This is a genomic window from Xylanivirga thermophila, assembly GCF_004138105.1.
In the GTDB taxonomy this organism is placed as follows: domain Bacteria; phylum Bacillota; class Clostridia; order Caldicoprobacterales; family Xylanivirgaceae; genus Xylanivirga; species Xylanivirga thermophila.
In genome coordinates this window covers 1-57,671 of the sequence record NZ_RXHQ01000012.1, presented here as the reverse complement: position 1 = coordinate 57,671, position 57,671 = coordinate 1, and the positions used below count along the sequence as shown (strand labels likewise).

Annotated in this window: 53 protein-coding genes, 1 tRNA gene and 1 pseudogene (1 of these 55 running past the window's edge); 49 read left to right on the top strand and 6 right to left on the bottom strand. The window is 37.4% G+C overall.

Going from position 1 to position 57,671, the window contains the following annotated elements; all coding sequences use genetic code 11:
- The 6 genes from EJN67_RS07325 to EJN67_RS07300 form a co-directional block, all read left to right on the top strand.
- A protein-coding gene (locus tag EJN67_RS07325) for a prepilin peptidase (protein WP_129723694.1) crosses the window boundary here: on the top strand, positions 1–478 show its 3' portion. It extends 281 nt beyond the left edge of the window; 478 of the gene's 759 nt are visible here — the last part of the coding sequence; its start codon lies beyond the left edge, outside the window; the stop codon is at positions 476–478.
- Positions 479–547: 69 nt separating this feature from the next.
- Positions 548–1,267 carry an N-acetylmuramoyl-L-alanine amidase CwlD gene (cwlD, locus tag EJN67_RS07320; protein ID WP_129723693.1) on the top strand — a complete coding sequence of 240 codons (720 nt, stop codon included), beginning with the start codon at positions 548–550 and terminating at the stop codon, positions 1,265–1,267.
- 132 nt (positions 1,268–1,399) lie between these two features.
- On the top strand, positions 1,400–2,731 hold the full coding sequence (amrA, locus tag EJN67_RS07315; protein WP_129723692.1) for an AmmeMemoRadiSam system protein A: 1,332 nt from the start codon (positions 1,400–1,402) through the stop codon (positions 2,729–2,731).
- Between the two features lie 10 nt (positions 2,732–2,741).
- The gene (gene amrS / locus EJN67_RS07310; protein WP_129723691.1) at positions 2,742–3,719 is read left to right on the top strand and encodes an AmmeMemoRadiSam system radical SAM enzyme; all 978 of its coding nucleotides are present in this window, start codon (positions 2,742–2,744) and stop codon (positions 3,717–3,719) included.
- An 85-nt stretch (positions 3,720–3,804) separates the two neighbouring features.
- Complete coding sequence (cdaA, locus tag EJN67_RS07305; RefSeq protein WP_129723690.1) at positions 3,805–4,677, top strand: diadenylate cyclase CdaA; 873 nt, start codon at positions 3,805–3,807, stop codon at positions 4,675–4,677.
- Positions 4,655–5,866 carry a CdaR family protein gene (locus tag EJN67_RS07300; protein ID WP_165000792.1) on the top strand — a complete coding sequence of 404 codons (1,212 nt, stop codon included), beginning with the start codon at positions 4,655–4,657 and terminating at the stop codon, positions 5,864–5,866. The genes cdaA and EJN67_RS07300 overlap by 23 nt, the downstream gene beginning before the upstream one ends.
- Before the next feature lie 32 nt (positions 5,867–5,898).
- Here the strand turns inward: EJN67_RS07300 and EJN67_RS07295 are convergent, their stop codons facing one another.
- The 5 genes from EJN67_RS07295 to EJN67_RS07275 all read right to left on the bottom strand — a co-directional run bounded on the left by EJN67_RS07295 (position 5,899) and on the right by EJN67_RS07275 (position 9,346).
- On the bottom strand, positions 5,899–6,297 hold the full coding sequence (locus EJN67_RS07295; protein ID WP_165000791.1) for a response regulator: 399 nt from the start codon (positions 6,295–6,297) through the stop codon (positions 5,899–5,901).
- A 222-nt stretch (positions 6,298–6,519) separates the two neighbouring features.
- Entirely contained in the window at positions 6,520–8,034 is a 1,515-nt protein-coding gene (locus EJN67_RS07290; RefSeq protein ID WP_129723687.1) for a hypothetical protein, read from the bottom strand.
- On the bottom strand, positions 8,031–8,591 hold the full coding sequence (locus tag EJN67_RS07285; RefSeq protein WP_129723686.1) for an RNA polymerase sigma factor: 561 nt from the start codon (positions 8,589–8,591) through the stop codon (positions 8,031–8,033). Before EJN67_RS07285 ends, EJN67_RS07290 begins: the two co-directional genes overlap by 4 nt.
- A 288-nt stretch (positions 8,592–8,879) precedes the next feature.
- Positions 8,880–9,164, bottom strand: coding sequence for a hypothetical protein (locus EJN67_RS07280; protein WP_129723685.1), 285 nt, complete (start codon positions 9,162–9,164; stop codon positions 8,880–8,882).
- Between the two features lie 105 nt (positions 9,165–9,269).
- A tRNA-Arg gene (locus EJN67_RS07275) sits at positions 9,270–9,346 on the bottom strand.
- A 191-nt stretch (positions 9,347–9,537) separates the two neighbouring features.
- Here EJN67_RS07275 and EJN67_RS07270 point away from each other — a divergent pair.
- The 43 genes and pseudogenes from EJN67_RS07270 (at position 9,538) to EJN67_RS07060 (ending at position 56,837) form a co-directional block, all read left to right on the top strand.
- Complete coding sequence (locus tag EJN67_RS07270; protein WP_129723714.1) at positions 9,538–11,220, top strand: formate--tetrahydrofolate ligase; 1,683 nt, start codon at positions 9,538–9,540, stop codon at positions 11,218–11,220.
- Between the two features lie 27 nt (positions 11,221–11,247).
- The gene (locus EJN67_RS07265) at positions 11,248–12,669 is read left to right on the top strand and encodes an FtsW/RodA/SpoVE family cell cycle protein (RefSeq protein WP_129723684.1); all 1,422 of its coding nucleotides are present in this window, start codon (positions 11,248–11,250) and stop codon (positions 12,667–12,669) included.
- Entirely contained in the window at positions 12,605–14,125 is a 1,521-nt protein-coding gene (locus EJN67_RS07260) for a peptidoglycan D,D-transpeptidase FtsI family protein (RefSeq protein WP_165000790.1), read from the top strand. The genes EJN67_RS07265 and EJN67_RS07260 overlap by 65 nt, the downstream gene beginning before the upstream one ends.
- 91 nt (positions 14,126–14,216) lie before the next feature.
- Positions 14,217–14,723 carry an ECF transporter S component gene (locus tag EJN67_RS07255; RefSeq protein ID WP_129723682.1) on the top strand — a complete coding sequence of 169 codons (507 nt, stop codon included), beginning with the start codon at positions 14,217–14,219 and terminating at the stop codon, positions 14,721–14,723.
- A gap of 114 nt (positions 14,724–14,837) precedes the next feature.
- Complete coding sequence (gene glgB / locus EJN67_RS07250) at positions 14,838–16,817, top strand: 1,4-alpha-glucan branching protein GlgB (RefSeq protein ID WP_243641252.1); 1,980 nt, start codon at positions 14,838–14,840, stop codon at positions 16,815–16,817.
- Between the two features lie 23 nt (positions 16,818–16,840).
- A complete protein-coding gene (glgA, locus tag EJN67_RS07245; RefSeq protein WP_129723680.1) occupies positions 16,841–18,271 on the top strand; it encodes a glycogen synthase GlgA in 1,431 nt (476 codons plus the stop codon).
- A gap of 21 nt (positions 18,272–18,292) precedes the next feature.
- Complete coding sequence (locus EJN67_RS07240; RefSeq protein ID WP_129723679.1) at positions 18,293–20,728, top strand: glycogen/starch/alpha-glucan phosphorylase; 2,436 nt, start codon at positions 18,293–18,295, stop codon at positions 20,726–20,728.
- A 39-nt stretch (positions 20,729–20,767) separates the two neighbouring features.
- Positions 20,768–22,561: an alpha-amylase family glycosyl hydrolase gene (locus tag EJN67_RS07235; RefSeq protein ID WP_129723678.1), complete on the top strand. Its 1,794-nt coding sequence runs from the start codon at positions 20,768–20,770 to the stop codon at positions 22,559–22,561.
- A gap of 88 nt (positions 22,562–22,649) precedes the next feature.
- Entirely contained in the window at positions 22,650–23,795 is a 1,146-nt protein-coding gene (locus tag EJN67_RS07230; RefSeq protein WP_129723677.1) for a glucose-1-phosphate adenylyltransferase, read from the top strand.
- Positions 23,796–23,837: 42 nt separating this feature from the next.
- Entirely contained in the window at positions 23,838–24,947 is a 1,110-nt protein-coding gene (gene glgD / locus EJN67_RS07225) for a glucose-1-phosphate adenylyltransferase subunit GlgD (RefSeq protein ID WP_129723676.1), read from the top strand.
- Positions 24,948–25,083: 136 nt separating this feature from the next.
- A complete protein-coding gene (gene uvrC / locus EJN67_RS07220; RefSeq protein ID WP_129723675.1) occupies positions 25,084–26,949 on the top strand; it encodes an excinuclease ABC subunit UvrC in 1,866 nt (621 codons plus the stop codon).
- Between the two features lie 36 nt (positions 26,950–26,985).
- Positions 26,986–27,801, top strand: coding sequence for a Cof-type HAD-IIB family hydrolase (locus EJN67_RS07215; RefSeq protein WP_129723674.1), 816 nt, complete (start codon positions 26,986–26,988; stop codon positions 27,799–27,801).
- Positions 27,794–28,735, top strand: coding sequence for an HPr(Ser) kinase/phosphatase (gene hprK / locus EJN67_RS07210; RefSeq protein WP_129723673.1), 942 nt, complete (start codon positions 27,794–27,796; stop codon positions 28,733–28,735). The genes EJN67_RS07215 and hprK overlap by 8 nt, the downstream gene beginning before the upstream one ends.
- A 90-nt stretch (positions 28,736–28,825) precedes the next feature.
- On the top strand, positions 28,826–29,779 hold the full coding sequence (locus EJN67_RS07205; RefSeq protein WP_129723672.1) for an ROK family protein: 954 nt from the start codon (positions 28,826–28,828) through the stop codon (positions 29,777–29,779).
- A gap of 61 nt (positions 29,780–29,840) precedes the next feature.
- Entirely contained in the window at positions 29,841–30,980 is a 1,140-nt protein-coding gene (locus tag EJN67_RS07200; RefSeq protein ID WP_165000789.1) for a type 2 periplasmic-binding domain-containing protein, read from the top strand.
- A gap of 37 nt (positions 30,981–31,017) precedes the next feature.
- On the top strand, positions 31,018–31,932 hold the full coding sequence (murB, locus tag EJN67_RS07195; RefSeq protein ID WP_129723670.1) for a UDP-N-acetylmuramate dehydrogenase: 915 nt from the start codon (positions 31,018–31,020) through the stop codon (positions 31,930–31,932).
- Positions 31,933–31,942: 10 nt separating this feature from the next.
- Positions 31,943–32,683 (top strand): PHP domain-containing protein, encoded by a 741-nt coding sequence (locus EJN67_RS07190; RefSeq protein ID WP_243641251.1) that lies wholly within the window; start codon positions 31,943–31,945, stop codon positions 32,681–32,683.
- Between the two features lie 18 nt (positions 32,684–32,701).
- On the top strand, positions 32,702–33,553 hold the full coding sequence (gene rapZ, locus EJN67_RS07185) for an RNase adapter RapZ (RefSeq protein ID WP_129723669.1): 852 nt from the start codon (positions 32,702–32,704) through the stop codon (positions 33,551–33,553).
- Positions 33,554–33,576: 23 nt separating this feature from the next.
- The gene (locus EJN67_RS07180; RefSeq protein ID WP_129723668.1) at positions 33,577–34,590 is read left to right on the top strand and encodes a gluconeogenesis factor YvcK family protein; all 1,014 of its coding nucleotides are present in this window, start codon (positions 33,577–33,579) and stop codon (positions 34,588–34,590) included.
- A gap of 30 nt (positions 34,591–34,620) precedes the next feature.
- Positions 34,621–35,583, top strand: a complete 963-nt coding sequence (whiA, locus tag EJN67_RS07175) for a DNA-binding protein WhiA (protein WP_129723667.1) — start codon at positions 34,621–34,623, stop codon at positions 35,581–35,583.
- Positions 35,584–35,877: an HPr family phosphocarrier protein gene (locus tag EJN67_RS07170; RefSeq protein WP_129723666.1), complete on the top strand. Its 294-nt coding sequence runs from the start codon at positions 35,584–35,586 to the stop codon at positions 35,875–35,877.
- Between the two features lie 94 nt (positions 35,878–35,971).
- Positions 35,972–39,451, top strand: a complete 3,480-nt coding sequence (locus EJN67_RS07165; protein ID WP_129723665.1) for a DNA polymerase III subunit alpha — start codon at positions 35,972–35,974, stop codon at positions 39,449–39,451.
- Between the two features lie 82 nt (positions 39,452–39,533).
- Entirely contained in the window at positions 39,534–39,770 is a 237-nt protein-coding gene (gene mtrB, locus EJN67_RS07160; protein WP_129723664.1) for a trp RNA-binding attenuation protein MtrB, read from the top strand.
- Positions 39,771–39,792: 22 nt separating this feature from the next.
- Positions 39,793–39,990, top strand: a complete 198-nt coding sequence (locus EJN67_RS07155; RefSeq protein ID WP_129723663.1) for a hypothetical protein — start codon at positions 39,793–39,795, stop codon at positions 39,988–39,990.
- A gap of 111 nt (positions 39,991–40,101) precedes the next feature.
- Entirely contained in the window at positions 40,102–41,061 is a 960-nt protein-coding gene (gene pfkA, locus EJN67_RS07150) for a 6-phosphofructokinase (RefSeq protein WP_129723662.1), read from the top strand.
- Between the two features lie 11 nt (positions 41,062–41,072).
- Positions 41,073–42,497 (top strand): annotated as a pseudogene (pyk, locus tag EJN67_RS07145) (pyruvate kinase); the annotation flags it as partial.
- A 32-nt stretch (positions 42,498–42,529) separates the two neighbouring features.
- Positions 42,530–42,961: an acyl-CoA thioesterase gene (locus EJN67_RS07140; RefSeq protein WP_129723660.1), complete on the top strand. Its 432-nt coding sequence runs from the start codon at positions 42,530–42,532 to the stop codon at positions 42,959–42,961.
- Between the two features lie 66 nt (positions 42,962–43,027).
- Positions 43,028–44,398, top strand: coding sequence for a 23S rRNA (uracil(1939)-C(5))-methyltransferase RlmD (rlmD, locus tag EJN67_RS07135; protein ID WP_129723659.1), 1,371 nt, complete (start codon positions 43,028–43,030; stop codon positions 44,396–44,398).
- A 320-nt stretch (positions 44,399–44,718) separates the two neighbouring features.
- The gene (locus EJN67_RS07130) at positions 44,719–44,979 is read left to right on the top strand and encodes a hypothetical protein (RefSeq protein ID WP_014451314.1); all 261 of its coding nucleotides are present in this window, start codon (positions 44,719–44,721) and stop codon (positions 44,977–44,979) included.
- Between the two features lie 24 nt (positions 44,980–45,003).
- Positions 45,004–45,930, top strand: a complete 927-nt coding sequence (locus tag EJN67_RS07125) for a recombinase family protein (RefSeq protein WP_014451313.1) — start codon at positions 45,004–45,006, stop codon at positions 45,928–45,930.
- Positions 45,931–45,968: 38 nt separating this feature from the next.
- A complete protein-coding gene (locus EJN67_RS07120; protein WP_064012482.1) occupies positions 45,969–46,826 on the top strand; it encodes a metallophosphoesterase in 858 nt (285 codons plus the stop codon).
- A gap of 602 nt (positions 46,827–47,428) precedes the next feature.
- Complete coding sequence (locus EJN67_RS07115) at positions 47,429–47,953, top strand: WapI family immunity protein (RefSeq protein ID WP_129723658.1); 525 nt, start codon at positions 47,429–47,431, stop codon at positions 47,951–47,953.
- Between the two features lie 21 nt (positions 47,954–47,974).
- On the top strand, positions 47,975–48,898 hold the full coding sequence (locus EJN67_RS07110; RefSeq protein ID WP_129723657.1) for a recombinase family protein: 924 nt from the start codon (positions 47,975–47,977) through the stop codon (positions 48,896–48,898).
- A 41-nt stretch (positions 48,899–48,939) separates the two neighbouring features.
- On the top strand, positions 48,940–49,272 hold the full coding sequence (locus tag EJN67_RS07105) for a hypothetical protein (RefSeq protein WP_058258312.1): 333 nt from the start codon (positions 48,940–48,942) through the stop codon (positions 49,270–49,272).
- A gap of 631 nt (positions 49,273–49,903) precedes the next feature.
- Positions 49,904–50,089, top strand: a complete 186-nt coding sequence (locus EJN67_RS07100) for a hypothetical protein (protein WP_129723656.1) — start codon at positions 49,904–49,906, stop codon at positions 50,087–50,089.
- A 22-nt stretch (positions 50,090–50,111) separates the two neighbouring features.
- Entirely contained in the window at positions 50,112–50,357 is a 246-nt protein-coding gene (locus EJN67_RS07095; protein WP_129723655.1) for a hypothetical protein, read from the top strand.
- A gap of 24 nt (positions 50,358–50,381) precedes the next feature.
- Complete coding sequence (locus EJN67_RS07090) at positions 50,382–50,576, top strand: Sec23/Sec24 zinc finger-containing protein (protein ID WP_129723654.1); 195 nt, start codon at positions 50,382–50,384, stop codon at positions 50,574–50,576.
- Positions 50,577–50,852: 276 nt separating this feature from the next.
- On the top strand, positions 50,853–51,614 hold the full coding sequence (locus tag EJN67_RS07085) for a hypothetical protein (protein WP_129723653.1): 762 nt from the start codon (positions 50,853–50,855) through the stop codon (positions 51,612–51,614).
- On the top strand, positions 51,611–52,030 hold the full coding sequence (locus EJN67_RS07080) for a (deoxy)nucleoside triphosphate pyrophosphohydrolase (protein WP_165000788.1): 420 nt from the start codon (positions 51,611–51,613) through the stop codon (positions 52,028–52,030). The genes EJN67_RS07085 and EJN67_RS07080 overlap by 4 nt, the downstream gene beginning before the upstream one ends.
- Positions 52,031–52,043: 13 nt before the next feature.
- Positions 52,044–52,970: a recombinase family protein gene (locus EJN67_RS07075; RefSeq protein WP_129723651.1), complete on the top strand. Its 927-nt coding sequence runs from the start codon at positions 52,044–52,046 to the stop codon at positions 52,968–52,970.
- Positions 52,971–53,457: 487 nt separating this feature from the next.
- Entirely contained in the window at positions 53,458–53,667 is a 210-nt protein-coding gene (locus tag EJN67_RS07070; protein WP_058259153.1) for a helix-turn-helix domain-containing protein, read from the top strand.
- A 42-nt stretch (positions 53,668–53,709) separates the two neighbouring features.
- Entirely contained in the window at positions 53,710–55,668 is a 1,959-nt protein-coding gene (locus EJN67_RS07065; protein WP_129723650.1) for an N-6 DNA methylase, read from the top strand.
- A complete protein-coding gene (locus tag EJN67_RS07060) occupies positions 55,665–56,837 on the top strand; it encodes a restriction endonuclease subunit S (protein WP_129723649.1) in 1,173 nt (390 codons plus the stop codon). The genes EJN67_RS07065 and EJN67_RS07060 overlap by 4 nt, the downstream gene beginning before the upstream one ends.
- 179 nt (positions 56,838–57,016) lie before the next feature.
- Here the strand turns inward: EJN67_RS07060 and EJN67_RS07055 are convergent.
- On the bottom strand, positions 57,017–57,671 hold a 655-nt coding region (locus tag EJN67_RS07055), incomplete at its 5' end, for a transposase (protein ID WP_165000787.1).

Below are 57,671 nucleotides of genomic sequence, written 5' to 3'. Positions count from 1 at the left end.
AGAGCTTTTATTCTATGGTATACTCATATCTATCCTTATAATAATTTCAGTTATAGACATACATCATGCCATAATTCCCCCATCCCTTATCATAATTGGCATGGTATCTGCCGTGATATTTAATCTCATAGGATGGGGCAGGCCTTTTTTAGACAGCATATATGGATGTTTGGCGGGAGCAGGAGTGATACTTTTAATGGATATTCTATCCCTTTTATTGTTTAAAAAGCAGGGGATGGGGGGCGGAGATGTAAAGCTTATGGGTATGGTAGGTCTTTTTATGGGGCTTAGGTATGTGCTTTTATCTATTTTATTTTCAATATACATAGGTGGTATTACATTTCTCATACTTATAATCGCCGGGAAGATAAAAAAAGGATCATATATACCATTTGGCCCATTTTTATCACTGGGTACTTTGGTAAGCCTCTTTTTAGGGGCTCAGATAATAATGTGGTATACATCAAAGTTTTTTTAACAGCTAATCATAGGTCAAGCATCTAATGTAATATGCATAGTATAGCATAGTTTGTTTGGGGGTTTTTTTATGAAGGTGTTTTTTATAAAGAGGCGGTGGCTTTTTCTTTTCTGGATGCTTCTAGGTGTCCTGCTTATAGGTATGTACATATTAAAAATCATAGATGACCAATCAATTGCTACATTTGCATCCCCCATAAGGGGTAGGATAATAGTAATAGACCCTGGACATGGTGGTATAGATCCTGGAGCAGTAAGTAAAAACGGTACAAAGGAGGATTCCATAAATCTCTCTATATCTAACAAGCTTAAAGCATATTTTGAAAAAGAAAATGCAAAGGTGATAATGACTCGCACAGATGAGGATGGGGTATATGATTCATTGGGTAATTTAATAAGGAAAAAAGGGCAGGATATGCAGCGGCGCATTGATATCATATCTAATAGCAATGCTGATGCAGTTATAAGCATACATCTAAATTATTTTTCACAGTCACAGTACTATGGGGGTCAAACCTTTTATATGAAGGGGAGCGCTGAAGGGGAAAAACTTGCAATGTGTATACAGTCAAAGCTTATAGAGGTACTGGGCAGGGGTAATAAAAGGGAGGCAAAACCTGTGGATAATCTGCGCATACTAAAGGCGGGAGCCGCTCCTAGCGTCTTAGTAGAATGTGGATTTTTATCCAATCCGGAAGAGGAACAGTTGCTGAAAGACCCTAAATATCAGGAACAGGTAGCCTGGGCTATATACAGTGGTATTGTGGATTATTTTGCCCAGTCGAGATAAATATAGTGATCATATAGGAGGTAGATAATCATCTACCTCCTATATGATCACTATATTGGTAACTTTATTATGTAAAATATGTGTATGTTTTTTACAATATATGATACACTTAAGATACGAGGAGGGATATATATGGGTAGAATTTTAGGTGCTTATATGATGCCTCACCCGCCCATTATAATACCTGAGATAGGCAGAGGAGAAGAGAAAAAGGTAGAGCATACCATAGAGACCCTTGATATGTGTGCAGTTGAGATAGGTGAAATGAAGCCTGACACAATAATACTCATTACGCCTCACGGTCCAGCATTTCAGGATGTTATAACCATATTAGGAGAACATACACTATCGGGAGATTTTTCACGATTTGGGCTTCCAACACTATCGATGCAGTTTCAAAATGACGATAATCTTATAGAGGGTATAATGGATTATAGTAAAATAAAGGACATCGATTGTGTGGTATTGAATCGGAAAATGGCAGATGCATATGGTATGTCTATTGAATTGGAATGGGGAGCAATGGTGCCACTTTATTTTATAACCCGGCATTATAAGGATTTCAGATTGCTCCATATCACTACACCACTTGTTTCCTATGAAGATATGTATAGATTTGGAGCGGCAATACAATCTTCAGTAGAAAAAGGAGATAGTGACGTAGTAATTATATCGAGTGGTGATCTATCCCATAGATTAAAGGTAGATGGACCATATGGATTTCATCCCATGGGTCCGAAGCTGGACAATGAAATAGTAAAACTTGTGGGCAAAGGTGATGGAGAGGGCCTTCTAAATATGGACAAGCATATGATTGAGGAAGGAGGCGAATGTGGGCTAAGGGCTATATTAACCGTTTTTGGAGCATTAAAGAATTATTGCATATCCCCTACAGTATTATCCTATCAGGACGACTTTGGTGTAGGATATATGGTAGCTAGGATAGGGATGGAAGATACATATGTAAATCTAGCCAAAAATGCGGTAGAGGCATATGTGCTTGAGGATAGGGTCATAAAACCTGATAAAAAGCTTCCAGAAGATATGCTATATAAACGGGCTGCCGTATTTGTATCTATAAAGAAAGACGGTGCACTTCGGGGATGTATAGGGACGATAGCTCCTGTAAGAGACAATATAGCCGAGGAGATTATATGTAATGCCATAAGTGCTGCTACCAGCGATCCACGATTTTTTCCCGTAGAAAAATCAGAACTTTCCCATTTGTCATATTCAGTAGATGTATTGAGCCAGCCGGAAGAAGTTGAATCGATAGAATCGCTAAACGCAGAGGAGTATGGCGTTATAGTAAAAAAAGGGCATAGAAGGGGAGTATTGCTGCCCAATCTTGAAGGTGTTGATACGCCGGAGGAGCAGATAAGCATTGCATTGAGCAAGGGAGGCATACCTCCGGAAGAATCATATGCCGTAGAAAGGTTTAGGGTAATAAGGCATGGGAGATAGGGGGATATACATGAGGGAAGCTTTGTTTTATAAACGGGTAGGGGATGGGGTAGAGTGTCTTCTTTGTCCCCATAGGTGTATTATTCCTTCAGGACATACGGGGATTTGCAATGAGAGATTGAATACAATGGGCAGGTTGGAGCCTGTAGGTTATGGGAAGGTATCTGCCATAGCAATGGATCCAATGGAGAAAAAACCATTGTATCATTTTTATCCAGGTAATAACATATTATCGGTAGGAGGAGTAAATTGCAATCTGGATTGTCAGTTTTGCCAAAACTGGGAGATTGCCCATGATACTCCGGAGACAGTAGAATTATGGCCAGATGAGCTAGTGGATATGGCGTTAAGGGAGGATGCAATAGGCATAGCATTTACGTATAACGAACCGGTTATATGGTATGAATATGTGCTTGATACCATGCAATTGTCGCAAGAACAGGGTCTAAAGAATGTGCTTGTTACCAATGGCTTTATAAATAAGGAGCCCCTTGAGATGATGTTGCCATATATAGATGCCATGAATATAGATGTGAAAGGATATACTGAGGAATTTTACAGGAAGGTATGTAATGGCAGCCTTAGATATGTAAAGAATACGGTAGCACTGGCCAGTGAAGGATGTCATGTAGAGGTTACGAATCTTGTAATACCAGGATTAAACGATAGTATTGAGCAAATGATGGAACTAGCCAAATGGTTGGCGGATATAAATAAAAATATTCCTCTGCACATAACAAGATATTTTCCGAATTATAAGATGAATATGGAGCCTACACCCTTAGATAGCATACAAAAACTATACGATACAGCAAAAAAATATCTAAATTATGTATATATGGGAAATATACAAGGCAGGGATAGAAATACCTATTGCCCTGAGTGTAATAATTTACTCGTGGATAGAAGATATGATACCATTATACTAAATTTAGAAGACGAAAGGTGTAAAAAATGTGGCAGAAAAGTCGATATTGTTTTAAAATAGAGACAAAGAGGTAAACATATTTCATAAATGTACAAAAGTGTTATATAATAGATACGTATTTAACAAGGGCGAGGTGTTTTGGCCTATGTGGCATTGGATTTCTAATATTATATATTTATTGGAGCCTTATTTTCGTTTTCCCGATGTTATACGTCATACCATAGATATATTACTTGTTGCATATATACTGTATAGAGCAATACTGCTTATCAAGGAAACACGGGCAGAGCAGGTACTTAAGGGACTCGCGGTTTTGCTTATTGTTACGTGGCTTAGTCATGTTTTGAGATTGACAACTTTGTATTGGATTTTAAAAAACACTGCCACTGTAGGTGTAATTGCATTGCTCATAGTATTTCAACCTGAGCTTAGACGGGCACTAGAGCAGATAGGCCGGGGGAAAATCTTTGAAAAGGGTGTTTTCACTCAAAATGACAGTAGGGATGTATCGGTGGTTATAGGGGAAATTACTAGGGCTGTACAAAACTTGGCTAAAAATAAGATAGGTGCTCTTATTGTAATAGAGCGTAAGACAGGTGTAAATGATGTTATCGAAACCGGAGTAAGGATAGGTGGAGAGGTTAGTCAGCCTCTTTTGGAGAATATATTTGTGCCAAATACTCCACTACATGATGGTGCAGTGATAATAAGAGATGATCGCATTGCAGCTGCGGGATGTTTTCTTCCCCTTACCGAAAATCCTAATCTGAGTAAGCAGTTAGGTACGAGGCATAGGGCAGCGCTGGGTATTTCTGAAAATTCCGATGCCTTAGCTATAATAGTATCTGAGGAAACAGGTATAATTTCGGTAGCTAGCGATGGTAAATTGACCCGTTATCTAGACCCCAAAACATTAAAGGAGATACTGGGTAAGGCTTATGGGCTCCAAAGGGAGCAAAGCAGGACATTTAGTCTTAAAAAGTGGAGGGCAAGACATGAAAAGCAGCAGATTAAGTAATAATTTACCATTAAAAATAATATCACTTATATTTGCAATAATATTATGGTTCATCGCAATAGGAGAGGAAAATCCCGAGATATCGAGAAACTATGTAGATATACCGGTAAAAACAAAGAGTGAAACGGATCTTAGGGCAAAAGGGCTTACATTGGTTTATGATGCGGAAGAGCCGGTTAGTGCTAGGCTTCGTGGACGGGCTAGGGATTTGAACAAGGTGGATGAAGAAAATCTTGAAGGGTATATAGATCTGTCAGATATCGATAGACCTGGAGAATATAAATTGCCGGTGGAAATAGGGGGGGTACCATCTGGGATAAGGGTTGAAAAGCAGCCTGTGAGAGAAATTCTCATAAACAGGCTAGTAACAAAAGAACTGCCCATTGAAGTAAAAATAGATGGGGAGGAGGCTTCAGGTTATCAAGTACAGCCATATACAATCAAGCCCGATAGCATACGGATTCAGGGTCCGCAATTATTGATAGACAAAATTGTGCAGGCAAGGTTGATAATGGAACTTAAAGGTAACAAGGAACCTGTAGAGGTATCATTGCCTATAAAGATTCTTGACAAGGATGATAAGGAAATTAGTTCAAGATATATAAAGACATCCCAGGATTATGCCATAGTAAACATACCTATATATCCAAAGAAAACTGTTCCAATAGAAGCTAATATAACAGGGACACCTGCTACCGGTTATGAGGTGGCGGGAGTGGAAGTTAGGCCAAAGGATATAGTGATAAGTGGAGAAAAGGCATTGTTAGATGGGATAAAATCCATATCTACTGATATAGTGGATGTTGAAGGAGCCTATAGCGATATACAAAAGACTGTAAAATTGCAGGTTAATAACAAACTATATGTAGAACCAACTCAGCCTTTACAGGTAGATGTTTTGGTGCGTATAAAGGAAGCAGAGGTGCAAAAACAGGTATCTATAAACAAGATAGATGTTGTAAATATAGGAGAAGGTAAGGTAGTACAGCTAGATACAAGTGCTGCCAATATTACAGTTGCAGGGGTAAAATCTACGGTAGATAGTCTTGAAAATCAACTAATACGTTTATATGTAGATGCGGGAGGAGTATCTAGGGGTAAAAAGAAACTGCCCGTTAAGGCTGAATTGCCATCGGGAGTTAGAATGGTATCCATGGAACCTCAAGAGGTAACCGTAACAGTAAAATAACAAGCGCTGAATATATCTTTCAGCGCTTGTTGTCAAAAAAATCTCCTTACGCCTGTTTCAATTTCGAGTTTTGCCCGTAAAAGTACTTGGTTTATCTCTTCTGGCTTTGCTGGTTTCAGGATATAGTCATATGCCCCTACTTTCATGGCTTGCCTTAGATAATCAAAATTGTCATAATTGCTTACTATAACATATTTAATATTTGGCCAGCGCTTTTTTGCTGTTTCAATGAAGGTAATGCCGTCCATTTTAGGCATACGTATCTCTGTAAATACAACGTGGGGGGATACATACGGAAGAAGGGATAGGGCCTCTTCACCATTATTAGCCTCTCCAACTAGTTGAAAATCATTTTCCACCCATTTTATCTTTGAATCTATGTCTCTTCTAGCATTATAGCTATTATCTACTATAACCACTCTTAAATTCACTCTGTCTTCATTCCTTTCAGCAAAAAAATTGTCAAGTTGATTATAACACCTTATACATGACTTGAAAACACATTTCACAGTTTTTTAACAAATAGTGCGAAAATCTCCAATATCATTCTTAAAATTAAATAAAAAGTGTCTGATAGTAAAATTACTAAGATCATCGAAAAAGAATATAAGAGTGGGATTGATATTTTGGTATTGCTATAAAGATGTAACCGATCAATCTGTCGGTGTTTTTTTTCTGATTTCAATATAATAACGTTCATGCGTTGTATCAAGATCTACCTCGTTGATGTTGTTTGGTATATCAAAACCGAAATTTTGACGAATGATCTCATAGCATTCTGGCAATTGGATTTTAGCTGTCTGTCCTATAAATTCTAAATGACTACCAAGTGTTGTCATCATATCGTAGCCATTAACTCCTCGATTTTCTTTTCGACCTGTACAGCAAAAATCATAGTTTGCGCCCTTTATAAAATGGCCTTCAAGTTCTACACATTGTCCTGCTGGTATTGTAATTTGTGCAGACAGATACATTACCCTATCTGTGGAAAAACTCTCACCAATTATATCATCGAGTCTGTTCAATTCATAGCGATCTTTTGGTTCATCACCCAAACTGGTGTATTTAAGCATGGAGATAACCGCACGGTAGGAAATGTCATTTGTGACAAGGGGAGATATGCCATCTTGTCTTATATATTCATTTAAGAATTCCGCCATGCATTCCTTGATAACTTCGGATAAAAGCATGGTTTCTTTTTTTACTGTTGCTGAGAAGCCAGTAATTTTCTTCTTGCAGGCTCCGTTCTCATAACCATCAATGGTATATTTAGCAGGGGGCTCACCTAGAACAATTACCCGTTCTCCTTGTGAATGGGCAATAAAATAGTCATAGTGATGAAGCCGTGTTTGTGTATTAATACTTGCACCATTCATTCCATAGGTAAGAACTTTAGATTCCTTTGGCAAGACAAATTTCATAGCAAGCGTTGCGGCATCATATTTTTCTGGATATTCTACATTTTCAAAGGTGTAAACTGTCACGGTTTGGTCTGTAAACATCTTTTTACCCTGTGCTGCTTCAAAATATTTACCATCTGAAAGAAGTGCCTTGTATCCCTCCCATGATTCTATATCTGCAAGGTTTAGTGTTTTACTGTCAGGACCGTCAGCTCCATATACGCCGGTAAATCCGCCTGTATAATCTCCTATAAGGAGCTTTGTTTGCAGATTTTTACCGTTTGCAGAAAGTGTTGGAGCGAGATTTTTGCTATCATTTAAACTGCTGATAAAAGGATAAATTACCGATATGGTTTTGTCATTAGTAGAATTATTATACAGAGTATAGTGATCAGTTACCTGTAAATTTACCACATCAAGATAGTTATCTTTATCGTATTGTGAAAAATCAAATAGTGTATTTCTGTCTGCGGTAATATCCTTTGTATCGCCAGCTACATTAAGCGGCAAAATAGGACCTGCATAGTGCATAAATGTAGAACTATCTTCATGCCCGCTATTTCCTAATCCTGCTTTAGGTTTAAATATGTCATTATTATCTAAATACCAAATGCCGCTGCAAATAATAATTGCTACACATGCAACAGCAGCACCCCATTTTATCCATATCTTATTGTTTGTTTTTTGTGGTAGTTTTTCATCTTCTGCTTCCGTTATAAGTTCATCATCGAGAAGTCCTAAAATTTGAAACAACTTTTCGCCTTTCATATTGGTACACCCTCTTTCATCAGATACTTTTTTAGTGCGTTTCGAGTACGAAACAGGGAGGACTTTACCTTGCTTTCGCTGATTTCAAAACGTCCGGCAATCTGTAAAACAGAATCCCCATAGAAATATCGCCTTAGAAAAATAAGCCTGTTTTCCTTTGAACTATTTCTCAAAAAATCACTGATATGCTGTGCAACCGCTAAATCTTCCATTTCCTTTTCGATATTGTGTATGTCTGGGATGCAGGCTTCCAGTTCTGAAAAAAGCAGCTCTATTTCACCGCCGCCACGCTTTTGCGCTCTGTTTTTTTTATATCTGTCAAGGGATAGGTTGCGCGTGATCTTCCCTAGCCATGTTCGAAAGAATGACGGACGGTTTGGCGGAATTGCGTTCCATGCGTGTAAATAGGTATCATTAACGCACTCATCTGCATCCTCTATATTTACAAGAATATTCATTGCAATGCTTTTGCAATAATTGCCGTATTTTTTGGCGGTTTGCGAAATGGCAGTTTCGCTACGGTTCCAGTAGAGCTCAATGATTTGACTATCTTCCATCTATTTCATCTCCTTTGCTTAAAAGTGTCCTCATCTATATACACGACAAATGGTATTGATTGGTTGCGATTATGTCTAAATTATACCATGGTCTTTCCAAAATCTTGTAATTTGTTAGGGCAAAGAGAAAAGGCAATGAATATTGTTTTAAATTATCTATTAGAACAATATTCATTGCCTTACCTTTGAGTGAGTTGGTAATAAATGATGCGAATACATTTTTAGCGATGTATTTGAACTTACACTATGCAAAATGCTCATAATCTTTTAAAAGTCCTTAGTTCCAATTTAATCTAATGCATCTACATATTTTTTAGCTTCAAGTAAAGACATTTGCGTGTGTTTACGAATTCTTTTAACAGCCTCTACTTCTTTTCCTGTGCGTTTCAGATGAGTTGCGAGCTCTTTTACTTCATCGGAAACCCAATAAGATGAGAGATTATCATAACCAGTAAGTTTGGCTAATTGATTTATTCGTTCTTCTTGACTTTTGACACGTTTTTTTAATGATGAAATTTCATTAAACATTAGTGCGCTAAAAATAATTAACAACACAAAAATAACAGATTCCATTTGACTTATTCCCCCGTATATTATATAAATAATTCTCATTCATTATAGCATTATTTAAAGTATATAAAAAGACCTATCTTTCCCTTGATGAAAGATAGGTCTTTTTGGTGCGTCTGGCGGGATTTGAACCCACGGCCTTTCGAGTCGGAGTCGAATACTCTATCCAGCTGAGCTACAGACGCATTTAAACAAATGGTATTATATCATATTATCATATATAAATCTATATGCTTATAAATTTTTTGTATTGGGAAAGGATTTATATGTTACAAAAATGTAAGGTATGGAGCGTCAAATTAAATGGTATTTTATTGAGAATTATTAGGACGTGTGGTATGATAAAAAGCAAGATAAAAACGGAAAAGGGATGATTATCATGTATAAAACTGATATTGAGATTGCACAAAATGCAAAGATGAAACCTATATGTGATATAGCCGATACTTTGGGAATAGACGAAAAATACATAGAGATGTATGGCAAATATAAAGCAAAAGTAGACTATAACATATTAAAGGATATGGAAGATAAGCCTGATGGTAAGCTTATCCTGGTTACTGCAATAACTCCTACCCCGGCGGGAGAAGGGAAGACTACTACTTCAATAGGCCTTGGTGATGGCCTAACCAAGATAGGTAAGAAGGCAGTATTAGCCCTTAGAGAACCATCATTGGGACCTGTATTCGGTATAAAGGGCGGTGCAGCAGGCGGAGGATATGCCCAAGTAGTGCCCATGGAGGATATAAATCTTCATTTTACCGGGGATATACATGCTATAGGTGCAGCTAATAATCTATTGGCTGCAATGATAGATAATCATATACATCAAGGCAATCAACTGGGTATTGATACTCGCAAGATAACCTGGAAAAGATGTATGGATATGAATGATAGGCAGCTTAGATCAATAGTATGTGGGCTTGGTGGACGCACTAATGGAGTGCCGAGGGAAGATGGATTTGATATTACTGTAGCATCAGAGGTAATGGCTATATTATGTTTAGCCAAGGATATGGATGATTTAAAGTACAGGCTTAAAAATATAGTCATAGGATATACGAGAGATGATAATCCCATAACTGCAGGAGATCTAAATGCCCAAGGCGCCATGGCTGCCCTTTTAAAGGATGCTCTAAAGCCTAATCTTGTGCAGACTCTAGAACATACTCCCGCCTTTGTACATGGTGGACCATTTGCAAATATAGCCCATGGCTGTAACAGCTTAATGGCTACTCAAGTGGCCCTAAAACTTGGTGATTATGTGGTTACGGAGGCAGGATTCGGCGCTGATCTAGGAGCTGAGAAATTCCTTGACATAAAATGCCGTGCAGGTGGCTTGAAGCCATCGGCAGTTGTTATAGTAGCCACTGTGAGGGCACTTAAACACCATGGTGGAGCGCCAAAGGATGAGTTGTCTAAAGAAAATCTTGAGGCACTTAAACAAGGGTTACCGAATCTTTTGAAGCATATAGAAAATATTACCGTCAAGTTCAGCCTTCCGGCAGTAGTGGCAATAAATAAATTCCCTACAGATACTGATAAAGAGATAGAAATAATAGAGAGGGCATGCCATGAATATGGGGTAGAAGTGGCATTATCTGATGTCTGGGCAAATGGAGGTGCAGGTGCCATAGACCTTGCTAAGCAGGTGGTCAGATTAGCTGAAGAAGATAAGGATAGTACATTTCAATATATATACGATGCTGATGAAGGTATAAGGCAGAAGATAGAAAAGGTAGCTAAAGAGATATATGGGGCAGATGGGGTAGAATTTACATCTTCGGCTAACAGGGAGATAAAGAAGCTAGAAAAGATAGGGCTTGATAAATTACCGATTTGTATTGCAAAGACTCAATATTCATTATCGGATGATCCCAAAAAGCTCGGTTGGCCAAAGCACTTTAATATAACAGTAAGAAATGTGAAGGTATCAGCAGGTGCAGGATTTATTGTAGTTTTAACTGGCGATATAATGACTATGCCAGGTTTACCCAAAAAACCTGCAGCAGTTAGTATAGATGTGGATTCCAGTGGAAGAATCTATGGACTGTTTTGATATACTTTTAAGAAAGGCAGTGAATGCATGCTAAGCAGACAGTATGAAATACTTGCTTTGACCCTTAGATATTGGTTGGTATTTTTGATGGCCTTTATATTTTTTCAGGCTTTTAAGGATACATGGCGTTCTTTTAGAAATAGAGGGCAGTATATTCCTGTAGGAAATGGGAATATACCCTTTGTTTTATCCATGTTTGTAATGAGCGCCTTTACGGTATTATCTATGCGGCAAGGGCAGGGAATAGATGAAGTAGTAATTTTGCTGGGTGTGCTTATAGTTTCGATTGTTTTATTCCAATACTATTTGTTAAAATTTATATTTGATGGTTTGGATGGTTATATAATACTCATTATGGATGCACTTGCAGTATTGGGATTTATAATGCTGCACCGGCTGAATCCAGCTATGGGTTTTAGACAGGTGGAATGGTTTGGCATAGGGAATCTAGCACTTATCATGGCAATGGTATTTACCATATATATAAATGATGGGCGTAAGATCTATTACCCATTTATGGCAATGGCATTTGCATTATTGTTTTATACCCTTCTTAAGGGTACCACACATGGGGGAGCAAAGAGTTGGGTTGAAATAGGGAAAAAGCATGCCTTCCAGCCATCTGAATTTATCAAAATTATTTTGGTATTTGTTATGGCTATTGATCTTAAGGATAAAAAAAGATGGCGGGATAGGCTGCCTATGTTTATATTTGCTGCTATGGTTACCATATTGGTGGCAGCCCAAAGGGATCTAGGTACGGCTCTTCTATATTTCTGCATATTTATATTTATGTACTATACTGCTACAGCAGACTGGTTTACCATATTAGGTGCCCTGGGTGCTTCTTCAGGAGGGGCTGTGCTTAGTTATAAGTTTTTCAGCCATGTAAGGGTAAGGGTACAGACATGGAAAAACCCGTGGGCCGCCATAGAAGATAAGGGATATCAGATTGCCCAGGCACTTATTGCAATAGGCAGTGGCGGGTTAAATGGTACCGGATTGGGGCTTGGAATCCCACAGATTATCCCGGCATCTAAAACGGACTTTATATTTGCTGCAATATGTGAAGAGATGGGCATACTTATAGGACTGATGATGATTGGATTTTATGCAATTATTATAATGCGGGGGATCACCATAGCGTTAAATGCCTATACGCCATTTGATGCCATTTTATGTGTAGGTGCTACTGCATCTATCGCTATTCAAAGCTTTATAATTATAGGCGGGGTTATAAAGCTTATCCCTTTAACCGGTGTGACAATGCCATTTGTAAGCTATGGAGGTAGTTCTATGCTGGCAAGTTTGGGACTTGTTGGCATAATAGAAGGGGTAGCTATAAAGACCTATAGAAGGAGACAGTCAGAGGTGAATGAGCAGCATGAAGGGGAAGAAAACTGGGAAATGGACACAGGACAACAAGATGGATCACACCAGTGGGAATGATGACAATGTCCATCTCGATAAAAAACTTCAATCCAATATAAAAAACACATTTACAGTATTTATTATCATGTTTGCCGTTTTGGCGGGCTATTTTTGTTATGCCTTGTTTTTCTATGGTGATAGATGGTTTTCTAACGCGTACAACAACAGGGTGAGAATGGATAGTGAAGCGCCCAAGATAATTCCTGGAGATATACTCGATAGGCAGGGTATGGTACTTGCCACTACTAAAAATGGTTCGTATAAAAACTCTAAAACAGGTGAGATGCAAAAAGGGTATTATAGGCAATATAACAAGGATGTAAAATATTCTGCACATGTGGTGGGTTTTAACAACCAATCAGGCAGGGCGGGAGCAGAGGCATTTCACATAAAGTATATAATGGGCTATAACAATAATATATTTGAGCGCATATATCAAAAGGCTTTTCTGCCACAGGAGCGGGGAAATGATGTGGTGCTTACAATAGACTGGAGGCTGCAGAAATATATAAGCCAGGCAATGGGAAATCAAAAGGGTAGTGTGGTAGTGCTAGATACAAATACAGGGGAAATACTGGCCATGGTAAGCAAGCCATCCTTTGATCCAAATGATATGTCCACTGTGAAAAATGATGCGTTGGTGGAAAGGGCGGTGCAGGGCTTGTATCCACCAGGTTCCATATTTAAGGTTATTACTGAAGCTGCTGCTATACAAAACATTGAGGGGATAAGTGATAGGGTTTTTGATTGCAAAGGAACAATAAAAATCGATGATCAAGAGATCCCCTGCTATAACAAAAAAGTCCATGGACAGTTAAAAATAGAGGATGCCATTTCAGTATCATGCAATACTACATTTGCCCAGATAGGTGTGGAGGTGGGACGTCAGGCTCTATTGAAAACGGCAAATAATTTTGGATTTAATAAGGATTTTTTATTTCCAGACCTAAAGGTAAGCAAAAGTCAATTACCACTTTATAAAAATGTATCAAATGGCGAATTGGCATGGCATGCCATAGGACAGGGTAAGACCCTTGTTACACCACTACACATGGCTATGGTAGCATCTAGCATAGCAAATGATGGCACTATGATGGAACCAAAACTTTTATATAAGGTAATAGGAAGAAATGGACGGGTACAAAAAAAAGTTAGACCTAGGGAATATCTAAAACCTTTAACGCCTGAAAATGCCCAGCTTATAAAATCAGGTATGATAAAGGCTGTACAGGAGGGGACTGCAAAAGGTGCTGCCATAAAGGGGGTACAGGTGGCAGGGAAGACGGGGACAGCTGAAGTCAAGGCGACAAAGGAATCTAGTAGTACCCCCCATGCGTGGTTTATTGGTTTTGCTCCCGCCGATAAGCCTTCAATAGCCATATCGGTAGTTATTGAAAATGGAGGCACAGGGGGAAGTAAAGCAGCACCACTTGCAGGAAAGGTATTGAGAAAGGCCAAGGAACTTGGGTATTAAAAATTAAAATACAGGTGACAAGACAGTTGACAAGACACCAGACCTGAGTTATAATATCCTTAGTTTTTAGATACATAAGGAGGTTCTATTTATGAAAACAAGGGATATTGTAATAGGTGGGTTGCTTACTGCTGTATCTATAATGATCCCATTACTTCTTGCAGGTACTCCTCTAATGGTGACCATACCGCCGTTTTTTACGGCTACTATAACGGCACATGTGCCCACAATGCTTGCTATGGCCATAAGTCCGCAGGTGGCAGTTATGGTTGCACTAGGTTCAGGTATAGGATTTACCATAAAGGTAAATGCCATTGTAGGGGCAAGGGCATTTACCCATGCAATATTTGCCTTTGTAGGTGCCAATGCCTATAAGAAGGGAATGTCATACAAAAAGGTACTTCTTATTACTGCACCTATACATGGATTATGTGAAGCACTTGTGGTGCTGCCCTTTGGATGGGATCTAAAAAAAGCGATGTTAGCATGTGGCATAGGTACTATAGGCCATCATCTAGTTGATGCACTTGTTACATTTATGGTATATGAAGCATTGATTAAGACTTCACTTTTAAAAAGGCCTTCAAACTCTATTTAAATATATAGAATTAATCTACAGGAATGAGTAATAAAACAAATACCCCTGACATATATCTTTATATGTCAGGGGTATTTGTTTTTTACTATACTATTTAAAAGGTGGATGAAGGGTATGAAAAACTCAGGAGCTCTATCAAAATCCCTTATTTGTGATGCTGACATCTCTCTTTTTCATGCAGGTCAGCATAATGAATGCTATAGATTTATGGGGGCGTGTTTTACTAGAGAAAATGGGAAATTAGGTATTAGGTTTACTACTTGGGCACCAAATGCAAAGTCTGTCCATGTAACTGGCAGCTTTAGTGATTGGAATATAGATGATAAATATGCCTTAAAGCCTATATCATTCCAGGGTTTATGGAGCGCATTTATACCGGGGATAAAGGAGGACATGCATCTATATAAATATGAGATAACCACGCAGAAAGGGGTGAAGCTTTTAAAGGCCGATCCCTTTGCTTTTTATTCTCAAAAACGTCCAGATACAGCTTCAGTAATTGTAAAACCCAATGGATTTAATTGGAGTGATAAGATTTGGATGGATAAAAGAAGGAATACAAATATATATGAGAGCCCGATAAATGTATACGAAGTGCATCTAGGGTCATGGAAACGGGGAGAGGATGGAGAGTTTTTGACATATAGAGAACTGGCAAAAGATTTACCTAAATATGCAAAAGACATGGGATATACCCATATCGAACTCATGCCTATTATGGAGCATCCTCTTGATGATTCATGGGGATATCAGATAACGGGATATTATTCTGTTACCAGTAGATTTGGCAGCATAGAGGATTTTAAATATTTTGTAGATGTATGCCACGGTCAAGGGATAGGGGTTATCCTTGATTGGGTGCCTGGACATTTTTGTAAAGATGATTATGGACTTTATAGATATGATGGGACGCCTACATATGAGTACAAGGATAGTAATAGAGCCGAGAATATGGGATGGGGAGCTGCCAATTTTGATCTTAGCTGCCCAGAGGTAAAAAGTTTTCTAATATCAAATGCTACTTACTGGCTTAAGGAGTTCCATATAGATGGTTTAAGGGTAGATGCGGTGGCTAATATGCTATATCTTGATTATGATAGAAGGGCTGGAGAGTGGACGCCTAACAAATATGGCGGGAGGGAGAATCTAGAGGCCATAGTGTTTTTTAGGGAGCTTAGCGAGACATTATTCCATGAGTTTCCCAATATACTTATGATTGCAGAAGAATCCACCGCTTGGCCTATGGTCACAAAACCTTCGTACCTCGGAGGATTGGGCTTTAATTTTAAGTGGAATATGGGGTGGATGAATGACGTTTTAAAGTATATAACCCTTGACCCAGTGTATAGAAAATATAATCATAACCTTATAACATTTTCCATGATGTATCACTACTCGGAAAACTTCATACTGCCTATCTCCCATGATGAAGTGGTGCATGGTAAAAAATCACTTATAGACAAGATGTGGGGAGATTATTGGAATAAATTCGCAGGCCTTAGGGTTTTTGCGGCTTATATGTATACCCATCCAGGCAAGAAGACTCTGTTTATGGGTAGTGAATTTGCCCAATTTATAGAGTGGAGGCATTATGAATCTTTAGAATGGCAACTTATAGAACAGTTTGAGACACATAGGAAAACCAAGTTATTCTTTAAAACACTAAATCATATATATAAGGATAATGCCGCCCTATGGAAGCTTGACTATAGCACGGAAGGTTTTGAATGGATAGATGCTGATAATGCTGATCAAAGCATAATAGTATTTATGAGGCGCTCTGAAAAACCGGAGGAAACCCTTGTGGTAGTATGTAACTTTACTCCTATAGTATATTATGACTACAAAATAGGGGTGCCCTATTTAGGAGAATATGAAGAACTTCTAAACACCGACAGCCAGGAGTTTGGAGGATCGGGTCAGATAATGGATGAAATATTATATGCTAAGACTGGGCAATGGCACAACCAAACATATCATCTTACCATAAAGGTGCCTCCCATGGCTGCACTTATACTGAAGATAAATAGGATAGAAGAGGATATAAAGGAAGAGAGCAAAATTGGTAAGATTCAATTGGCAAATATAGGTTAATAAAGATGGAGGAAAAAAGAAAAGTGAAGATTTTATTTGTTACATCGGAGGCCGATCCCTTTATAAAGACTGGAGGATTAGGCGATGTTTCCTATGCCCTCCCTAAATACTTACGGGGTATGGGAATGGATATAAGGGTGGTAATGCCCAAATATAAGGGTATAAATGGCTCACTTAAAGAGGAAATACATTGTATAAGATCTTTTATCGTGCCGGTGGGCTGGAGAAACCAAAATTGCAGTATATTTGAGTGTGATGTAGATGGGGTAAAATACTACCTTATAGACAATGAGTATTATTTTTTTAGGGATGATATATACGGGCACTATGACGACGGTGAGAGATTTGCATTTTATGATAGGGCGGTCCTCATGATGTTAAAAGAGATTAACTGGAAACCAGACATAATACACTGTAATGATTGGCAAACAGGGATGATACCAGTTCTATATAAAGTTCAATATAAAACTGATCCATTTTATCAGCGTATAAAAATATTATACAGCATTCATAATATGGCGTTTCAGGGGAATTATGATCCTAATATACTTGAAGAGTTGTTTGGACTTGGAGATGAACTCTATACAGATGGCAGTCTTGAACTATATGGTGCAGTTAGCTTCATGAAAGGTGGTATAAGCTATGCAGACGAGGTAGCCACTGTAAGTAGATCGTATGCCTGGGAGATACAAACGCCCCAATTTGGAGAAAAAATGGATGGTCTATTAGCGAGCAGGTCTGCTCATCTTCATGGCATAGTAAACGGTATAGATTATAGCATATATAATCCTAAAACCGATCCTATGATCTATAAAAACTATGATATGGATACATTAGAGGATAAATATGAAAATAAGATAAAGCTTCAGCAGGAGTTAGGACTTAAGGTGGACAGGGATATACCCATGCTAGGTATAGTATCTAGGTTAACCAAACAAAAAGGTATGGATCTTATAACATCCATTTCAGATACATTATTGCAAAAAGATGTGCAACTTGTTGTATTAGGCACTGGAGAATATCAATTTGAAGGTTTTTTCAAAGGGCTTCAAGATAGATATAGGGATAGAATGTCTGCCAATATATCCTTTGATAATACTTTGGCCCATAGGATATATGCGGCTTCTGATATATTCCTTATGCCATCATTGTTTGAACCTTGTGGCCTAGGGCAGCTTATAGCCCTAAGGTATGGAAGTCTGCCCATAGTACGGGAGACGGGAGGACTTAAAGATACTGTAAAACCCTATAACAAATTTACTGGGAAAGGAAATGGTTTTAGCTTCACCAGCTGTAATCCTGAGGATCTTTCCTATGTAATAGGCATGGCCCTTAATTATTACAAGGATAAAGGAATATGGAAAGACATTATAAGGCAGGCTATGGATTCTAATAACAGCTGGGAAAATGCCGCAAATTCCTATAAGGAACTCTATGAAGGCATGTTAAAGTGACTTTTTCAGGGAGGCATAAATATGTTAAAAATAGGCAAGGAACAATTTAAAAAGGATTATATTGAAAAATTTATAGAAATGCATGGAACGGAGCTATCGGAAGGTACTGATTACAATAAATATGAAGCCCTAGCAGGATTGACTAGGGATTATGTAGTTAAAATGTGGCTTTCAACCAATAAACGATACAATGATACAGGAGAAAAACAGGTGTATTATTTTTCCATGGAATTTCTTATGGGCAGGATGCTAGGGAACACTCTATTAAATCTTGGTATAAGGGATGTATGTAAAGAAGGTTTATCTGATCTTGGGATAGATCTTGAGAGATTAGAAGAGATGGAGGAGGATCAAGGTTTAGGAAATGGAGGTTTAGGGCGATTAGCGGCATGTTTTCTTGATTCCATGGCGTCTTTAAACATTCCTGGTCATGGATGTGGAATAAGATATAAGCGCGGCTTTTTTGAACAAAAGATTATAGATGGATCCCAGGTGGAGGCGCCAGAAAATTGGCTAAAAAACGGAAATGTATGGGAAATAAAAAAGCCTGATAAGGCTCAGATAGTCAAGTTTGGAGGCCATGTGAGGGTGGAGAGAAGAGATGGCCATTTGATATTTATACATGATGATTATGAACCTGTACTAGCTATTCCCTATGATATGCCCATTGTAGGGTATGAAAATGACACCGTTAATACTTTAAGGCTATGGAGCGCAGAGCCCTTGTCTGATGAATTTGATTTTTCCTCTTTTAGCAGGGGGGAGTATTCAAAGGCTATAGAATATAAAAACTCTGTAGAAGCCATATCACAGATATTATATCCTGATGATACGCTATATGAAGGAAAAATACTAAGGTTAAAGCAGCAGTATTTTTTCGTTTCCGCAGGTCTTCAAAGTATTATAAGGCATTTTAAAAATAATGGAGTGGGTATACGGGATCTGGATGAAAAGATGGCCATACATATAAATGATACCCATCCTGCATTGGCTATTCCAGAACTTATGAGGATATTGATGGATGAGGAAGGTTTAGGATGGGATGATGCGTGGCGGATAACTACCAATACTATATCCTATACCAATCACACAATATTAGCTGAAGCTTTAGAAAAATGGCCTATAGATATGTTCAAAAGACTTTTGCCTAGAATCTATATGATAATAGAGGAAATAAATGAAAGGCTTTGTGGACAGTTATGGAATAGATATATCGGTCAATGGGATAAGATATCGAGGATGTCTATACTGTCCGATGGGTATGTAAAAATGGCCCATCTGGCCATAGTAGGAAGTCATAGCGTAAATGGGGTGGCAAAGCTACATACTGAAATACTAAAAAAAGAAGAAATGACCGATTTTTATTATCTGTATCCAAGAAAATTTAACAACAAAACCAACGGAATAACCCATAGAAGGTGGCTTATAAAGGCCAATCCACAGCTTACGGCTCTTTTGATAGATACTATAGGTGATAGCTGGATAAAACACCCTACCGATATGGAAAAATTCGAAAGATTTGCCCATGATAGATCAGTTCAGGGGAGACTTTATGATATAAAAAGGGATAATAAAGTAAGACTATCAAATTTTATAAAGCGTACCCAGGGAATAGATGTGGATCCAGATTCCATGTTTGATGTGCATATAAAGAGGATACATGCCTATAAGAGGCAGACACTCAATTGCCTTAGAATAATGGCCCTTTATAATAGACTTATTGAAAATCCCAATCTTGATATAGTGCCTAGGACATTTATATTTGCAGGTAAGGCTGCCCCTGGTTATTATCTAGCTAAGAATATAATTGAGCTTATAAATTCAGTGGCAAATAGGATAAATAATGATCCTAGAGTCAATAACATTATAAAGGTAGTTTTTATGGAGAATTATAGGGTGTCTTTAGCGGAGAAGATCATACCTGCGGCTGACCTTAGTGAGCAGATATCAACCACTACAAAAGAGGCATCAGGAACTAGTAATATGAAATTTATGATGAATGGAGCAGTTACCATAGCTACTTTAGATGGGGCTAATATAGAGATACGAGATGAAGTTGGAGATGAAAATATAATCATATTTGGGCTTACTGAACGTGAAGTGCTTAACTATTACCAAACTGGTGGTTATTCTTCGACTAGCATATTAAGTAGTAATGCTATATTAAAACAGGTGGTAGAAGATCTTATGAATGGTCAATATTCAAGTGATAAGGATAAATTTAAGCCTATCTATGAAAGTCTCATTACATATAATGACGAATTTTTTGTGATTAAGGATTTTGACTCTTATATAAAAGCCCAAGGAAGGGCAGATATATTATATAGGGATTTTACCGAATGGAACAAAATAGCTATAACTAACATAGCCCATTCAGGTATATTTTCCAGCGATAGAACTATACAAGAATATGCTACAGGAATATGGGGTTCAGGGTATCTATATAAAAATTTGTAGTGTGTTTTCTAACATATAACTTCCTTAAGGAGGAATTTTATGCCAGATATCTATGCTAAACATGATTCGCAGGAACTATATTTTCGAACTCCGTTTGGGGCAGTAAAGCCGAAGGATAATGTGATTTTGAGATTAGAGGGTAAAAATATTGGAAAAGTAGAATTAGAGATAATACTATTTGATGGACATAGAATGAGTGTACCTATGGAGCAAAGATGGGCTGGAGATATGCAGATATTTGAGAAAAACATTCATATAAAAGAAGAACATATAGGTATAATCAATTATTATTTTACCATCTATGCATACAATCAGGTATTTTATTATGGCAATAATCATGATGGTTTAGGTGGTGAAGGGAGGATCTATAATAAAAACCCCCCCTATTATCAAATTACGGTATATAGGGAATTTAAAGTGCCTGCCTGGTATAAGGAGGGCATCGTTTATCAGATATTTGTTGATAGATTTTGTAATGGAAATGAAGACGGAAAAGTTCTAAACCCAAAAAAGAATAGTTTTATATATGCAAATTGGGATGATGAACCCATGTATATAAAGGATGATAAAGGTGATATAAAAAGATGGGAATTTTATGGAGGTAATCTGAAAGGGGTAATAGAAAAGCTTGATTATTTAAAATCACTTTATGTTACCGTAATATACTTAAATCCTATATTTGAATCAAGTAGTAATCACAAATATGATACGGCAGATTATAAAAAAATAGATCCCATGTTTGGTAATGAAGAGATATTTAAAGAGCTATGCCTCGAGGCAGAAAAAAGGGGGATAAGAATAATTTTAGATGGTGTATTTAGTCATACTGGCGCTGATAGCGTTTATTTCAATAAGTTTGGACGCTATAAGGCGTTAGGTGCTTATCAATCTAAGGATTCTCCATATTACAATTGGTATAGATTCATCCAATACCCTGATATATACGAATGCTGGTGGGGTATTGATAATCAGCCCAATGTAGATGAGCTCAATCGTAGTTATATGGATTTTATAATAAATGATGAGGATTCGGTGATAAAAAAATGGATTAAATTAGGAGCATCGGGCTGGAGACTTGATGTGGCAGATGAACTTCCTGACCCATTTATAGAGCAGCTAAAAAAAGAGATGAAAAAGACTAGGGAAGATAGTGTACTTATAGGGGAGGTGTGGGAGGATGCATCGAATAAGATAAGCTATTCCAAAAGTCGTGAATATCTGTTTGGACATGAACTGGATTCAGTTACCAATTACCCCTTTAGAGGGGCTGTCATATCCTTTTTAAATGGGCATATTACTTCCCATGAGTTTAGCAGGAGGATGATGAGCATTTATGAGAATTATCCTCCTGAGGCATTCTATTCTAATTTAAATATACTGGGTACCCACGATACGGAGAGGATACTTACCATGTTTCATGCTAAAGGTGATAAGGCAGTTTTATATATGGAGCTGGCGGTAGCCATACAGATGACATTTCCAGGGGTACCCCTTATATATTATGGGGATGAGGCGGGAGTAAAGGGGGGGACAGATCCTGACAACAGAAGAACTTATCCATGGGGCAAGGAAAATAAATATATTATGAATTTATATAGAAGGCTTACCTCCATAAGAAACAAGCATGATGTATTTAAAAAGGGCAATATCAGGTTTTATAATTCACATCAGGATATATTATGCTTTGAAAGGTTTTATGGAGGAAATCGAGCATTTGTAATAGTAAATAGGCATCCATCTAATAGGATATGTTTAGATATACCAGAACAAAGGCTACATATGGATATGAACCCTTTGAGCTTTAAGATAATAATGGATTTATGGGAGATTTAAGTGTAATGATGAATATTTTAGTATATAAATTAATATAGAATTTAATATATTAATTTATAGAAACATGAAGGTGAAGTGGGGTGTCTCAATGCAGAACAAGGAAATAGTGGCAATGATATTGGCAGGAGGACAGGGTTCTAGATTAGGTGTTTTAACTAAGCACTTAGCTAAACCTGCAGTACCTTTTGGGGGAAAATATAGAATAATAGATTTTACCCTTAGTAACTGTTCGAATTCAGGCATATATACGGTGGGAGTGCTTACTCAATATATGCCCCTTGAACTTCATGCTCATGTGGGATTAGGTAGCCCATGGGATTTGGACAGGCGAAATGGTGGGGTGTATATACTCCCGCCCTATCAGGAGGAATCTGGAGGTAGCTGGTATAGAGGGACAGCAGATGCCATATATCAGAATATATCCTTTATAGATAGCTATGATCCGGAATATATAATTGTATTATCAGGGGATCACATATATAAAATGGATTATGAGAAAATGCTTAAGTTCCATAGACAAAAATGCTCAGACTGTACTATAGCAGTCATAGACGTAGACCCCAATGAGGCGTCTAGGTTTGGTATCATGAATACAAATGAAGATTTGTCCATATATGAATTTGAAGAAAAGCCTAAGCATCCTAAGAGTAACAAGGCATCTATGGGGATATACATATTTAATTGGACCCTTCTTAAAAAATTTTTAAAAGAGGATGTAAGGGACAAGAATTCTAGCAATGATTTTGGTAAAAATATCATACCCAAAATGCTAAAGTCTGGACTTAAATTGTATGCCTATCCTTTTGAGGGTTACTGGAAGGATGTAGGTACGATAGAAAGTTTATGGGAGTCAAATATGGATCTTCTAGAGAGTGATAACGGGCTTAATATGCGGGATCCTGCTTGGAGAGTATATTCTTATAACTATGTAAGGCCTGCACAATATATAGGTCCAAATGCTAGTATAAAAGATTCACTTGTAGTAGATGGGTGTAGGGTATATGGAGAGATTATACACTCCATATTATCCATAGGTGCAATAGTTGGTAAGAATGCCAAAGTGATGAATTCAGTAATAATGCCAGATGCAAAGGTAGGAGAAAACGTTATTATCAATAAAGCGATAATTGGTAATAATGCGATTATAAGAAGAAACAGTATTATAGGGGATGGCAAAAAGGTGACAGTTATTGGAGTCAATGAGGATATAAAATCGGGGTCGGTTGTGAAATAAGCTGTTAATTATAATGGGCTTATTAGGATTGGGGGAATTAATATGTTAAAAAATTGTATGGGGATTATAAACTTAGATGAAAATGAAGACAGGATAAGAGAACTTACTAGGAATAGATCATTGGCATCGGTACCTATAGCAGGTAGATATAGAATAATAGATTTTATCCTTTCAAATATGACCAATGCTGGAATAGACAATATAGGGATATTTACAAAGATGCAGTCGAGATCATTAATGGATCATTTGGGAAATGGACGTCCGTGGGATTTGAATAGAAAGATAGATGGACTTAGAACTTTTAATTTTGCACATATAAACCCTGAAATAGATGATATATATAATTTTTCCAGCAACATAGAGTATTTTTATAAATCAAAACAGGAATATATAATTCTCTCTTCTTCATATATGATATGCAATATTGATTTTAAGAAAGCAGTGGACTTTCACCAGAATTCAGAAAATGATGTAACTGTAATATATAAGAAGGTAGTTAATGCCGATAAAAATTTTTTGTTGTGTGAAGTACTCAATATAGATGATGATGGAAGGTTGCAGAGCGTAGGCAAAAACATAGGCAATATGCAGGATGCAAATATATGTATGGAAATGTATATAATGAAAAAAGATTTATTCATTGAGTTGGTAAGGGAAGGAGTAACCACTGGCAATTTTAGGAAGATTAAGAATGCAATATATAATTCGTTGGACAGGTATAGAGTGGGTACATATGAATTTAAAGGTTATTTAAGATGTATAAATTCACTAAAGGCTTATTATAAAAGCAGTATGGAACTATTAGATCATGGAATAAGGAAACAGTTATTCTTAGATGAAAGGCCTGTATATACAAAGGCTAGTGATGAGGTTCCTGCTAGATATTATGAAAACAGTGATGTAAAGAATTCTATAATAGGGAATGGGTGCATTATAGAAGGCAATATAGAAAACAGCATAATCTTTAGAAAAGTCAAGGTTGGTAAGGGGGCAGTTTTAAAGAATTGTATAGTACTTCAGAATGGTATTATAGGCAATGGGTCAAAGCTTACTAATATAATTACCGATAAATATGTGGAAATAGCACCTGGTAAGGAGCTAAAAGGTGATGAAGATATTCCCCTAGTGGTAGAAAAGAAGAGGATTTTGTAATAGATTATTAAAAAAGGTATTGATTGAGTGGGAGCTGCCTGAATAAAACGGGCGGCTTTTTATATATACATATTGCCTTATGCATAGTAAAATGCTAATCTTATAATAGCATATGCAATCGAAAGGACAGAGGTTTATGACATCACTCCAGGAAAAATTAAAGACATTACCTGACAATCCAGGTGTCTATATAATGAAGGATAGGGATAATAACATAATATATATAGGAAAGGCTATATCACTTAAAAATCGTGTGCGACAGTATTTTCAGTCTTCAAGAAATCATACTCCCAAGGTTAGGGCCATGGTTTCAAATATATATGATTTTGAATATATTTTGACTGATTCGGAGATGGAGGCCCTTATATTAGAATGCAATCTTATAAAAAAACATAGACCAAAGTATAATATTCTCTTGAAGGATGATAAACATTATCCATATATAAAGGTAACCACAGAGGAGGGTTATCCTAGGGTACTAATGGTTAGAAGAATAAGCAAGGATAAGAATAAATACTTTGGCCCTTATACCAGTTCAAGAGCCGTGAGGGAAACGATAGAGCTTATAAAACAGATATTTCCCATAAGAAGTTGCAATAGAAATATTGACGGTAATGCAGTTAAGGGCAGGCCTTGTTTGTATTATCATATGGGAAAATGCCTAGGACCTTGTCAGGGCAATGTGGATAAGGGCGAATATGACGAGATGGTAAAACAGATATGTAAATTTTTAGACGGCAGGCATGAGGATATTATAAAAGAACTAAACGTAGAAATGGAAAAGGCATCAGAGGGTCTCCAATTTGAAAAGGCGGCCCTTATTCGCGATAGAATAAGGGCTGTAGAGCAGATAATGGAGAGGCAAAAGATCATATCCACCGATATGGAGGATAAGGATATACTCGGTTTTGTCCAGGGAAAAGATAGGTGTATTGCTCAAGTATTTTTTGTAAGGAAAGGGAAACTTATAGGCTCACAGCATTATATATTAGATGATTCTAAGGATAGTGATCTTGCTGAAGTGATGACATCCTTTATAAAACAGTTTTATCTCGTATCATCCTTTATTCCCAGGGAAATACTCATTCAACAGCCTATAGATGAAAGTGATCTAATAGGGCGATGGTTGAGCGATAAAAGGGGATCAAAGGTCAATATACATGCGCCCGTAAGGGGTGAAAAGAAAAAATTGGTAAACCTCGCCATAAAAAATGCACAGGATGTATTGGAAAATATAGAGCATCAAATGGAGCGGGAAAAGGCCCGCACTGAAGGGGCAAGTATAGAGCTTGCAGAGTATCTAGGTCTTGATAGTGTGCCATATCGTATAGAGGCATTTGACATATCCCATATACAGGGTACTGACACAGTGGCATCTATGGTGGTGTTCGAAGGTGGCAAGCCTAAAAAGAAGGACTATAGAAGGTTTAAGATAAAAAGTCTTCAAGAGGGTGTTCCAAATGATTTTGCCAGCATGATTGAGGTGGTAGGCAGGCGATTTAGAAGGGGTTTAAATGAAAGGCGGGAGCTAGAGTCCCAAGGGAAGGATCCAAACTATGGCAAATTTTCCCGATTTCCAGATCTTATACTCATAGATGGAGGTAAGGGTCAGCTAAATAGTGCCATGTCAGTACTCAGAGAAATGGGTATGGACAGTATACCTATAATAGGGCTGGCAGAGCGTTTTGAGGAGGTATATGTACCATTTAAATCAGATCCTGTTGTAATACCAAAAGATTCTAATGCACTTCATCTTTTAGAGCGTATAAGGGATGAGGCACATAGATTTGCCATTACCTATCATAGAAGTCTCCATGGCAAAAACAATCTAAGATCGGTATTGGAAGATATACCTGGGATAGGACCTAAACGTCGAATCGCTCTTTTTAATAGATTTGGCTCCATCGATGCTATAAAAAAGGCTTCTGTGGAGGAACTCTGTGAGGTGCCTGGTATGAATAAAACTGCTGCACAAAGCATTAAAGAATACTTTGAATTATAGGTTGAAAAATTATATAATCTAGGGAGAGGTGTTTAGATGAAATATAGGATGTTGGTATTGGATTTGGATGATACCCTGCTAACAGATGATCTATCAATTGGCGAAGGGGACAGGCAGGCCATACAAAAAGCCTCAGAACTTGGTGTATGTATAACAATAGCCACCGGGCGGATGTTTAAGGCAACCCTGCCATATGCAGAGCAGCTGGGAATAAATGTGCCTGTTATTACCTATCAAGGTGCACTTATAAAAGAAACCAAGACCCGTAAGAATCTATTTCATTGTCCCATACCGATGGATATAGCCAGGGAGGTGGCTAGGGACAGTGCAGATAAAAGACTTTATATGCAGGCTTATATAGATGATGATTATTATGTAGAGAAATATACGGAGCATAGTGATATGTATGAGCGTATCAGCGGGTTTAAGGGCATTGAGGTAGGTAGATTGGATAAATTTATAGATACTGATGTGACAAAATTGCTCATAATAGATGATCCTGTTAATATACAGAAACTTAAGGATCTATATAAAAAGCAATTTGGGGAGATTTTATGTATTACTACATCAAAGCCTACGCTTTTAGAATTTACTCATAAAGATGCTACCAAGGGTAGGGCAATTGAAAGGCTATCTAAATCTTTAGATATAGACAGGCAGGGGATAGTGGCAATTGGAGATAGTTATAACGATCTTCCCATGATAGAATATGCAGGATTGGGCGTGGCTATGGGCAACGCATCTGAAGATGTTAAAAAAAGAGCCGATTATGTTACCCATACCAATAATGATAATGGAATAGCCCATGTGATAGAAAAGTTTATTTTAAAGGAGGATACGTCCTGTGAGTAGCATACCTATAGATGATCTGACAAGATCGTTAGACCTTGAAACATTATACTGTGAGGAGGAGCATACAGCCGTAGATATAGATACTAGCGATATAAATAGGCCGGGACTCCAGTTTGCTGGTTTTTTTGATTACTTTGCGAGTGATAGAATGCAGGTATTGGGGAAGGTAGAGATGAACTATCTAGAACAGCTTAACCCTGTTGTAAGGGATGAGAGACTGGATGTATACTTTAGCTATGACATACCCTGTCTTATTGTGGCAAGGGATATGGAAGTACCTGAATATATAATGAAGTATGCAAAGAAATATAAACGCCCGGTATTTTCATCAAAACGGGTAACTACTGCGCTTATAAATAAGCTTATAAGTTATTTAGATTCCCAGCTTGCTCCAAGGGTAACAAGACATGGTGTATTGGTAGATGTATATGGTGTAGGGATATTTCTGGCGGGAGAGAGTGGTATAGGTAAAAGTGAGACAGCCTTAGAACTGGTAAAGAGAGGACATAGACTGGTGGCTGATGATGCAGTTGAAATCAAAAAGGTAGCAGAAAATCGACTTATAGGTGAATCACCGGAACTTATAAGACACTTTATGGAAATACGGGGTATAGGTATAATAGACATAAAGTCCATGTACGGTGTAGGTTCTGTTATAAACAATAAACCGTTGGATTTAGTTATCTATTTGGAATTCTGGGATGAAAAGAAGGAGTATGATAGGCTTGGATTATCTGAAGAATATACTGACATACTAGGTGTTAAGCTGCCCAAGCTGGTAATTCCTGTTCGCCCTGGACGGAATCTTGCTATTATTGTAGAAGTGGCAGCCAGAAATTGGAGACTGAAAAAATTAGGGTATAATGCAGCAAAGGAATTGGATGATAGGCTTAATGCCCTTATTGAGATGCATAATGAAGAGGATGACCTATAGAAGGAAGTAGCAGAATAGGTATTGGATTTTGCATAAAATAAGGGTAAAATATTATGGTATTATTTTTTTATTACTGAGGAGGATGGAGTTATGAAACTATACGTAGGTGTGGACTTGGGTGGTACCAACATAGGAGCCGGTGTAGTAGATGAAAATGGGAGAATACTGCATAAGGACGAGATACCTACAGGAGTAGGGCGCCCATATCAGGAGATAATAAAGGATATGGGGGATTTAATCAAAAAGGTAATAAAGAATGCAGGATACGTTGTGGATGACATAGTTTCAATAGGCATTGGTTCTCCTGGTGTAGCTGACAAAGAAAAGGCCTTTATAGTATATGCTAACAATCTATATTGGAAGCATATCCCCGTAGGCGAGGAACTTAGGAAGTATGTTAACTTACCTGTCTATATTGACAATGATGCCAATGTGGCTGGTCTTGCGGAAGCTGTATGTGGTGCGTGTCAGGGATATAGAAATTCGGTTACCATTACATTAGGAACGGGTGTAGGTTCTGGTATTATAATAGATGGCAAGCCCTATAGTGGTAGCCATGGTGCAGGAGCCGAACTGGGGCATATGATAGTGTCGGTAGATGGAATAGAATGTACTTGTGGCAACAAGGGTTGCTTTGAGCGTTATACCTCTGCTACTGCCCTTATACGGGAGGGTAAGGAGGCAGCAAAGACTCACCCTGAAAGTCTTATTGCAAAGACTGTAAAAGGTGATCTTGATAAGATAAATGCCAAGGTGGTAATAGATGCTGCAAAGGCGGGAGATGAAGAAGGTCTCAAGATATTTAGAAGATATATTCATTATCTCACAATGGGTATTATAACCATTATAAATATCTTTGATCCGGATATTATAGCCATAGGAGGCGGCGTGTCAAGGGCGGGAGATTTTCTGCTTGATGCATTGAATAAAGAAGTAGAAGAACATATATTCTATAAAGATCTGCCCCATGCAAAATTATGTATATCAGAGCTTGGAAATGATGCAGGAATAATAGGGGCTGCTATGCTAGGAAAAATAAATTGAGTCATACTGAATAGATAAGGACCATATATTTTGAGTAAAGGGTTTTACAGGGGGAATGATTATGAAGCCTAAAGTAAAGCCATTTACTCTTTTTTTATGGCTTTGTCTTGTGTTACTTTTTATACTAAGCCCTATAATTGTATCAAAACTTAGGACACCCATTGAACCATTAGAACCGCTTATGCCTGATAAACCAGCATGGACCGGCATAATAACAATTTGGGATATTCCATATATAAAGACCGGTACAGGAAGCAGTATTAGCTGGATAAACAAACATGTAAGGCAATTTGAAAAAGCACATCCAGGGGTATTTGTAGATATAAAATCTATGACGCCGGAACGTGCTTCTATGTATTTCCAGCAAGGAGCAGACAGGGATTTACTGCCTGATATAGTATCCTTATCTCCGTATGAAGAGATAGTGCCAAGTGATATGCTAATAGATATTATGCCCTATTTTAAAACTCAATTGAAGGATATGGATGCTTTAGCATTAGCCCAGGTGGTGGATGGCAAAAACATGAAGGGGTTGCCATATATGCTTGGTGGCTATGGGTTGTTTTTAAATACCGATATTTTAAATGCGAAAGATATAGAAATAGAGACTGATGTAGAGATAGATGCTAAGACTTTGGAGAATTTATCAAAGACTCTTACATACAAAGTAAAGGAAGGTAAGAGGGAGATTGAATACTACGGGCTTTGCACTTATAAGGATAGATACAGCAACCCACTTGTCAATATAGAAGGAATGTCCTCAATAAAAGTATATCCTTCATACTATGATGCATGGGAGGTGTTTGGAAAAAGCAAGCGTTCTGCAATGATGCTTGCAAATACTCGGACCGTGTATAATATAAGAAGCTCTGACAAACTAAGCGATGCAAATATAGAAGTAATACCATTGTCTGTATTGGAAAGGGATGGACTATTTAATGATCAGATAGGTGTATATGGTCTTTTAAAACAGGATGAGACCGAAAAAGAGAAAATATGCATAGAATTTTTTAAATGGCTTATGAATAATGAAATACAGGAGAGCCTAAAAGAGATAGGTATGTTTCCAGTATCGAAAGGTACAGGATATATATATGAAGATGATTTTTTTATGCATACGATAGAGGACTCTTTAAAACGATATGATTTTTGTCCTAATGGGCAAAAGGGTGATGTTGCAGATAAAGCTAAAATAGAGTAAACTAAATAGTAAATTATACAAGGCAGGAGTTTGGTATATGGACATAAATGCATTTTACAAAAAAATAAAAGAGTTTATCCCGGAATCACAGGTGCTTATAAATGAACCTATGAAAAATCATACTTCATTTCGTATAGGTGGACCAGCCGATATACTGATTATGCCTTCTAAGACAGATCATATAAAGATTATAATGGATATGTGCAAACAATGGGATATGCCAATCTATATAATGGGCAATGGCAGTAATCTACTGGTAAGGGATGGAGGTATGAGGGGGGTTGTTGTGAAGCTTGCAGATAAATTTAGCAATGCTGAGGTATGCGAAGGTTGTATAAAAGCTCAATCTGGTATCCTTATGTCAAAACTATCACGAATAGCACTTCAAAATTCCCTCTCTGGACTAGAATTTGCCTGTGGTATACCGGGTACACTAGGCGGAGCAGTAACAATGAACGCAGGAGCCTACGGAGGAGAGATGAAGGATATAGTAGAAAACGTAGAAGTATTGGATAGGGAAGGAAATATCTATACTATTTCAAGGGATGGGCTAGATTATGGCTATAGGACTAGCATAATACAAAAGAACCAACTTATCGCCCTTAATGTATGCACGAAGCTATATCCTGATGATTATTCTGCTATCAAAGATAAGATGGATGATCTTACTAGAAGGCGCAGACAAAAACAGCCTCTATCATATCCTAGTGCAGGCAGTGTCTTTAAACGTCCGCCTGGGTATTATGCAGGAAAGCTTATACAGGATGTAGGACTTAAAGGGGCACGTATAGGCGATGCTCAAGTTTCGGAGATGCATGCAGGGTTTATTATAAATCTAGGTAATGCTACAGCCAAGGATGTAATTGATTTAATACATTTAATACAAGATAGGGTGTATGAAGAGTTTGGTGTGGAAATGTATCCAGAATTAAGGATTGTAGGCGAGGAGTAGGTGATTTTAAGTGTATGATATAACCGCTGATTACCATACGCACACCATATACAGTCATGGCAAAGGCACCATAGAAGAGAATGTGCAGGCCGCTCGAACCAGGGGACTTAAAAAAATTGCGATATCAGATCATGGTTTTGGGCATATAGGTTATGGTATAAAAAAGGGCGATGTGCAAAAAATGCGCGAAGAGATACAAAGGCTTAATGAGAAATATGATGATATAGAGATATTATTAGGAATAGAATCCAATCTTGTGGGGTTAGATGGTAATATTGACATACCGGAGGAGTATTTTGATAAATTTGATATAATACTGATGGGTTTTCATAAGGGAGCTATGCCTGCTTCGTGCAAGGATGCTCTGAGCCTTTTTGGTAGGAATATGATGGCCAAGCTATTATCTGAAAAACAACGGGAGGAACTTAGGTATATAAACACCTTCTCCATGATAAAGGCTATGGATAGATATCCTATAGACATAATAACCCATCCAGGAGCAAAGATCGACATAGATAGTAGATTATTGGCAGAAAAGGCTGCCCAAACGGGCATAGCATTAGAAATTAATGCTAGTCATGGATTTATGACTGCCGATTATGTTAAAATAGCATTGGAACAAGGGGCAACATTTGTTATAAATAGTGACGCCCATACCCCTGATAGGGTGGGTGTATTTGACCTTGGCATACAGATAGCAAGAGAGGCAGCACTTCCTCCTGAGGCTATAATAAATTCTAGGTTGTTCTAACGAAAGAAGGGGGATTTTATGCGATTTATTGTGGTGACTGGTTTATCAGGTGCGGGAAAGACTATGACTATACGATATCTTGAGGATATGGGTTTTTTTTGCATAGACAATCTACCCCCAAAGCTTATACCAAAGTTTGCTGAACTGTGTTATCAGTCGGAAGGTAGGGTAGACAAGGTAGCTATTGTGGTAGATATAAGAGGTGGCGGTTTTTTTGATGATCTCTTTGAATGTTTGTACCTTCTAAAGGAAGAGGGATATTCATATGAAATATTGTATTTGGATGCTTCAGATGACGTACTCATAAAACGATATAAGGAGAGTCGTCGTATGCATCCATTGGTCAAGGAAGGCAGGATAATACAGGGTATACATCTTGAACGGGAAAAACTCAAAACCCTTAAGGAGAGGGCTAATTATATAATAGACACCAGTACCCTTCATACAAGCCAGCTAAAGAGTATACTAAATGAACTTTTTTCAGATGACAAGGATGCTGAACGGCTTATTATTTCAGTCATATCATTTGGATTTAAAAATGGTATGTTATTGGAGGGGGATCTTATATTTGATGTGAGATTTCTTCCCAATCCATTTTATGTGGAAGAACTCAAGGAACATACAGGGCTTGAATGCGATGTACGGGACTATATATTTTCTTTTCCGGAAACTGGTCAATTTTTAGGCAAACTTTTAGACATGTTAGACTTTCTTATACCATATTATATTAGAGAAGGTAAGTATCAGCTGGTTATAGGTATAGGATGTACTGGAGGCCAGCATCGTTCAGTAGCTATAGCAGAAGAATTGTATAATATATTAAAGGATAAGGGACATAAAGTAACTGTAGAACATAGGGATATCAAATAAATTTTATATGGGTGAATTTTAAAATGGAAATAGAATGCAAAAAGCCGATTAAAGAAAAATTAAACCCTAAGATAGTTGCTTTAGGTGGTGGTACAGGATTATCTAATCTATTAAGGGGCCTTAAGCTATATACCAACAACATAACGGCTATAGTAACGGTGGCAGATGACGGTGGCAATTCAGGTCAAATACGAGAAGATCTGGGCATACTCCCGCCAGGAGACATACGCAACTGTATATTAGCGTTGGCCGATATGGAGCCTGCAATGGAGCAGCTTTTACAGTATAGATTCAAAGAGGGCTATTTAAAAGGGCAAAATCTTGGCAATCTCCTTATTGCAGCCATGACTGATATATCTGGCGGATTTGAAAAGGCTGTAGATGAGCTTGGCAATGTGCTTGCAATAACGGGAAGGGTACTTCCTGTTACCATTGATAATATGACATTAAAGGCGTTGCTTAAAAATGGAGAGATAGTATATGGGGAGTCTAAAATACCGAAGGCGTGTATGGATATGAATACGCATATAGAACGGATTTTTATATCCCCTGAAGATTGTAAGAGCCTGCCTGAAGTGGTAGAAGCCATATATGATGCTGATGCCATAGTATTAGGACCAGGCAGTTTATATACCAGTATAATGCCCAATTTGCTGGTGCATGATGTATACGAAGCTATACTGAGAAACAAATGCAAAAAGATATATGTATGTAATGTAATGACACAACCTGGAGAAACTGTTGGTTATGGTGTATTGGATCATGTTAAGGCTATAACTGATCATTGCGGGTATAATATATTAGAATATGTGCTTGCAAATGACAGCTATATCCCTAATGATCTATTGGAGAAATATGAAGAAGAAGGTTCGAGTCCTGTTAGGCCATGTGAGTCGGCTGTAAATATTTTAGAAGAGATTGGCATACGGCTTGTAACTGCTGATATTATGGATATAACCAAGGGTTTTATAAGACATGATCCAGTTAAACTGGCTCAAGAGGTAATGAATATAATATTACAACCTAGCGATATTTAATGGCTTTACGATAGAAAAGAGGTGGCTTATATGTCATTCTCCTCCAAGGTAAAGGCTGAATTATGCCGGGTGACGGTGGAGAGGGATTGTTGCAAGATAGCTGAGCTTGCTGCCATTATTCACACCAGTGGTACTATAAAATTGGCCGGACGTGATAGGGTAGGAATATGTATAACGACAGAAAATGCATGTATTGCCAGGCGCGCTTTTATGCTTATAAAGGAATTATACGGGATAAATCCGGAGATACTGGTGAGAAAAAATAAAAGATTAAGGAAAAATAATAGTTATCTTTTGCTCATACCGCAATCCGTCTATTCAAAACGCATATTATCTGACATATATATTTTTTATAGGGATAGAGATGGTAAAAACAATGTATGTAGCGGTATACATGAGGACCTTATCAGAAGACCATGCTGTAAGCGTGCATATCTAAGGGGGGCATTTTTAGGCGGTGGTTCGGTAAGTGATCCTGAGAAGGGGTATCACCTGGAATTTGTATCCCATAGGAATGAATACAGTGAGGATTTATGTGAGCTTTTAAATTATTTTGATCTTCATGCAAAAATTGTTGAGCGTAAAAATAATTTTGTGGTATACTTAAAAGAAGGGGAGCATATCGTAAATCTATTTAGCATTATTGGGGCCCATACTGCCCTTTTAAATTTAGAGAATATAAGAATTTATAAAGATATGCGCAATAATATAAATAGGATTGTTAACTGTGAAACGGCTAATTTGGGTAAAACGGTAAACGCTTCTTTAAGACAGATCGATAATATTAAATATTTAAAGGAAAATAGTGAATATCAGAAATTGCCCCATTCTCTAAAGGAGATAGCGGAGCTTAGGCTGAATTATCCCGATGCCAGTTTAAAGGAATTGGGCCAGATGCTTTCACCACCTATGGGTAAGTCAGGGGTTAATCATAGGCTCAGAAAGTTAGATCAGTTAGCTGATGATCTGAGAATTAAAAAGGGGGAGATTTAAGTGGTTCAAAGCGTAGTCAAAATCACCCATCAATCAGGATTAAGGGCCAGACCGGCTGCATTATTTGTGCAGATAGCCAGTAAATTTTCATCTAATATATGGATTCAAAAGGATGCTAAAAAGATAAATGCAAAGAGTATAATGGGAGTTATGTCCCTTGGTGTGGCGCAGGGTGATGAAATTACCTTAAAAATAGAAGGTAAAGATGAAAAAGAGGCTATGGATGCCATGAAGAAGCTTATCAACTCCAATTTTGCGGATATGCCTGAGGTGAATAGTAAGGCGACAAAATAGGCAACTTGTTATCAAGTTGCTTTTTTTGTTCTTTATTGTATATTTAATGTCGGAATGATAAAATGTAAGCAGATGATAAGGGAGGAATAACTATATGTCTGCTTTTACCCATTTACATGTGCATACTGAATACAGCTTGTTGGATGGAGCATGCAGAATACCAAAGCTTCTTGATCGATGTAAGGAGCTGGGGATGAGTAGTATTGCCATAACTGACCACGGAGTTATGTATGGAGTAGTAGATTTTTATAAAGAGGCAAAGAAAAGGGGTATACATCCTATAATAGGATGTGAGGTGTATGTAGCCCCACGTTCTATGCATGACAAGGAAGGTCGTTATGATAGTAACTATGCCCATTTGGTACTTTTGGCGAGGAATAATGAAGGATATAAAAACCTTACAAAACTGGTATCCTTAGGATTTATTGAGGGCTTTTACTACAAACCTAGGATAGATTATGATATTTTAGAAAAGTATAGCGATGGCCTTATTGCTTTGAGTGCTTGTATAGCTGGGGATATACCAAAACATTTACTTAATGGGCAGGATGAACAGGCGGAGACATTGGCACTTAGACTTAAAAATATGTTTGGACCAGATAATTTTTATATAGAATTACAGGATCATGGATTGGCTGAACAAAAGATGGTGAACGGAAAATTAGTTAGTTTAGCTAAAAAATTGGAGATACCACTTGTGGCCACCAATGATATACATTATATAGACCAGGAAGATGCGAACGCCCATGATGTACTTTTGTGTATTCAAACGGGTAAGACTATAAATGATGAAAATAGGCTAAAATTCGAAACACAGGAATTTTATCTAAAATCTAAGCTTGAAATGAGCGAGCTTTTTTCAGACTATCCTGAGGCCATTGATAATACAAATCGTATTGCAGAGAGATGTAATGTGGAGTTCGATTTTGATACCATGCATCTACCTTCCTATGATGTGCCTGAAGGCTATCGAGCAAATGAATACCTTAGGAAATTATGCTATGGAGGCCTTAAAAAAAGGTATAAGGATGTTACTGAAGATATAAAGGATCGTATTGAATATGAATTAGGCGTTATAGAGGATATGGGCTATGTAGATTATTTCCTTATAGTATGGGATTTTATAAAATTTGCTAAGGATAATGGCATTATGGTAGGACCAGGTCGTGGAAGCGCAGCAGGCAGTCTAGTTTCCTATGCACTTGGTATTACTCAAATAGATCCTCTTAAATATAATTTACTGTTTGAAAGATTTTTAAATCCAGAGCGTATAAGTATGCCGGATATAGATATAGATTTCTGCTTCGAAAGGCGGCAGGAGGTTATAGATTATGTTGTTAAAAAATATGGGGAGGACAAGGTAACCCAGATAATTACATTTGGGACCATGGCAGCTAGAGCGGTTATAAGGGATGTTGGGCGAGCTATGGACATGCCATATGCTGATGTGGACAAAATAGCAAAGATGATTCCATTTGAGCTGGGAATGACCATTGACAGGGCGCTTGAAATAAATAAGGATCTTAGGATAATTTATGAATCGGATGCCAATATAAAGATGCTGATAGATACTTCCAGAAGCCTTGAAGGATTGCCGAGGCATGCATCTACCCATGCAGCTGGTGTGGTTATATCAAAGGATCCAATAACGGACTATGTTCCATTGCAAAAGAATGATGATTGTATAACTACCCAGTTTCCAAAGGATACAATAGAGGAGCTGGGGATGCTAAAGATGGATTTCTTAGGCCTAAGAACTCTGACGGTAATAAGGGATGCCGTAGATCTTATAGCCCAAAACAGGGGAGAGTATATAGATATAGATAATATACCATTAGATGATGAAAAGGTATATAATATGCTGTCTCAAGGGGATACGGATGGGGTATTCCAATTGGAAAATGCCGGTATGAAGCAGTTTATGAAAGAGCTTCGGCCTAATACGTTTGAGGATATAATAGCCGGTATATCCTTGTATAGACCGGGGCCAATGGATCAGATACCAAGGTATATTGATAACAGGACACATCCGGATAACATAAGATATACTGATGAGGCTTTAGCACCCATACTTGAGGTTACTTATGGCTGTATGGTATATCAGGAGCAGGTCATGCAGATAGTAAGGGATCTAGCAGGATATTCCCTTGGGCGTGCAGACCTTGTAAGGCGTGCCATGGCAAAAAAGAAGACGGATGTTATGGCAAAGGAGAGGCAAAATTTTATATATGGTATTGTAGATGGGGCTGGAAATGTATTAGTACCCGGTGCAATAAGACGGGGTATATCTGAAGAAGGAGCAAATAGGATATTTGATGAGATGTCTGAGTTTGCAAAGTATGCATTTAACAAATCCCATGCAGCGGCATATGCCCTTGTTGCATATAGGACAGCGTGGCTTAAATATTATTATCCGGTGGAATTTATGGCTGCCCTTATGACCAGTGTAATGGGCAATAGCAGTAAGGTTGCATCCTATATACAGTATTCTAAAAGGCACGGTATTGATGTTTTACCCCCTGATGTAAATGAGAGTTACGCAAATTTTACAGTTCAGGAAGATAAGATACGTTTTGGTCTGGCTGCTGTGAAAAATGTAGGTCTTCCCGTCATACAGGATATTATAAGGTCAAGGGATAAGAATGGAAAATTTAAGGATTTTGTAGATTTTTGCTATAGTGTAGAGGGTGCAGGCATTAATAAGCGTATGCTGGAGAGCCTTATAAAATGTGGGGCTTTTGATTCATTTGGTGTATATCGTTCTCAGCTTATGGCAGTATATGATAAGGTATTAGATGGCGTATATCAGGATCGCAAGCGTAATATAGAAGGCCAGGTATCATTGTTTGATGCCATTGATACGGAAGATGATGATATGGGATTTGAAAAGGATTTGCTGCCAGATATAAAGGAATTTCCGCAGAGAATAATGCTAGCCATGGAGAAGGAGATGGTAGGTGTTTATATAAGTGGACATCCACTATCACAGTTTAAAGATGTACTTGATCGTTTAAATAATACATTGGATCTGCAAACAGTAGATGAGGGACAGGAAGATCTAATGGTACAGGGTGGCTTAAAAGATGGGCAGCCTATAACAATAGGTGGTATAGTGGTTTCAAAAAAGATAAAGGCGACAAAGAATAATAACATAATGGCCTTTGTAACATTGGAAGATCTATATGGCAGTGTAGAGGTTATTGTCTTTCCTACAGTATACCAAAGATATTCAAAGTTCCTCGATAACGATAATACTGTTATTATAAAGGGTAAAGTAAGCATAAGGGAGGAAGAGGACGCAAAGATAATATGCGATAGGATAACTCCGCTTACAAGCCAAGCTATAAACAAAAAGTTATATTTGAAGATCCCTAAAGGTCAAACGGTAGATATCCAAAGGGATATCTGTCCTGTACTAAAACGTCATCAGGGAAGTATCCCAGTATATCTATTTATGGAAGGCAGCGGACAGCGGTTTGTGGCGGAACGGGATCTATGGGTGGAGTGTGAAAATCAGCTAATTGAAGAATTATGTAGAATTTTGGGGCGAGAATCGGTAAAATTGGTGGGCTAGTTATAGCATATATGTATTTATATATGATATAATAACAAAGAAGATTTCGAAAAGGCTTTTGAACTGGAGGAGGATAGGCAGTATGGATGAAGATAGGGTTTTAGATGATTATGTATGCGTTTTGGCATTAGAGGATGGAGTTAGCATAATTGGTATGACAAGGGGTAGAGATACTAAGTTTCATCATACGGAAAAATTAGATAAGGGAGAGGTTATGCTTGCTCAATTTACGGAAAATACATCTGCTATAAAGATTCGTGGTAAGGCAAAGATACTTACTAAGTATGGGGATTTGTTATCAGGTAGCCAGGATGATTGATTAATTATTAGGAGGGCTGGATATGTGGATAGTTATATATATGGCCCAGTCAGAGGATACTGCCAAAGACATACAGAGTATGCTGACGGATGAAGGCTTTTTAGTTAAGTCAAGGCCTATATACAAGAATGTATCTGAGCAGGATAATTGCTATGAGATACTTGTTCCTCAGTCAGAAGCTTATGAAGCCCGTTGTATTCTAGTGGATAAAGGATACTGACGATATTATAATTGGTTTGTACATTATAAAATATAGGTTGAATAAAATAATCCAAATTTTGGATAAAATTATATTTTTAAGTTAACCTTGATAGAGGTAGGAGGAGTTTATATGAAAACAATTGGAGTTTTAACCAGCGGAGGAGATGCACCAGGAATGAATGCTGCCATAAGGGCAGTTGTTCGAACAGCCATATTCAATAATATGAAGGTATTAGGTGTAAAAAGGGGTTATAATGGTCTTATCCATGGTGAGATAGATGAGATGGATGTAGCTTCTGTAGGAGATATAGTACACCGTGGAGGTACTATCCTTAGGACTGCCAGATGCCAGGAATTTAAAACCCCTGAAGGGCAGAAGATGGCCCTTGATATGATAAATCATTTTGGCATAGAGGGTATGGTAGTAATAGGCGGAGATGGTTCATTTAGGGGTGCACAGGTATTGAGTAGAATGGGTGTGCCTTCTGTTGCTATACCTGGCACCATAGATAATGATATTGCCTGTTCAGATTTTTCCATAGGATTTGATACGGCAGTTAATACAGTTCTGGATGCTATAAATAAGATAAGGGATACCATAACTTCCCATGGTAGGGCAAATATTATACAGGTAATGGGTCGAAATGCAGGCGATATTGCCCTTTATGCCGGAGTAGGCGGAGGCGCAGAAAATATAATAGTGCCTGAGATACCCTTTGATGTAGATGATATATGTAATAGACTTTTAGAAGGTAAAAAAAGGGGAAAGCTATCTCAGATAATAGTATTAGCTGAGGGTGTAGGGAATGCCTCTGAATTTGCAAAGATCATAGAAGCTAAAACTGGTATAGAAATACGTGAGACAATATTGGGTCATATACAACGGGGTGGAAATCCTACTTCATTTGACAGGATATTGGCCAGTCGTATGGGTGCACATGCAGTTGGTCTATTGAGGGATGGAATAGGAAATAGGGTAGTATGCATAAGAAATAACAGTATTATAGATGAGGATATAGAAAAAGCCCTGTCTATGACTAAGGAATTTGATAAAGAACTTTACGCCTTATCCAAAGTATTATCTATTTAAAGGTGGTTTATATGAGAAGAACAAAGATTATATGTACCATAGGACCGGCGAGTGAAAGTCCTGAAAAGGTAAAGGAATTACTCGAAAATGGTGCCAATGTAGTAAGGCTTAATTTTTCCCATGGTGATTATGAAGAACATAAAAATCGGATAGAACTGGTAAAGAAGTTTAGGCGGGAGATGCAGATACCAGTTGCCATATTGCTTGATACCAAGGGTCCGGAGATTCGGCTAGGAAAATTTAAGGATAAAGTGGTAGTGCTAAAGGAAGGGCAGTCGTTTATTCTAACTACTAAGGAAATATTAGGTGATGAAAATAGGGTCAGCATATCTTATGGCAATATCACCCAGGATGTGTCTATTGGATCCAGGATACTTCTAGATGATGGACTTATAGAACTTAATGTAGATAAGATAGATGGTACTGAAGTATATTGTAAAGTGATAAATGGTGGTGTAATAGGGGATCACAAGGGGGTAAACTTACCTGGGACATCGGTAAGCTTACCTCCTGTTACTGATAAGGATATACGTGATATAAAGTTTGGCATTGAAAACGATATAGATTATATAGCTGCGTCATTTGTTCGGAGTGCCGATGATGTTAGAGAGATCCGTCGCATACTAGGGGAGAATGGTGGAGAAGGTATACAAATAATAGCTAAGATAGAGAATCAGCAGGGTGTTGATAATATAGAGGATATAATAAAGGTAGCAGACGGTATAATGATAGCTAGGGGGGATCTTGGAGTAGAGATACCTACAGAGGATGTCCCGGTGGTACAAAAGCAGATCATATATAAGTGTGTGAGGGCTTGTAAGCCTGTAATTATAGCTACACAGATGCTTGATTCAATGATTAGAAATCCCAGACCTACAAGGGCTGAAGCCAGTGATGTAGCAAATGCCATATATGATGGGGCAGATGCCATAATGTTATCTGGAGAAACGGCAGCAGGTAAATATCCAGTTGAGGCCCTTGCCACCATGTGCCGTATAGCTGAACGGATGGAGGCCAATCTGGATTATAAGAAGGTATTTGAAAGGTGTAATATATGTGATATTGATGCTAAAAACACCATAACTAGCGCAATAAGTCATGCGACCAACACCATTGCAGATGATCTAAATGCATCTGCTATAATTACCCCTACACAATCGGGATATACAGCTAGGATGGTGTCAAGATACAGGCCTAAATACCCGATAATTGCTACTACTACTTCTGAGTGTGTTTATAGGAAATTAGCTCTAATATGGGGGGTTATGCCATATATGGCTCCTGATACTGACAATACCGATGATATGATAGATAGTGCTGTTGAGATTGCACGTAAGACAGATATTATACAGGATGGGGATACAGTGATCATAACGGCGGGAGTGCCAGCGGGTTTAAGTGGTACCACCAATCTTATAAAGGTGCATATGGTGGGACATTAATATATTTTAAACAGGGGGCATGCTTTATGTATACTTGTGATACTATTATAACTGCCAGGTATAAGGAAACTGATAGAATGGGTATAGTCCATCATTCAAACTATTATGTGTGGTTTGAAGTGGGCAGGACAGAATTTATGAAGTACTATGGAATGAACTATGCTGAAATGGAGCATCTTGGGCTTATGATGCCGGTTATAGAGACTCGCTGTTTTTACAAACAGCCTGCAAGATATGATGATATTGTGATTGTAAGAACTAGTATAGGCGAATTAAAGGGTGCCCGTGTAAGTATGAAGTATGATATAATAAAGCAGAACGATGAGAGTTTATTGGTACATGGATATACTGTGCATGCTTTTACTGACACTAGTTTAAAGCCTATAAATGTAAGAAGGGCTTTTCCTGATATATATGGTAAATTTGTTAAATATGCAAATAAATCTAAGAATGATTAGATATATGAATGAGGAATGCTATTAGATAGTATTCCTTTTTGCATTTTAGACTATGGAGGTGGGCGGATGAGTCGCGATTTGCCAGTTAAGAAAAATGAAGAATACATACTAACGATAGAAAATATGGGCATAAATGGTGAAGGGATAGGCAGGATAGAGGGATATACCCTCTTTATTTCTGGGGCTATTCCAGAAGAAAAGGTACGGATAAAGGTTATAAAGATAAATAAAAATTATGGATATGGCAAGCTTATGGAGATAATAGAGCCATCACCATATAGGGTAGAACCCTTTTGCCCATATAGTACAAGGTGTGGGGGATGTCAATTACAGCATCTTAATTATAAAGCTCAATTGGATTACAAGACCAGATTGGTAAAGGATGCAATGGAGCGCATAGCAAAGATTTATGATTTAAAGATCCATCCAACCATTGGTATGGATGATCTACTAGGATATAGAAATAAAGCACAGTTTCCGGTGGGGCTTGTTAGGGATAGCTTAGCTATAGGTTTTTATGCCCCACGGAGTCATGACATAATAGATATGGATACCTGTTTTATACAGCATGGAATAAATGATGATATCATACATATTATAAGGCAATTTATAAAGGAATATGACATATCCATATATGATGAAATAAAGCATAGAGGCATAATACGGCATATAGTTACAAAGGTAGGCTTTAAAAGTGGTCAGGTTATGGTGATCATAGTAACCAATGGTTCAAGTTTGCCCCATAAGGACAAACTTATAGATATGCTACGGAATAGTATACCTGGGATATGCAGCATAGTGCAGAATATAAATCGGGAAAAGACGAATGTAATATTGGGAAATAAAAATATAACCCTGTGGGGTAAGGATTATATTGTAGACACAATAGGAGAGTTTAAATTTAAAATCTCACCCTTATCATTTTTTCAGGTAAATCCTGTGCAGACTGAGATTTTATATAAAAAGGCTCTGGAGTTTGCTAATCTTACGGGAAATGAAATCGTGGTAGATGCCTATAGTGGTATAGGTACCATATCTCTATTTTTGGCTAAAAATGCGAAAAAGGTGTACAGCGTAGAGGTGGTAAAAGAGGCGGGAGAAGATGCCAAAGAAAATGCTAGGATAAACGATATAAATAATGTAGAATTTATACAGGGAGAATCGGAAGTTGTAATACCAAAGTTAGTAGAGGATGGATTAAAGATAGATGTTGCAGTGGTGGATCCTCCAAGAAAAGGCTGTGATGCAAGACTTTTAGATGCGCTTATCAAGGCTAATCCAGAGAGGATTGTGTATGTATCCTGCAATCCTGCTACTTTGGCCAGAGATTTGCGCTATCTATGGGATAGGGGTTACAAGGCGGGAGAAGTGCAACCAGTCGATATGTTTCCATTCACGACACATGTTGAGACGGTGGTATTGATGTCAAGGGTATAAAAATAAGGTGTATTTAAAACATTGATAAATCAAGGGTTTCCAAGTGTAGTTAGTTTTTCTAGATTATTTTCTAGAGCTGATAATGCTGGGAAACCCTTATTTTTAGTGGTTGAGGAAACATATCAAAGACTAAAATTGCCATAGGGTTGAGTTGACAGATTAGATGGATTGGTAGGGTTGTGGAGATAGGATAGATGTGATAAGATATTTTAAATAGCCTACATATCATAAATAATGTTTTGCTATATGTTGAATAGTCAGTGTGTACGTTTATAAAATTTTAAGGCTTTATTTTATATGAATTGGAAGTGGGGATCAGCATGTTTAAAAAAATAAATAATTTCTTGAATTGTTTAATTGGTTCATTTATCGGTGTGTTTATTGCTCATAGTATATATACATATTTTGATTTTAGAAATAATCCAGGTTTATATGAGATTCAATCGACACCTTGGCACATGAGTATTCAAGTATATGGGTGGGGTACTGCTGTAATAATATTTATTGCTATTATTCTTAAGTTATTAATAAAAAAGAAAATGAAAGAAATTAATAATACTTTTTATGTTGATTGTTTATAAAAAATATTAATTTGGAGGTAGAACATGTCTAAAAACCCAAAAGTTCATTTTATACCACCTAAACCTCCAAAACGAGAGAAAAGAGTAGGTATTTACTGCCGGGTCAGTAGTAATAGTTTTGAACAATTGAAAAGCCTTACTGCTCAAGTATCTGCCCTTACAAGGGTAACTGCGGCCACGCCTCAATGGTTACTTGTTGATGTTTATATGGATATTGCCTCTGGGAAAACCGGTTCTTCTCGCAAAGAGTTCTCTCGTATGCTTGAAGATTGCAACTCCCATAATCTAGATATAATACTCACTAAGAGTATTAGCCGATTTGGTAGAGATACAGTGGATACACTTGAAGCATTAAATCAACTAAAAACGTTAGGAGTTCGTGTAATATTTGAGCAAGAAGATCTAGATACTGCAAATACAGATAGTGACCTTATGATATCTATCATCGAAGCTATTGCACAGGCGGAAAATGAATCTAGAAGTGATAATATAAAATGGGGTATTAAACAAAGAGCGGCACAAGGCACTTCAAAGCTGTATAACCGTAAATGTTATGGCTATAAAAATGATGTTGATGGCAGTCTTATTATAGATGATGAAGAGGCTAAAAATGTACAGCTAATATTTGATTTTTACCTTCAAGGCAAAAGTATTATAGGAATAATTGAAGAGTTAGAAAAGCTTGGTATTAAATCCCCAACTGGAAAAGATAAGTGGAGTAAAAGGACAATTGATGTAATGTTAAGTAATGAAAAATATATAGGAATAGTTCGACTATTAAATTCAGGGAAGTACGAAGCTCATTATATTTCTGAAGATAATAATCCTTCTATTATAAGTGATGAACAGTTTAAGGCAGTACAGATTGAGAAGGCAAATAGAAGTAATGTTATAAAGGGTGAAGATGGCAACCAGAGAAAAAATAAAAAGTACAGTTCTAAGAGAAAATAGCAAATTTGGATTTATGGAGGTTATTTGGATTGAAAAAAATGAAAAATAATAATAAATCAAAAAGAATCATCATAATTACAATTCTAATCTTATTGGCTGTTTTTGGAGGTATAACCGTCTGGGGTAATCTTACAGTAGGCACCACTCGTTATAAGATAACTTTGGAGCGTTTGCCAGTTGCATTTGAAGGATATAAGATTGCACAGATTGCAGATTTGCATAATTCAGAATTTGGAGAGGATAATTCGAAAACAATTAAAATCTTGAAAGAGGAGAATCCTGATATCATTGTTATTACTGGTGATCTGGTAGATTCAAATCACATGGACATAGACATTGCAATAAAGTTTATTCAACAGGCGGTAAAAATTTCTCCGTGCTATTATGTGACAGGCAACCATGAGGCATGGATTGGAGATATCTACTATGAACTGGAAGAACAATTGCTCGACGCAGGTGTCACTGTATTACGTGATGAGGTGATTACAATATCGAATGATAAAGACAGCATTCAACTGATTGGTTTGGACGATCCTGATTTTTCAGATCAGGCTCCTTACCTTCAAGAGAGCATGCTAGAGGCTAAACTTTACAATATGAATTTAAAAGATGGGTTCAAGATTTTATTGTCGCACAGACCAGAATTCTTTGGAGTATATGTAAAAAATGACATTGATTTAGTTCTCAGTGGTCATGCACATGGCGGGCAGTTCAGAATTCCTTTTATAGGGGGCGTTATTGCTCCAAATCAGGGGTTTTTCCCAAAATATGATGCAGGAGAATATCATGAAGCCAATACTACGATGATTGTCAGTCGTGGTATTGGAAACAGCATAATTCCTGTAAGAATTAATAACAGGCCAGAAGTGGTTATTGTCCAATTATATTCTCAATGATAAAACCTAGCTTACAGGGTCTTTTGAAGCATAAAAACAAAATAGCCTACTTTCTTAAAGGTAAGCATAGATGACATAGAAAAGAAAATAGCCTACTTTCTTAAAGGTAAGCATAGATGACATAGAAAAGAAAAACGACGAGTAAACATTGATAAATAAAGATATCTTACGATTTATTGACTTATTCCATAAATAGCCTAAGTATTTCACGTTGAGTGTGTTGTCTTGATGTCAAGGGTAAAAGAGTAGGGTGTGAAAAGGGCTTGATATAAGGGCTTTTCGGGGTTTTGTGGTCGAAAATCACTGCTCAGAAATTGCGTGATTTTTGCTTCGTGGAAACAGGTCGAAGCAAGCAAATTTGCTTGTGACAGAGCGATTTAGATGTCATAGCTCGGCGTGTGGTCGAGTTAGATGTCAGCCTTCGCGAGTGGTCAGGTTGGATGTTTTTTCGGACTTTTTTAGGTTGTGTGGTCAGGTTGGATATTGGGGTTATAAGTTGGAGAAATAGGCTAATCAACATATCTGAATTTTGCGAATATGTTAATTATCCTAACTTGATAGACTTAGCAAAAGGGATATATAAATGAAAGGAAGGGATTTCAATGTGGTTAAAACTTGATCTAGACGGAATTGTTTTTCAAATACAGATTAGTGGTTATCAGCCTTCGCCTACCGAAAACTGGGATTCACAATGGTGCAGAACTAGTCTTTCCTTAGCATCAAAAAACTGGCTAAACTATATGATTGAAAATGATGAGTTGCTTTTAACATGTGAGATTCAAACATTGGCAGAAAGTTTACAAAAGCTGCTTAATGATGGATTTAACGAAATAACAGAGATAGAGTGCATTGAACCAGACTTTAAATTTATATTGCACCCCAAGAAAGACTTAAGAAACGATCCAAGATACATATATGTCCGAGAGGGCCATGAAATAGAAGATATTTCAATGGAATGGGTTGTTTTATTTTGGAACGATGGATTAACAAATAATTATTTATCTATGGAATTTGATAGGGATGATATCGAACATCTTCTCAATTATTTAGAAATGATTATGGGTAGTATTGATAAGCAAAGCGAAACGATTACTGAGATGATTAATAAAGGAATTATTTACGGATAATTTTTCGAAGGAGGTATTGTCGTGCCTGATAATAAAACAATTCATTTCATACCACCATTGCCTCCTAAACGGGAAAAGCGAGTAGGCATTTACTGTCGTGTGAGCACAAGCAGTGCTGATCAGTTAAAAAGTCTTACAGCCCAAGTATCGGCGCTAACAAGATTGACAGCAGCTAATCCCAAATGGTTATTAGTAGATGTGTATATAGATATTACTTCAAGCAAGACAGGTTCTTCCCGCAAAGAGTTTTTTCGTATGCTGCAGGACTGTAAGTCTCATGATATAGAAATTATCCTAACCAAGAGCATCAGCAGATTTGGTCGAGACACTGTAGAGATTCTTGATGCCTTGAACCAGCTAAAAAATCTTGGCGTTCGCGTTATATTTGAACAGGAAGTGCTTGATACAGCTGATACGGATAATGATCTCATGATTTCCATAATCGAATCAATAGCGCAGGCAGAGAACGAATCACGCAGTGAAAATATTAAGTGGGGAATCAAACAACGTGCTGCGCAAGGTACCTCAAAGCTTTATAATAGAAAATGCTATGGGTATTATAATGACGAAGATGGTAATCTGGTCATTAATGAGGAAGAAGCAAAAAATGTTCGTTTAATATATAACCTCTATCTTCAGGGTAAAAGCGTTTTAGGTATTGTGAAAGATCTGGAACGGCTGGGGATCAAATCCCCTACCGGGAAGTCAACTTGGCCTAAGAGAACAATTGACGTAATGCTCAGTAATGAAAAATATACGGGCACCGTTCGGTTGTTGGATAACGGAAAACACGATTCATATTATCAGGCAGAGAATAACAATCCTGCAATAGTTTCAAAGGAAACTTTCCAAGCGGTGCAGATTGAAAAACAGCATCGAAGCAATGTTATCGAGGACGAAAAAGGAAGTAAGCGAAAAAGCAAAAAATACAGTTCGAAGAAGTAGATTTAGAAAAGGGAGTTTTTTATATCTAGCGAGGTGCATTTATGAAATATTTTTGTTATGTAAGTGACCGTGTGGGAACATGTTATCATGAATTTTACAAAGGGAAATGGGACGGTAAAACCTTCTGGAAATCAGATTCAATACTATTGCATGATGATACTCTTGAAGAGTTACAACTATATAAAGCATTTACCGCAGTTCTTCCTGACTATGATCCATATGGAGAAACACAAGTTAATCAATCGCAATGGGAAGCTATACTTGATTATGCATCGCAATTGGATACTGAAGCAAAACCAGCCCTTACTGAAGCTGCTGCTTGGGTAAAAAATGTATTCGAAAATGAAGGAGTATTTACAATCTTAGGAATATAAAGCACAAATTTTTAAAGACGTAAAATCAAATAGCCTAATCGAGAATTATTTAGCGAGAGGACAGGATGGATATCAAACCAGCATAAACACAGCATTCTTGCTGCATTTTTGGAAAGTGTGAAATAGCCTAAAAACTTCACGTTGAGTGCGTAGTCTTGATGTCGAAGGTGAAAGATTGAGTTTGCTGAAAACCCTTATATATTAAGGCTTTTAGTACGCATGGGTATGAAACCCATAGAGTAAAATTATGAAAATATCGCTTCGTGGAAACAAGTCCATAATAGCAGTATTTGATAGTCAAGTGGTCAGGTTAGATGTCATGGCTTGGCGAGTGGTCGGATTAGATGTCGGCGTTCACGAGTGGTCGATTTAGATGTTTTTTCGTAAATCCTTGAGGTTGTGTGGTCGGGTTGGATGTTTGAATAAAATAAGCAGCAGTAAACAAGAGTTTGTAAAGGCATTTAAGCCAGAAAGGAGTTATGTCATGAGCATTACACCAGAAGAAAAAAGTATTTAGTAGAACAAACAGTGAAACTAACTTATGTCTACTGAACAAAAGTTAATTTTTGAGCAAATGGGTGGATATTACGAAGAAAAACTTTGAAGTCAATTATTAGGAAGGGGGTACTATATGAAATTTGGAGAAACAGAAATCGTTAGAAAAGAAGGCAATGTTTGCCTTTTGAAAATTGGTTGTAGAGGCGATAGAGAAGCTTTTTGTGTAATTGGCGATGGCTCTACACAACATTATGATGATTATGAAGATGCCTTAGATGAATTTAATTTGCGCTGGATGAAGGCAAAGTTTGGCGAATGAATCCCAATAAAGGAGTTTTACGATGAATATTGAATGTCATGTTATAAGTGCAAAGAACATCGGTTGGGAAGATAATTTAGGAGATGGTACATATGACTATTATTTCTTCCCAACTAGCAAATATAGTAAATCAGATGTCGTTTCGCTATTTACGCCTGTTCAAAAAACAACCCAACAAGGTTATCCCTATACGGCATATGAATATCAAGGCAAAACATACTACGAAATCATCCATACGATTGACACTGTGGATGAAAGCTATGTCTAAATATTTGAAAGGAGGGAGAGCACAATGGGCGAGAGATTTGCAGGAATAGATTGGTGGTGTGATAGGTGTGGTGCTTATCTTAACGGTCAATCAGGTTTTAATGACCATAAATACACATGGAAATGCACAGAATGCGGATTCAAGAATAGCATTTCGCGTGACAACATTTATGAGTCTCATGAAGACTTTTTCAGTCGAAAAAACAAAGACGATGACTAAATCAAATTGAGTGAAAAACATGAAAATATCGCTTCGCGGAAACAAGTCTATAAAGGCGCTTTTTGATAGTCAAGTGGTCAGGTTAGATGTCATAGCCCCGCGAGTGGTCGGGTTAGATGTCAGCCTTCGCGAGTGGTCAGGTTAGATGTTTTTTCGTATTTTTTTGAGGTTGTGTGGTCGGGTTGGATGTTGGTATAAAAAAGATGATAATAGGCTAATCATCATTCCTGTAATATGCTATAATGTTTGTTATTCATTGGAGAAAGGAAGAATATTATGAACCTTATAAATATAAAAGTATTTCATAATACGCTTGGGACAGGCTCCGTCATTGAATTTGACGGTCAATATATCACTGTTCAATTCGTAGGCAAGACGAGTAAGTTCATATACCCAGACGCATTCGATAAATTCCTCAAAGCTGAAGATCCAACCGTACAAGAAGCAATCATGGCTGATATTATTTCCGTCAAGCAAGCTGAGGAAGAAAAGCGCCAAGCCGAGCTTGCTGCTCGTAAAGCTGAAGAAGAAAGAAAAAGCCAGACTGCTGTATCAACCATAAGAAAAGCAACAAATATTGAAGACGGCTTTGGTAAAGACTATAATGTTGCGCACTTAGCGAGACAACCCATTCTTACATACCAAGAGGTTGAGGAACAATTTAATATCAAAATTTCTGGTTTCGGGAGAGGGATTAATATAACACCATCAACCGTTGTCTTAATTTCCTCTGTTGATAAAAAGAAGTCTGGATTCGTTTATCATGATCACTGGACTACGGATGGCGATTATATTTATTCTGGCGAAGGAAAAGTCGGAGATCAGAAGATGACATCTCGCAACAGGGCTATTGTGGATGCTGCTACAGAGGGAAAAGTTATTCACCTATTCGTTAAATTTTCTCCCAAAGAGTATTATTACCAGGGTATATTCGAGCTTACAAATTATACATATGAAGATGCATTAGACGAGAATGGAAATACAAGAAAAGAGTATAAGTTTAGACTCAAAAAAGTAAAGAGAGGCATAGAATCTTGATTCAGGTAACTGCAGCAATTATACAAAGGGACAGTAAACTGCTTATCTGTCAGAGACCTAAGGGAAAACGCTGCGAGCTGTTATGGGAATTTCCAGGAGGAAAGATCGAGGCTGACGAAACGCCAGAGGAGTGCCTTGCACGTGAATGTCACGAGGAATTAGGAATAACAGTTAAAGCAGAGCGGCTTGCACAAGAAGTTGTATATGCATATCCAGACATCACCGTCAATATTCGCTTTTATTTTTGTAAACTTATTGGTGGGGAGCCGGTTTGTATTGAGCATAACGACATTCAGTGGTTCACCCTTGATGAAGTGTCAAAATTACCACTATGTCCTGCTGACAAAAAGATGTTTAATTTAATTTCAGATAATATTAAAGGGTATCTGGCGCAGACAACTTCCAATCCAGACTAAATGGAGGTTAATTATGGCTGAAGATAATAAAAGAATTCATTTTATACCACCATTACCACCTAAGCGAGAAAAGCGAGTAGGCATCTACTGCCGCGTAAGTACAAACAGTACTGAACAGTTGAAAAGCCTTACCGCTCAAGTGTCAGCACTTACAAGATTGACAGCAGCCAATCCAAAATGGTTGTTGGTTGATGTGTATATAGATATTGCTTCAAGTAAGACAGGTTCCTCTCGAAAAGAGTTTTCTCGCATGTTACAGGACTGTAAGTCACGTGATATAGAGATTATCCTAACTAAGAGCATCAGCAGATTTGGCCGAGATACGGTTGAGATTCTTGATGCACTTAATAAGCTAAAAGTTCTCGGTGTTCGTGTCATATTTGAACAGGAACAGCTGGATACAGCTGATACAGACAGCGGCCTTATGATTTCTATTGTTGAGTCTTTTGCTCAAGCTGAAAACGAGTCAAGAAGTGACAATATTAAATGGGGTATCAAACAACGCGCTGCACAAGGTACTTCAAAGTTATACAATAGAAAGTGCTATGGGTATTACAATGATGAAGATGGTAATCTGGCTATTGATGAGAAAGAGGCGAAAAATGTCCGGATGATATTTAACCTCTATCTTCAGGGTAAGAGTGTTTTAGGTGTTGTAAAAGAACTGGAGCGACTGGGTATCAAGTCCCCTACCGGAAAGGATACATGGCCTAAGAGAACAATTGACGTAATGCTCAGTAATGAAAAGTATATGGGCGACGTTCGGTTATTGGACAACGGAAAGCATAGCTCATATTATTTGGCTGAGGGTAACAATCCGGCGATAATACCTAAGGAAACATTCCAAGCAGTACAACTTGAAAAACAGCAGCGAAGTAATGTTATAAAAAGTGAAGATGGTAGCCAGCGGAAAAACAAAAAATACAGTTCAAAGCAGTAAAAATTATAAAATAGCCTAATCGAGAATTATTTCTTGAGAGGTCAGGATAGATGTTAAACCAGTATAAACACAGCATTTTTACTGTATTTATTAAAGATGTGAAATAGCCTAAAAACTTCACGTGGAGATAGTATGTTTAATGTCTAGAAAGTGATGTCCAGAAAGCCTTGAGAATACTGAGTTTTATAAAATGAAAGTAAATCTGTCTACTCGACTTAAGCCCTCGATATGTGTACGTGGAAACATATCGAGGGTATATTTTTGTGCAAAATTTGAGCTAGAATATGGGTAGGGTTGAGTTGACAGATTAGATATATCTATAGGGTTGAGGAGATAGAATGGATGTGACATTCTATACACCTGACAATAGGATTTAGAGTAATAATTATTGAATTCAAATCAAAAATCATGCGAACTTAAAGAAAATGTTTGCAAAATAATGATGCTAATGATATCATGTAATTATACATACATAGAGGTGATTAGAATGGCAATTAGTTATAAAAAGCTTTGGAAGCTTCTTATTGATAGAGATATGAAAAAGAAAGACTTACAGAAACTTGCAGGCATTAGTTCTGCTACGATCACAAAGCTTGGTAAAAACGAAAATGTTAGTACAGAAATAATACAAAAAATCTGTATAGCGTTGGAATGTGACGTCTGTGATATCATGGAAATGGATACCAAACGGAATTAGTATTTATTATTGTGAAATATCAATCAAATGGAGGCTTGTTTAATGATAAATATAAGAAAATTAGAATCAGAATTATGGGAATCAGCAGATCTCTTACGTCAAGGTTCTAAATTAAGTTCTCAAGAATATTGCATGCCGGTTCTTGGTTTAATCTTTTTGCGTTATGCATATAGTCGGTTTAAATACGTGGAAGCTGAAATTCTAAAAGACCGTCCTGTACGTAATGGTCGTGTACTTCCTGTTGAGTCAAGTGATTTTAAACAAAAAAGCGCTATTTTTTTACCTGAAAAGGCTCGATATGATTATCTGCTCAATTTGCCAGACGATGCTGATTGTGGGAAGGCAGTCAATGAGGCTATGGAGTTAATTGAGGCAGAGAGTACTCAATTGAAAGGAATACTACCTAAAACATATACTTCTTTTGGAAATGATTTGTTGAAAGAATTGTTGCGTATTTTTAATAATAGTGCATTGAACGAAATCAACGATGATATCCTTGGGCGTATTTATGAGTATTTCTTAAATAAGTTTGCTTCAGCTATCGCATCGGATGATGGAGTTTTCTTTACACCTAAATCTTTAGTAAAAATGATTGTGAATATAATTGAGCCAACTCATGGAATAGTCTTGGATCCGGCCTGTGGCAGTGGTGGGATGTTTGTTTCTTCCAGCGATTTTGTCAATGTTGAAGGAATCAATGCTAATTCTGCAATGACTTTTTATGGACAAGAAAAAGTAGAGTTTAATGCGAAGTTATGTATCATGAATATGGCTGTACACGGACTAAATGCAAAAATCAAATCTGGTGATGAGGCTAACAGCTTCTATCATGATGCTCATAATCTGGAAGGTAGATGTGATTATGTAATGGCTAATCCCCCATTTAATGTAGATAAAGTAAAAGCAGAATCTACTCAGAATGCAGGACGCCTACCTTTTGGATTGCCAGGAGTGAATCAGAAAAAGGAAGTCTCTAACGCTAATTATCTCTGGATTTCATATTTCTATGCTTATTTAAATGATACCGGACGTGCTGGCTTTGTTATGGCCGCTTCTGCTACGGATAGTGGTAATAAGGAAAGAGAAATTAGAAAGCAGCTTATCCAGACGGGACATGTAGATTGTTTAATGTCAGTAGCAAATAATTTCTTTTATAAGGTTTCGTTACCTTGTTCACTTTGGTTTTTTGATAAGGGAAAGAAAGAAGAATTAAAGGATAAAGTACTTTTTATAGATTCTCGTAATTACTATACCGTAGTGGATCGAACACTCAATGAGTGGAGTGAATGGCAGATGAAAAACCTCAATGCCATTGTCTGGCTATATCGTGGAGAGAAGGAGAAATATACAAAACTATTACAGGATTATAGTACTCAAATTATCAATGATTGCAAAGAACTCGATACTGAATTTGAAAGTGTGTCGGTACTGATGAATGGCTATGGTGAGAAACTTAAGCCATTGCGAGCTCAGGTAGCTGATATCATTAAAAATGCTGAGGATATTAATCAGTTATTACCGCTGAATGATATGTTGAAGAAGTATACTACAGAACTTAATGCTTCATTAAAAGCTCTTTTTGAGTACGGTGATGGATTGGAAAAGGAAGAAGCTAAAGATTTTGCTAAATCCATCGACGAATCAGCAACAACTTGGGATCGCTTTAAAAAGTCTGTTTCTGCTAGCCTTGAGGAGGTTGTATCTCAAATCAAGGCCTACCGTACAGTGATAAAAGAAGCAAAATGGCTCACTGAGAAATTCGGAGACGGCACATATACCGATGTTCTGGGACTTTGTAAAGTTGCAACTATAGATGAAATAGAAGAAAAGAACTGGAGCCTTACTCCGGGTGCATATGTGGGAGTAGCTCCTGTAGAAGAAGATGATGAAAACTTTGAAGAAAGAATGACTGAAATTCATAAGGAACTCTTAACCTTACAGGCAGAAGCAAATCAGTTAATGGATACAATTTCAGCGAATTTTGAGGAGCTGGGGATATGAAGTGGGAAACTGTAAATCTAGGTGACGTACTACACTTAATAATTGGAGGGGGAACTCCATCAAAATCAAAATCGGAGTACTGGAATGGTGATATTTTTTGGTGCTCAGTTAAAGATATGGAAGACGATAAACACTACCTTTCATATACTAAAGACACTATAACAAAAAAAGGTCTTGAAAACAGCTCTGCTAATCTAATAAAGGCGGGGACTGTAATCACTTCTACTAGAATGGGTTTAGGTCGTGCATTCATAAATAAAGTAGACATGGCTATAAATCAAGATCTTAAAGCTTTGATTCCAAATGAGCGAATTGATAATAGGTTTTTATTATGGACCATAGTATCGAAAAGAAATGAACTCAATATGTTAGGGCGAGGTTCAACAGTAAAGGGTATTACTTTAGATATATTGAAAAGTATTGAGATAGCACTTCCCCCCCTGATAGTTCAACGTCGTATTGCCGACATTCTCTCAGCCTATGATGATTTAATTGAAAATAATCAAAAGCAGATTAAGTTGCTGGAAGAAGCGGCCATGCGATTGTATAAAGAATGGTTTGTAAATCTTCGATTCCCTGGATATGAAAACACTAAGATAGTTGATGGTGTGCCGGATGGTTGGAGCCGAAAAAAACTTATTGATATAGCTGATATTACAATGGGACAGAGTCCAAAATCAGAATATTATAATGATAAACAACAAGGTTTACCCTTCCATCAAGGCGTTACAAATTATGGATATCGATTTGTAATTGATGATACATATTCTACGAGTTACACACGTATTGCAGAAGCGGGAAGTATTTTGTTCAGTGTACGTGCACCAGTAGGGCGAATGAATATTACAAAAAATAAAATTGTTATTGGTCGTGGCTTAGCAGCTATTAATCATAGAGAAGGTTTGCAGAGCTTTCTTTTCTATATGCTTAAGAACCGATTTTATAAAGATGATCTAATTGGAAACGGAGCAATATATGCTTCAATAACAAAATCTGCTTTGCATTCACAAGAATTTCTAATACCTAGTGATAATTTAGCAAATAAGTTCAATAGCGTTGCGAAAAGTATTGATCAGCAGATAACCAATGCTGATCGACAGATTATTTTATTGAAACAAGCCCGTGATAAACTTCTTCCCAAACTTATGAACGGCGACATTGAGGTATAGACCAGCTAATTAAAGTCAAGTAGTTTTATAAAATAATTTTGAAAGTTTCTTGAGGGTCTTCTTGCAGCAGAAAATTAAAAAATGGCATGGCAATGAGACCACCTAAGGAACATTGATTAAAAATAGCTGGTTAAAAGACTAACTGAACCTTGAAAACTAAATATCAAATACAAGTACTGCTAAGCTGCAGTATGCTTTCTTGTAAGCATCTTAGCATGTTCTTCGGGAGTACGTAGTTCAAAAGGTTTTCTATCCCTGAGAACAGCAAAGATGATATAAACAAGTTTATGCATAACTGCTCCTAAAGCTACTTTTTTAGGCTTGCTCTGTGACTTTCTCTTATAGAAATCCATTAGTACAGGATTACACGGTTCACTGTTACGTTTAGTTCGGATATTGGCAAGTGCCGTAGTATAGAGCACCCTCCTAAGCAGCTTTGAGCCCCTTTTAGACATCTTATTACGGGTACCGGTGAATTCTCCAGATTGCATTACTGAAGGGTCAATTCCAAAGTATGCGACTAGTTTTTTTGGTTTCGAGAAAGCTGAGAAATCACCGATCTCAGCAATGATAGTAGCAGCTGTAAGAAAGCCTATACCAGGGATACTTTGAAGAAGTTCAAGGGTCGGGGATATTACAGGCACATCCTTTGACAAGTCATCGTCAATTAATTGGTGAATTGCCTTTAAGATTTTAGTAAGACTATTTTGGAGGTTTTTAACCATAGAGATATAAACGGTGAGCATTGTTACGTTAGCAGTATTATTAACGCTTAAGGGCTCAAACTCCTTCGCTTTGAGGACTAGTAATTCATACTTTGCTGTTGCCCACTCA

Excerpts from the sequence above, each read along its gene's own strand:
- cwlD (WP_129723693.1), top strand. The coding sequence starts at position 548 with ATGAAGGTGTTTTTTATAAAGAGGCGGTGGCTTTTTCTTTTCTGGATG.
- amrA (WP_129723692.1), top strand. The coding sequence starts at position 1,400 with ATGGGTAGAATTTTAGGTGCTTATATGATGCCTCACCCGCCCATTATA.
- amrS (WP_129723691.1), top strand. The coding sequence starts at position 2,742 with ATGAGGGAAGCTTTGTTTTATAAACGGGTAGGGGATGGGGTAGAGTGT.
- cdaA (WP_129723690.1), top strand. The coding sequence starts at position 3,805 with ATGTGGCATTGGATTTCTAATATTATATATTTATTGGAGCCTTATTTT.
- EJN67_RS07300 (WP_165000792.1), top strand. The coding sequence starts at position 4,655 with ATGAAAAGCAGCAGATTAAGTAATAATTTACCATTAAAAATAATATCA.
- EJN67_RS07290 (WP_129723687.1), bottom strand. The coding sequence starts at position 8,034 with ATGAAAGGCGAAAAGTTGTTTCAAATTTTAGGACTTCTCGATGATGAA.
- EJN67_RS07285 (WP_129723686.1), bottom strand. The coding sequence starts at position 8,591 with ATGGAAGATAGTCAAATCATTGAGCTCTACTGGAACCGTAGCGAAACT.
- EJN67_RS07280 (WP_129723685.1), bottom strand. The coding sequence starts at position 9,164 with ATGGAATCTGTTATTTTTGTGTTGTTAATTATTTTTAGCGCACTAATG.
- EJN67_RS07265 (WP_129723684.1), top strand. The coding sequence starts at position 11,248 with ATGCTAAGCAGACAGTATGAAATACTTGCTTTGACCCTTAGATATTGG.
- EJN67_RS07260 (WP_165000790.1), top strand. The coding sequence starts at position 12,605 with ATGAAGGGGAAGAAAACTGGGAAATGGACACAGGACAACAAGATGGAT.
- EJN67_RS07255 (WP_129723682.1), top strand. The coding sequence starts at position 14,217 with ATGAAAACAAGGGATATTGTAATAGGTGGGTTGCTTACTGCTGTATCT.
- glgB (WP_243641252.1), top strand. The coding sequence starts at position 14,838 with ATGAAAAACTCAGGAGCTCTATCAAAATCCCTTATTTGTGATGCTGAC.
- EJN67_RS07240 (WP_129723679.1), top strand. The coding sequence starts at position 18,293 with ATGTTAAAAATAGGCAAGGAACAATTTAAAAAGGATTATATTGAAAAA.
- EJN67_RS07235 (WP_129723678.1), top strand. The coding sequence starts at position 20,768 with ATGCCAGATATCTATGCTAAACATGATTCGCAGGAACTATATTTTCGA.
- EJN67_RS07230 (WP_129723677.1), top strand. The coding sequence starts at position 22,650 with ATGCAGAACAAGGAAATAGTGGCAATGATATTGGCAGGAGGACAGGGT.
- glgD (WP_129723676.1), top strand. The coding sequence starts at position 23,838 with ATGTTAAAAAATTGTATGGGGATTATAAACTTAGATGAAAATGAAGAC.
- uvrC (WP_129723675.1), top strand. The coding sequence starts at position 25,084 with ATGACATCACTCCAGGAAAAATTAAAGACATTACCTGACAATCCAGGT.
- EJN67_RS07215 (WP_129723674.1), top strand. The coding sequence starts at position 26,986 with ATGAAATATAGGATGTTGGTATTGGATTTGGATGATACCCTGCTAACA.
- EJN67_RS07205 (WP_129723672.1), top strand. The coding sequence starts at position 28,826 with ATGAAACTATACGTAGGTGTGGACTTGGGTGGTACCAACATAGGAGCC.
- EJN67_RS07200 (WP_165000789.1), top strand. The coding sequence starts at position 29,841 with ATGAAGCCTAAAGTAAAGCCATTTACTCTTTTTTTATGGCTTTGTCTT.
- murB (WP_129723670.1), top strand. The coding sequence starts at position 31,018 with ATGGACATAAATGCATTTTACAAAAAAATAAAAGAGTTTATCCCGGAA.
- rapZ (WP_129723669.1), top strand. The coding sequence starts at position 32,702 with ATGCGATTTATTGTGGTGACTGGTTTATCAGGTGCGGGAAAGACTATG.
- EJN67_RS07180 (WP_129723668.1), top strand. The coding sequence starts at position 33,577 with ATGGAAATAGAATGCAAAAAGCCGATTAAAGAAAAATTAAACCCTAAG.
- whiA (WP_129723667.1), top strand. The coding sequence starts at position 34,621 with ATGTCATTCTCCTCCAAGGTAAAGGCTGAATTATGCCGGGTGACGGTG.
- EJN67_RS07165 (WP_129723665.1), top strand. The coding sequence starts at position 35,972 with ATGTCTGCTTTTACCCATTTACATGTGCATACTGAATACAGCTTGTTG.
- mtrB (WP_129723664.1), top strand. The coding sequence starts at position 39,534 with ATGGATGAAGATAGGGTTTTAGATGATTATGTATGCGTTTTGGCATTA.
- EJN67_RS07155 (WP_129723663.1), top strand. The coding sequence starts at position 39,793 with ATGTGGATAGTTATATATATGGCCCAGTCAGAGGATACTGCCAAAGAC.
- pfkA (WP_129723662.1), top strand. The coding sequence starts at position 40,102 with ATGAAAACAATTGGAGTTTTAACCAGCGGAGGAGATGCACCAGGAATG.
- EJN67_RS07140 (WP_129723660.1), top strand. The coding sequence starts at position 42,530 with ATGTATACTTGTGATACTATTATAACTGCCAGGTATAAGGAAACTGAT.
- rlmD (WP_129723659.1), top strand. The coding sequence starts at position 43,028 with ATGAGTCGCGATTTGCCAGTTAAGAAAAATGAAGAATACATACTAACG.
- EJN67_RS07130 (WP_014451314.1), top strand. The coding sequence starts at position 44,719 with ATGTTTAAAAAAATAAATAATTTCTTGAATTGTTTAATTGGTTCATTT.
- EJN67_RS07125 (WP_014451313.1), top strand. The coding sequence starts at position 45,004 with ATGTCTAAAAACCCAAAAGTTCATTTTATACCACCTAAACCTCCAAAA.
- EJN67_RS07120 (WP_064012482.1), top strand. The coding sequence starts at position 45,969 with ATGAAAAATAATAATAAATCAAAAAGAATCATCATAATTACAATTCTA.
- EJN67_RS07115 (WP_129723658.1), top strand. The coding sequence starts at position 47,429 with ATGTGGTTAAAACTTGATCTAGACGGAATTGTTTTTCAAATACAGATT.
- EJN67_RS07105 (WP_058258312.1), top strand. The coding sequence starts at position 48,940 with ATGAAATATTTTTGTTATGTAAGTGACCGTGTGGGAACATGTTATCAT.
- EJN67_RS07100 (WP_129723656.1), top strand. The coding sequence starts at position 49,904 with ATGAAATTTGGAGAAACAGAAATCGTTAGAAAAGAAGGCAATGTTTGC.
- EJN67_RS07095 (WP_129723655.1), top strand. The coding sequence starts at position 50,112 with ATGAATATTGAATGTCATGTTATAAGTGCAAAGAACATCGGTTGGGAA.
- EJN67_RS07090 (WP_129723654.1), top strand. The coding sequence starts at position 50,382 with ATGGGCGAGAGATTTGCAGGAATAGATTGGTGGTGTGATAGGTGTGGT.
- EJN67_RS07085 (WP_129723653.1), top strand. The coding sequence starts at position 50,853 with ATGAACCTTATAAATATAAAAGTATTTCATAATACGCTTGGGACAGGC.
- EJN67_RS07075 (WP_129723651.1), top strand. The coding sequence starts at position 52,044 with ATGGCTGAAGATAATAAAAGAATTCATTTTATACCACCATTACCACCT.
- EJN67_RS07070 (WP_058259153.1), top strand. The coding sequence starts at position 53,458 with ATGGCAATTAGTTATAAAAAGCTTTGGAAGCTTCTTATTGATAGAGAT.
- EJN67_RS07065 (WP_129723650.1), top strand. The coding sequence starts at position 53,710 with ATGATAAATATAAGAAAATTAGAATCAGAATTATGGGAATCAGCAGAT.
- EJN67_RS07060 (WP_129723649.1), top strand. The coding sequence starts at position 55,665 with ATGAAGTGGGAAACTGTAAATCTAGGTGACGTACTACACTTAATAATT.